Origin of the sequence: Methanobacterium formicicum DSM 3637 (assembly GCF_000302455.1) — an archaeon.
GTDB lineage: Archaea > Methanobacteriota > Methanobacteria > Methanobacteriales > Methanobacteriaceae > Methanobacterium > Methanobacterium formicicum_A.
The window spans coordinates 155,172-207,500 of record NZ_AMPO01000005.1 but is presented as its reverse complement, the minus strand read 5'-3'; the positions used below and the strand labels follow the sequence as shown (position 1 = coordinate 207,500).

General features: G+C 37.3%; 56 protein-coding genes and 1 pseudogene (2 of these 57 running past the window's edge). 21 read left to right on the top strand and 36 right to left on the bottom strand.

Annotation, left to right across the window (positions count from 1 at the left end):
* On the bottom strand, positions 1-190 hold the 5' end (the start) of the coding sequence (locus tag A994_RS07375; RefSeq protein WP_004030773.1) for an SPL family radical SAM protein. Its footprint begins 743 nt before the window's first position; 190 of the gene's 933 nt are visible here — the first part of the coding sequence; its start codon is at positions 188-190; its stop codon lies beyond the left edge, outside the window.
* 11 nt (positions 191-201) lie between these two features.
* Positions 202-498, bottom strand: a complete 297-nt coding sequence (locus A994_RS13280; RefSeq protein WP_157787268.1) for a hypothetical protein — start codon at positions 496-498, stop codon at positions 202-204.
* 47 nt (positions 499-545) lie between these two features.
* Between A994_RS13280 and A994_RS07370 the strand changes: the two genes are divergently transcribed.
* Positions 546-1,637, top strand: coding sequence for an archaeosine biosynthesis radical SAM protein RaSEA (locus tag A994_RS07370; protein WP_004030771.1), 1,092 nt, complete (start codon positions 546-548; stop codon positions 1,635-1,637).
* A 284-nt stretch (positions 1,638-1,921) separates the two neighbouring features.
* Positions 1,922-4,990 carry a PocR ligand-binding domain-containing protein gene (locus A994_RS12915; protein WP_004030770.1) on the top strand — a complete coding sequence of 1,023 codons (3,069 nt, stop codon included), beginning with the start codon at positions 1,922-1,924 and terminating at the stop codon, positions 4,988-4,990.
* 152 nt (positions 4,991-5,142) lie between these two features.
* Here the strand turns inward: A994_RS12915 and A994_RS07360 are convergent, their stop codons facing one another.
* The gene (locus A994_RS07360; RefSeq protein ID WP_004030769.1) at positions 5,143-6,534 is read right to left on the bottom strand and encodes a glutamate decarboxylase; all 1,392 of its coding nucleotides are present in this window, start codon (positions 6,532-6,534) and stop codon (positions 5,143-5,145) included.
* 544 nt (positions 6,535-7,078) lie between these two features.
* On the opposite strand from A994_RS07360, the gene cfbA reads away from it, so the two are divergent.
* Entirely contained in the window at positions 7,079-7,507 is a 429-nt protein-coding gene (gene cfbA / locus A994_RS07355) for a sirohydrochlorin nickelochelatase (protein ID WP_004030768.1), read from the top strand.
* A gap of 80 nt (positions 7,508-7,587) precedes the next feature.
* Here cfbA and A994_RS07350 read toward each other — a convergent pair whose 3' ends face one another.
* Entirely contained in the window at positions 7,588-7,812 is a 225-nt protein-coding gene (locus tag A994_RS07350) for a hypothetical protein (protein ID WP_004030767.1), read from the bottom strand.
* 199 nt (positions 7,813-8,011) lie between these two features.
* Between A994_RS07350 and A994_RS07345 the strand changes: the two genes are divergently transcribed.
* Positions 8,012-8,716, top strand: coding sequence for an anaerobic ribonucleoside-triphosphate reductase activating protein (locus A994_RS07345; RefSeq protein WP_004030765.1), 705 nt, complete (start codon positions 8,012-8,014; stop codon positions 8,714-8,716).
* A 323-nt stretch (positions 8,717-9,039) separates the two neighbouring features.
* Here the strand turns inward: A994_RS07345 and A994_RS07340 are convergent, their stop codons facing one another.
* Entirely contained in the window at positions 9,040-9,708 is a 669-nt protein-coding gene (locus tag A994_RS07340; RefSeq protein ID WP_004030764.1) for a class I SAM-dependent methyltransferase, read from the bottom strand.
* Between the two features lie 86 nt (positions 9,709-9,794).
* The gene (locus tag A994_RS07335) at positions 9,795-10,172 is read right to left on the bottom strand and encodes a hypothetical protein (protein ID WP_004030763.1); all 378 of its coding nucleotides are present in this window, start codon (positions 10,170-10,172) and stop codon (positions 9,795-9,797) included.
* 444 nt (positions 10,173-10,616) lie between these two features.
* Between A994_RS07335 and A994_RS07330 the strand changes: the two genes are divergently transcribed.
* Complete coding sequence (locus A994_RS07330) at positions 10,617-10,925, top strand: hypothetical protein (protein ID WP_004030762.1); 309 nt, start codon at positions 10,617-10,619, stop codon at positions 10,923-10,925.
* A 97-nt stretch (positions 10,926-11,022) separates the two neighbouring features.
* On the opposite strand, the gene A994_RS07325 is transcribed toward A994_RS07330, so the two are convergent.
* Both A994_RS07325 and A994_RS07320 read right to left on the bottom strand, forming a co-directional pair.
* On the bottom strand, positions 11,023-12,183 hold the full coding sequence (locus tag A994_RS07325; protein ID WP_004030761.1) for an aldo/keto reductase: 1,161 nt from the start codon (positions 12,181-12,183) through the stop codon (positions 11,023-11,025).
* Positions 12,184-12,430: 247 nt separating this feature from the next.
* Positions 12,431-12,655 (bottom strand): tautomerase family protein, encoded by a 225-nt coding sequence (locus tag A994_RS07320; RefSeq protein ID WP_004030760.1) that lies wholly within the window; start codon positions 12,653-12,655, stop codon positions 12,431-12,433.
* Positions 12,656-12,843: 188 nt separating this feature from the next.
* On the opposite strand from A994_RS07320, the gene A994_RS07315 reads away from it, so the two are divergent.
* The gene (locus A994_RS07315) at positions 12,844-13,236 is read left to right on the top strand and encodes a winged helix-turn-helix transcriptional regulator (RefSeq protein ID WP_004030759.1); all 393 of its coding nucleotides are present in this window, start codon (positions 12,844-12,846) and stop codon (positions 13,234-13,236) included.
* A 10-nt stretch (positions 13,237-13,246) separates the two neighbouring features.
* Positions 13,247-13,402, top strand: coding sequence for a hypothetical protein (locus A994_RS13395; RefSeq protein ID WP_192812705.1), 156 nt, complete (start codon positions 13,247-13,249; stop codon positions 13,400-13,402).
* A gap of 48 nt (positions 13,403-13,450) precedes the next feature.
* Here A994_RS13395 and A994_RS07310 read toward each other — a convergent pair whose 3' ends face one another.
* Together A994_RS07310 and A994_RS07305 are read right to left on the bottom strand one after the other, a co-directional pair.
* A complete protein-coding gene (locus A994_RS07310; protein WP_004030758.1) occupies positions 13,451-13,981 on the bottom strand; it encodes a hypothetical protein in 531 nt (176 codons plus the stop codon).
* Complete coding sequence (locus tag A994_RS07305) at positions 13,938-14,546, bottom strand: nucleotidyltransferase domain-containing protein (RefSeq protein WP_004030757.1); 609 nt, start codon at positions 14,544-14,546, stop codon at positions 13,938-13,940. The genes A994_RS07310 and A994_RS07305 overlap by 44 nt, the downstream gene beginning before the upstream one ends.
* A 309-nt stretch (positions 14,547-14,855) precedes the next feature.
* On the opposite strand from A994_RS07305, the gene A994_RS07300 reads away from it, so the two are divergent.
* Positions 14,856-16,145, top strand: coding sequence for a tRNA(Met) cytidine acetate ligase (locus tag A994_RS07300; protein WP_004030754.1), 1,290 nt, complete (start codon positions 14,856-14,858; stop codon positions 16,143-16,145).
* A 183-nt stretch (positions 16,146-16,328) separates the two neighbouring features.
* Here A994_RS07300 and A994_RS07295 read toward each other — a convergent pair whose 3' ends face one another.
* A complete protein-coding gene (locus A994_RS07295; protein WP_004030753.1) occupies positions 16,329-16,547 on the bottom strand; it encodes a hypothetical protein in 219 nt (72 codons plus the stop codon).
* Positions 16,548-16,692: 145 nt separating this feature from the next.
* The gene (locus tag A994_RS07290) at positions 16,693-17,559 is read right to left on the bottom strand and encodes a DUF1932 domain-containing protein (protein WP_004030752.1); all 867 of its coding nucleotides are present in this window, start codon (positions 17,557-17,559) and stop codon (positions 16,693-16,695) included.
* A gap of 429 nt (positions 17,560-17,988) precedes the next feature.
* Between A994_RS07290 and A994_RS07285 the strand changes: the two genes are divergently transcribed.
* The 3 genes from A994_RS07285 (at position 17,989) to A994_RS07275 (ending at position 21,085) form a co-directional block, all read left to right on the top strand.
* A complete protein-coding gene (locus tag A994_RS07285) occupies positions 17,989-18,660 on the top strand; it encodes a hypothetical protein (protein ID WP_004030750.1) in 672 nt (223 codons plus the stop codon).
* 180 nt (positions 18,661-18,840) lie between these two features.
* Positions 18,841-19,623, top strand: a complete 783-nt coding sequence (locus A994_RS12910) for a restriction endonuclease (RefSeq protein WP_004030749.1) — start codon at positions 18,841-18,843, stop codon at positions 19,621-19,623.
* A 247-nt stretch (positions 19,624-19,870) separates the two neighbouring features.
* On the top strand, positions 19,871-21,085 hold the full coding sequence (locus A994_RS07275; protein WP_004030747.1) for a hypothetical protein: 1,215 nt from the start codon (positions 19,871-19,873) through the stop codon (positions 21,083-21,085).
* Between the two features lie 19 nt (positions 21,086-21,104).
* On the opposite strand, the gene A994_RS07270 is transcribed toward A994_RS07275, so the two are convergent.
* From A994_RS07270 to A994_RS07215, 12 genes are all read right to left on the bottom strand, one after another.
* A complete protein-coding gene (locus A994_RS07270) occupies positions 21,105-22,328 on the bottom strand; it encodes a hypothetical protein (protein WP_004030746.1) in 1,224 nt (407 codons plus the stop codon).
* Positions 22,329-22,332: 4 nt separating this feature from the next.
* On the bottom strand, positions 22,333-22,995 hold the full coding sequence (locus A994_RS07265) for a hypothetical protein (protein WP_004030745.1): 663 nt from the start codon (positions 22,993-22,995) through the stop codon (positions 22,333-22,335).
* 2 nt (positions 22,996-22,997) lie between these two features.
* Positions 22,998-23,888, bottom strand: coding sequence for a CBASS oligonucleotide cyclase (locus A994_RS07260; RefSeq protein ID WP_004030743.1), 891 nt, complete (start codon positions 23,886-23,888; stop codon positions 22,998-23,000).
* A gap of 49 nt (positions 23,889-23,937) precedes the next feature.
* Positions 23,938-24,906: a hypothetical protein gene (locus tag A994_RS07255; protein ID WP_004030741.1), complete on the bottom strand. Its 969-nt coding sequence runs from the start codon at positions 24,904-24,906 to the stop codon at positions 23,938-23,940.
* A complete protein-coding gene (locus A994_RS07250; protein ID WP_004030740.1) occupies positions 24,896-25,450 on the bottom strand; it encodes a 7-cyano-7-deazaguanine synthase in 555 nt (184 codons plus the stop codon). The genes A994_RS07255 and A994_RS07250 overlap by 11 nt, the downstream gene beginning before the upstream one ends.
* Before the next feature lie 348 nt (positions 25,451-25,798).
* Positions 25,799-26,422, bottom strand: coding sequence for a cytochrome c biogenesis CcdA family protein (locus tag A994_RS07245; RefSeq protein WP_004030739.1), 624 nt, complete (start codon positions 26,420-26,422; stop codon positions 25,799-25,801).
* A gap of 79 nt (positions 26,423-26,501) precedes the next feature.
* Positions 26,502-26,930 (bottom strand): thioredoxin domain-containing protein, encoded by a 429-nt coding sequence (locus tag A994_RS07240; protein ID WP_048204134.1) that lies wholly within the window; start codon positions 26,928-26,930, stop codon positions 26,502-26,504.
* A gap of 149 nt (positions 26,931-27,079) precedes the next feature.
* The gene (locus tag A994_RS07235) at positions 27,080-27,943 is read right to left on the bottom strand and encodes a damage-control phosphatase ARMT1 family protein (RefSeq protein WP_048204147.1); all 864 of its coding nucleotides are present in this window, start codon (positions 27,941-27,943) and stop codon (positions 27,080-27,082) included.
* Between the two features lie 262 nt (positions 27,944-28,205).
* Entirely contained in the window at positions 28,206-29,231 is a 1,026-nt protein-coding gene (locus tag A994_RS07230) for a site-2 protease family protein (RefSeq protein WP_004030736.1), read from the bottom strand.
* 23 nt (positions 29,232-29,254) lie between these two features.
* On the bottom strand, positions 29,255-29,455 hold the full coding sequence (locus A994_RS07225; protein WP_004030735.1) for a MoaD/ThiS family protein: 201 nt from the start codon (positions 29,453-29,455) through the stop codon (positions 29,255-29,257).
* A 232-nt stretch (positions 29,456-29,687) separates the two neighbouring features.
* Positions 29,688-30,611 (bottom strand): TIGR00269 family protein, encoded by a 924-nt coding sequence (locus tag A994_RS07220; RefSeq protein ID WP_004030733.1) that lies wholly within the window; start codon positions 30,609-30,611, stop codon positions 29,688-29,690.
* Positions 30,612-30,776: 165 nt separating this feature from the next.
* Positions 30,777-32,351, bottom strand: a complete 1,575-nt coding sequence (locus A994_RS07215) for a dihydropteroate synthase-like protein (RefSeq protein ID WP_004030732.1) — start codon at positions 32,349-32,351, stop codon at positions 30,777-30,779.
* A gap of 543 nt (positions 32,352-32,894) precedes the next feature.
* On the opposite strand from A994_RS07215, the gene porC reads away from it, so the two are divergent.
* Genes porC through A994_RS07185 form a run of 6 tightly spaced genes read left to right on the top strand, consistent with a single transcriptional unit; the run spans position 32,895 to position 36,638 of the window.
* On the top strand, positions 32,895-33,419 hold the full coding sequence (gene porC, locus A994_RS07210) for a pyruvate synthase subunit PorC (RefSeq protein ID WP_004030731.1): 525 nt from the start codon (positions 32,895-32,897) through the stop codon (positions 33,417-33,419).
* Between the two features lie 10 nt (positions 33,420-33,429).
* Complete coding sequence (gene porD / locus A994_RS07205) at positions 33,430-33,672, top strand: pyruvate synthase subunit PorD (protein ID WP_004030730.1); 243 nt, start codon at positions 33,430-33,432, stop codon at positions 33,670-33,672.
* Between the two features lie 2 nt (positions 33,673-33,674).
* Positions 33,675-34,823: a pyruvate synthase subunit PorA gene (gene porA / locus A994_RS07200; RefSeq protein WP_004030729.1), complete on the top strand. Its 1,149-nt coding sequence runs from the start codon at positions 33,675-33,677 to the stop codon at positions 34,821-34,823.
* Positions 34,824-35,687: a pyruvate synthase subunit PorB gene (porB, locus tag A994_RS07195; protein WP_004030728.1), complete on the top strand. Its 864-nt coding sequence runs from the start codon at positions 34,824-34,826 to the stop codon at positions 35,685-35,687.
* 11 nt (positions 35,688-35,698) lie between these two features.
* On the top strand, positions 35,699-36,202 hold the full coding sequence (locus A994_RS07190) for a 4Fe-4S dicluster domain-containing protein (protein ID WP_004030727.1): 504 nt from the start codon (positions 35,699-35,701) through the stop codon (positions 36,200-36,202).
* Positions 36,203-36,206: 4 nt separating this feature from the next.
* Complete coding sequence (locus A994_RS07185) at positions 36,207-36,638, top strand: 4Fe-4S dicluster domain-containing protein (RefSeq protein ID WP_004030726.1); 432 nt, start codon at positions 36,207-36,209, stop codon at positions 36,636-36,638.
* Positions 36,639-36,782: 144 nt separating this feature from the next.
* Here A994_RS07185 and A994_RS12905 read toward each other — a convergent pair whose 3' ends face one another.
* Entirely contained in the window at positions 36,783-38,921 is a 2,139-nt protein-coding gene (locus tag A994_RS12905) for a histidine kinase dimerization/phosphoacceptor domain -containing protein (protein ID WP_004030725.1), read from the bottom strand.
* 406 nt (positions 38,922-39,327) lie between these two features.
* Between A994_RS12905 and A994_RS07175 the strand changes: the two genes are divergently transcribed.
* The 3 genes from A994_RS07175 (at position 39,328) to A994_RS07165 (ending at position 42,635) form a co-directional block, all read left to right on the top strand.
* Positions 39,328-40,869: an MFS transporter gene (locus A994_RS07175; RefSeq protein WP_048204133.1), complete on the top strand. Its 1,542-nt coding sequence runs from the start codon at positions 39,328-39,330 to the stop codon at positions 40,867-40,869.
* A gap of 12 nt (positions 40,870-40,881) precedes the next feature.
* Positions 40,882-41,727, top strand: coding sequence for a phosphate ABC transporter substrate-binding protein (locus A994_RS07170; protein ID WP_004030723.1), 846 nt, complete (start codon positions 40,882-40,884; stop codon positions 41,725-41,727).
* A gap of 296 nt (positions 41,728-42,023) precedes the next feature.
* Positions 42,024-42,635: a hypothetical protein gene (locus A994_RS07165; protein ID WP_004030722.1), complete on the top strand. Its 612-nt coding sequence runs from the start codon at positions 42,024-42,026 to the stop codon at positions 42,633-42,635.
* Positions 42,636-42,848: 213 nt separating this feature from the next.
* Here A994_RS07165 and A994_RS07160 read toward each other — a convergent pair whose 3' ends face one another.
* Together A994_RS07160 and A994_RS13055 are read right to left on the bottom strand one after the other, a co-directional pair.
* Positions 42,849-43,373 carry a GNAT family N-acetyltransferase gene (locus A994_RS07160; RefSeq protein WP_004030721.1) on the bottom strand — a complete coding sequence of 175 codons (525 nt, stop codon included), beginning with the start codon at positions 43,371-43,373 and terminating at the stop codon, positions 42,849-42,851.
* 27 nt (positions 43,374-43,400) lie between these two features.
* Positions 43,401-43,824, bottom strand: a pseudogene (locus A994_RS13055) (IS1595 family transposase); the annotation flags it as partial.
* A 95-nt stretch (positions 43,825-43,919) separates the two neighbouring features.
* On the opposite strand from A994_RS13055, the gene A994_RS07155 reads away from it, so the two are divergent.
* Positions 43,920-44,762, top strand: a complete 843-nt coding sequence (locus tag A994_RS07155; protein WP_004030720.1) for a fumarate hydratase — start codon at positions 43,920-43,922, stop codon at positions 44,760-44,762.
* Positions 44,763-44,940: 178 nt separating this feature from the next.
* On the opposite strand, the gene A994_RS07150 is transcribed toward A994_RS07155, so the two are convergent.
* The 9 genes from A994_RS07150 to A994_RS07110 form a co-directional block, all read right to left on the bottom strand.
* Positions 44,941-45,120 (bottom strand): hypothetical protein, encoded by a 180-nt coding sequence (locus A994_RS07150; protein WP_100222271.1) that lies wholly within the window; start codon positions 45,118-45,120, stop codon positions 44,941-44,943.
* 580 nt (positions 45,121-45,700) lie between these two features.
* Positions 45,701-46,396 (bottom strand): phosphate signaling complex protein PhoU, encoded by a 696-nt coding sequence (phoU, locus tag A994_RS07145; RefSeq protein ID WP_004030718.1) that lies wholly within the window; start codon positions 46,394-46,396, stop codon positions 45,701-45,703.
* A gap of 1 nt (position 46,397) precedes the next feature.
* The gene (locus A994_RS07140; protein ID WP_004030717.1) at positions 46,398-46,844 is read right to left on the bottom strand and encodes a DUF2226 domain-containing protein; all 447 of its coding nucleotides are present in this window, start codon (positions 46,842-46,844) and stop codon (positions 46,398-46,400) included.
* Between the two features lie 3 nt (positions 46,845-46,847).
* On the bottom strand, positions 46,848-47,516 hold the full coding sequence (locus tag A994_RS07135) for a phosphate signaling complex PhoU family protein (RefSeq protein WP_004030716.1): 669 nt from the start codon (positions 47,514-47,516) through the stop codon (positions 46,848-46,850).
* A gap of 118 nt (positions 47,517-47,634) precedes the next feature.
* Positions 47,635-48,390, bottom strand: coding sequence for a phosphate ABC transporter ATP-binding protein PstB (gene pstB / locus A994_RS07130; RefSeq protein ID WP_004030715.1), 756 nt, complete (start codon positions 48,388-48,390; stop codon positions 47,635-47,637).
* 3 nt (positions 48,391-48,393) lie between these two features.
* A complete protein-coding gene (pstA, locus tag A994_RS07125) occupies positions 48,394-49,242 on the bottom strand; it encodes a phosphate ABC transporter permease PstA (RefSeq protein ID WP_004030714.1) in 849 nt (282 codons plus the stop codon).
* Positions 49,243-49,338: 96 nt separating this feature from the next.
* Positions 49,339-50,214 carry a phosphate ABC transporter permease subunit PstC gene (pstC, locus tag A994_RS07120; RefSeq protein ID WP_004030713.1) on the bottom strand — a complete coding sequence of 292 codons (876 nt, stop codon included), beginning with the start codon at positions 50,212-50,214 and terminating at the stop codon, positions 49,339-49,341.
* A 266-nt stretch (positions 50,215-50,480) separates the two neighbouring features.
* The gene (locus tag A994_RS07115) at positions 50,481-51,287 is read right to left on the bottom strand and encodes a phosphate ABC transporter substrate-binding protein (protein ID WP_004030712.1); all 807 of its coding nucleotides are present in this window, start codon (positions 51,285-51,287) and stop codon (positions 50,481-50,483) included.
* A 201-nt stretch (positions 51,288-51,488) separates the two neighbouring features.
* Positions 51,489-52,329, bottom strand: partial view of a phosphate ABC transporter substrate-binding protein gene (locus A994_RS07110; RefSeq protein ID WP_004030711.1) — the 3' portion only. 5 nt of this gene lie beyond the right edge of the window; only the last 841 of its 846 coding nucleotides appear in the window; its start codon lies off the right edge, out of view; the stop codon is at positions 51,489-51,491.

Below are 52,329 nucleotides of genomic sequence, written 5' to 3'. Positions count from 1 at the left end.
CATTAATCTTAACTGCCAGACCCGGGACCTGGTTCTCACCGTACTTACTACCCCTGGTGTAACAGTAGACACAGTTAAAAGAGCACCCTGAGAATGGGTTTAAGGAATAACCCGACAAGAACCATTCATCAGCATGTTTTTGTTTGTTTAAAACAGATTTGACCTTAATTTTCCGGACCAGTTCAACCACCCCTTAACAAACTATCCCATAGTAATTCCATAGCCACTGTATACATCCTTACGAACCAATAGGACTGGTATAATCTTAAACAATAGCCTTAAACAGCCCATAGCCCTTAAAAGCCCATAGCCTAGACAACCCATAACACCAGATAAAACATTTCCAACATTAAATAACTTTAATTCCATTATACCCTGAAGTTCTCCAGTTAAATATCCGTTATATCCTGAAGTTCTCCAGTTAAATATCATTGAAGTTTGAGCTAAATTGCAAACAATATTACTAAAATTATTAAGAAAATTGAATTTTAAACTCAACCTCTTGCTATAACATATATTAACTTAAATTCTATAACTTTAACCACATGAACAATCAGCAACCCCTAAATAATTTACTTCCTGATATCAGGAAAAAAGCCCTGAAACGGGTTAAAAAAAGACCCCCACAAGAATTAGCTGCCAGCTGGTCCGGAGACGACTTGTTATATTCTGGACCTGGTCGGACCATATTCCTGGTTCTACCCACAGCAGGATGTGCCTGGGCTCTGGCTGGATCAGGAGGGTGTAGTATGTGCAGTTACATTGCGGACTCCCCCCTGGAAGATGTTTCCAGTGATGAACTGGTGGAAATTTTTAAAGAGCAGTTCCAGAGGCAAATCCAAAAACAGGAGATTTCAGGACCAACTGCCATTAAGATCTTTGTCTCCGGTAGTTTCCTCAATGAAGAGGAAATACCAGAAACTGCTCGGCAGGAAATCTTCAAAATCATCAACCAATACGAAGATGTTGAAGAAGTTGTGGTTGAATCCAGGCCAGAGTATGTGAATGAAGAAATATTAAGGGATTGCTGTCAATTGATTCCCGGGAAAATATTTGAAGTGGCCATGGGACTGGAGAGCGCATCAGATGATATTCGCCTGCAGAGAATAAACAAGGGATTTACACGTGAAGATTTTGAAAAGGCCATGACTGTTATTAAAAGTCTCAAATCAGATTTCAAAATGGAAGGTAAGGCTTATTTACTAGTTAAACCTATTTTAACCTCAGAGAGTGAGGCAATTGAAGATGCAGTGAAATCTGCCCAGTACGCAGCTGAAATTGGGGTTGGTCGGGTGTCTTTTTGCCCTTCAACCATTCACAAAGGAACTTTAATGGAAATTTTATGGCGCAGGGGTTCATATCAACCACCGTGGATATGGAGTACTTTGGAAATCATCCGCAGGGTGAGAAGCTCGGTCCAAATCCCTGTAATCATGGATACTGCAGGATTTGGAACTCGCAGAGGACCATACAATTGTAAAAAGTGCAATTCAAAATTAAAAGATGCCATCATACAATCCAACATTAATCAAACCATTCCTGAGGACTTTGAATGCGAATGTAAGGATAAATGGGTGGCTGATGTTAAATATTCCAATGTAAACCGGTCCACCACTAATCTCCTAAAAAACCATTGAATTCATTTAAAATATCTTTTTTTGGAGGGCTTATTATCCTTCTGGGTTTATAAGCCCCACCACTACTTAATTTTTTTTTAAATCAGTAATTTTGTATCCAAAACTGTTTATTCTTTCTGAGGGAGGATGTAAACCTTGACGAATAGTAAATACTAATATTATTCCATTTTTCATCTGTTTTTTTCAATAAACCTCCTATAATCAAAAAAAAATTAGAAAGATATTAATATACATAAATAAAAATAGGTTTTAAAGTAAGATTTTTACTCATGTGAGGGGGAATATTGGCCAGAATCCTAGTAAATGATAACAGTAGTGCAGCGCGGAAACTGAAAGACAACCTCCAAATCATGGGCCACCAAATAATTTACACTGATTTCCACGGTGAAAAAGCAGCCCAGAAAGCTGAAGAATTAAAAGTGGATCTTTTTTTGATGAACATACCATCGGAAAATTTTTTCCAGATGGAAAGTAAAAACAGTATCAATGAAACTATTTTAAACTCAAATACGCCTATTATTCCGGTTATTGATTTAACCAAAATAATGCAATCAGATTATTCCCCTTTAAAACAGGTTTTAGCAAGTTCACATTATGGTTACCTTATAAAAAATGATTCTGAGGATTATAATCTGGACTATTTGAAATTTGCCATTGAACTGGCTATTTACAAGCAAGGGTTAATCACTGAAAATAACACAACAGATAACAGTGTAGAATTAGATTTAAAAGAAGATAATTCCAATTTAAATAAAGATAATCACCTTAATGATAGTTCACTGAATGATGAACTGTTGAAAACTTTTTATGATAAAATTCCACTACCCTATCAATCTCTAAATGAAACAGGGAACTTCATAGAAGTAAACCAGGCATGGTTAGATACCATGGGTTACTCCAGTGAAGAGGTTATAGGAAAATGGTTTGGTGAATTTCTTGCTCCGGATTATGTTGAAATGTTCAAGAAGGAGTTCCCTATCTTTTTATCCACTGGTAAATTTCACAGTATAGAATTGGAAATGGTAAAAAAGGACAACTCAATCATCAATGTATTTTACGAAGGTAAAATCGAATACTATGCTGATGGGAAATTTAAAAAAACCCAGTGTATTTTTAAAGATATTACATTGAGTAAAAAAACTGAAGAAGCATTGAAAGAAAGTGAAGAAAAGTTTCGTACATTTATTCAGCAATCGTTAGATGGTATTGTATTGCTGGATGAAGAGGGACGTGTTATTGAATGGAATAAAGGATATGAACAAATAAGTGGCATTAAAAAGGAGGAAGTCCTTGGTAAATTATTTTGGGAGATAAAATACCAGTTAACACCACCCGGACGACAGACCCTGAATCGACTGCAACACATTATGAAACTCCAGCTAAATGCCTTGAAAACTGGGGAAGCACCATTCCTGAGTAAAATTCATGAAACTGAGATGATACGTCCGGATGGTGAAATTCGTTATGTTGAACAGCTTGCATTTCCCATAAAAACCAGTACAGGATACAGGATTGGTTACGTCACCCGGGACATAACCCAGCGAAAACATATGGAAGAAGCACTGGAGAAAAGGATTGTTGCTCTCAGCAGACCTCTGGATAATGCCAAAGAAATTAAGTTCCAGGACCTTTTTAACCTTAAAGATATTCAGGAGATACAGGATCTTTTTGCAGAAGCCACTGGAGTTGCATCCATTATCACCAAACCAGATGGCACACCCATTACCAGACCAAGTAAATTCTGCCATTTATTTGATATTATGGGAAAATTAGAGGAAGACACCGGAAATCCATTTAAATTTGATTCTTTAATGGGTCAAAATCAGTTAAAAGGTCCAATTATAAAAAAATGTCTCAACGGCAGTCTCTGGGAAGCAGGGGCAAATATCAATGTGGGAGGAAAACACATTGCCAACTGGTTGATTGGTCAGGTTCGAGACGAATCATCAGACCCGGAACAAATTAGGATCTACACCCAGAAGATAGGAGCCGATCCAGCAGAATGCATCAAAGCATTTCTTGAAATTCCAGTAATGTCCAAAAAACAGTTCAGGAAGGTTTCTCAGGTACTTTTTGCCTTTGCAAACCAGTTATCCTCATTAGCATATCAAAATATTCAACAGACCCGTTTTATCAGTGAAAGACAACAGGCGGAAGAAAATCTTCAAAAATCCTTACGCGAAAAGGAGACACTGAACCAGGTGATAACACAGCTGGTTGGCACATCCCAAACCAGTGAAATATACCATATTATGGGTGAAGCAATAAAAGAACTTTTACCCTCTTCTTATGTTATAATAAGCGGAATGACGCATGATGAAAAAAAAATCAACCTAGTGGAAAGCTTTGGTTTTGAAAAATACTTGGATGAAATAAGGAACATTCTGGAAATAGACCTGTTCAAAAACAAATTTCCAGAAAACCTCAATGGAATAAATAATTATTTCAGTGGCCATCTTACTGAATCAACAGAAGAAGTGTATAATTTAGCATTTAGGAAAATGTCTCCCAAAACTTTCAGGATGATTGAAAGGGTTCTTAATATTGGAAAGGTATACAACATGGGATTTTACTGTAACAGCCACCATTACGGTGGTTTGAGTATTGCCCTTCCCAAGAACCAACCCCTGGAACATGAAGAAACCATAGAAACCATTGTTAACCAGGCATCCATGGCCCTTCAACGTTCTTTTGCAGAAAAAGCCATTAAAGAATCTTTAGAAGAGAAGGAAGTTCTTTTAAGGGAAATTCATCACCGTGTTAAAAATAATATGCAGATCATCAACAGCCTCCTGAGCCTGCAAAGTCAACACGTGGAAGGGGAGGAAACAATGGATGTTTTAAAAGAAAGCCAGGGAAGAGTCCGTTCCATGGCCATGATCCATGAAAAACTCTATCAATCACCCAACCTAACCAAGATCGATTTTAAAGATTACATAGAAAAACTTGCCTCCAACCTGATTTACACCTACCAGGTGGAAACCAGGAATATTGAACAGGTCTTCGAGGTTAAAGATGTGGAAATGAATATTGACACTGCCATACCCTGTGGACTTATAATCAATGAACTGGTGACCAACAGCTTAAAATATGCATTCCCCCAATCTGAATCAAATGGTAATGGAATCATTAAAATAGAGCTTAACCAATTAGAAGACCAGTTTAAACTGGTAATCTCTGATAATGGAGTGGGACTACCAGCCCATATCCAACCAGAAAATACCGAGACACTGGGACTGCAACTGGTAAACAGTCTGGTAGATCAGTTGGAAGGAACCCTTGAAATTGATAGAATAAAGGGGACTAAATTCACCATAATATTCAGTGAATTGAATTACAAAGAACGAATTTGACTAAAAAGACTTTTTACAGAACCAGACGCATTGTAACAAAAAAAGGATTTGGTCAATTAAAAGAATAAAAAAATAAATAAATATTTAACTTAGATTCACAGGTTCTTTTGTTTCAAAGACTCTTTTTTAATAGAGTAAGGTTGGATTATTTTTTAATAGAGTAAGGTTGGATTATCCTGTTCTTCTCCTGCTTTAATACCTTTTTTTTCCAGTGCATCGTAAGCATCCATCAGGTCTTCCAGGAGCATTTCAACCATGTCCCGACCGAAATTCTCCTTAACCACTATTCTCAAAACAGCAACATCCTCGGCATCCGCGGGAAGGGTGTAAGCTGGTACAATCCATCCTTTTTCCCGGAGTTTTTCACTTAGCTGGAATACTGAAAAATCAGCCTCCTTTAAGGTTACTGCTACCAATGGTACAATGATGTTTTTATTTATGAGCTCGAATTTACCGGAATTTTGAAGTTCTCCAGCAAGGTACAGGGTGTTATCGAACATGTTGGTCATTATATCTTTATAACCCTTTTTACCGAGTCTTATGAGATTGTAGTACTGGGCAATTATGGTACTGCTTCCCTTGGAGAAATTCAGGGAGTAGTTGGGCATTAATCCTCCCAGGTAGTTGATATCAAATATCAGATCTTCAGGCAGGTCAGATTTGTCCTTGAATATTATCCATCCCACCCCTGGATAGACCAGGCCGTATTTATGTCCAGATACATTGATGGATTTAACCTGTTCCAGTCTGAAATCCCATTCCATATCCGGGAAAATGAAGGGTGCTACAAATCCGCCACTGGCACCATCAACATGTATGGGTATGTCCCATCCTCTGTCTTTTTTAATTTCAACCAGTAAGTCGTTGATTTCTTTAATTGGATCCATCTGTCCGGTGAAAGTGGTTCCAATAACTGCACCCACTGCAATGGTATTTTCATCCACTTCCCGTGCCACATCTTCAGCAGTTATGGTGTAGACATCCCGTTTCAGGGGTATTAACTTTAACTCCACATCGAAATACTTGGCGAACTTCTCCCAGACAGTGTGCACATCGGCACCCATCACGATGTTGGGTTTATCCCAGGACTTACCTTCTGCTTCCCTGCGCTTTCTCCAGGTCCATTTGTGGGCCAGGAGTCCCAGCATAATGGCCTCTGATGATCCTATGGTACCGGTTCCCATGGATTTACAGTCGTGAGGTGCATTAAACAGGCGGGCCAGCATGTTCACTACCCGGTCCTGGATTTTGGAGGTTTGTGGGTATTCATCGTTATCCACATAGTTTTTACCGATACTGTTCATGATGAGCTGGTCAGCTTCTGGTTCCATCCAGGTGGTTACAAAACTGGCCAGGTTCAAAGCTGGATTTCCATCCAGATTCAATTCCTCATCGATGAGTTGATATGCGGCCTTTGCAGGCATTCCATCCTCGGGCATCTCATATTTGGGAATACTCTCACTGAAATATCTGCTTCCGTAAGTGCTGGTATTTTCCCTTTCTGATTTCTTAATCTTTCCCAGATCTAGTTTTTCAGATAACATTCAAAAATACACCCCTATCTTGCGTATAAACATTGATCTTTTATTATGAATTTATAGTCGTTTATATTTACCTTTTTCAACCATATTTTAAGAGTTAAATTAATATTATACCCTGATTTAAGTTTTAAAGTAAACAAATGGGTTAATAGTTTGAAAAAAATCAAATAAAATTGAGTATTACTCAAACAAGATTTATGGTATCTTTAAATAGGATGATACCATAATGATAATAAGAAATATGTATTAAATCAATGGACATTATTATTATAAATGTCCTGTTGGATTAGTATTGTCTGGGTATGTATTGTTGGAGTTATGATTCCCATGAAATTGAAATTCCCATTGGATTGATAATCACCGAAATTAATATTTATTGGATTGGTAATCAAGAGATTAAATCTTCATTGGACTTATAATAACCTAGATCAAATCTTTATTGGATTTATAATCCTCATTGAATTTAATACAACGATTTAAGAGGGATCTGTAGATTTATAATCTATAAAAAAAACTTTAATCTGAGAAAAAACTGGATGATGGAATTATGAATACAGAATCAAACAGCAATGAAAAGATAGGGATCTTACTGATTGGGCATGGGAGTAGCTTATCCCAGAGTAACGATGTGATTTACAAGTTATCTGCAATGTATAAAGAAACATCCCCCTACCCGGTTGAAGTGGGATTTATGAACATTGAAAAACCATCAATACCCACTGCACTCAACACCCTGGCAGGAAAAGGGGTTGACCGGATTATTGCAGCACCGATCTTTCTAGCCCACGGCCTCCATACCAAGGAAGACATCCCATACATGCTTGGTTTAGGTGAAGCACGAAAGGATGCGGGTTATTATAACCAGGAACAGGAACCTATTGAATTTGATGGAGAAATTGTCTACATCGAACCAATGGGAGCAGATCCAAGGATCGTGGATGTGATTAAAAAGAAAGTGGAAGAATCACTTGGATAATACCATTTTAAAACACATTTACTCTTTAAAAGATTTAAACTCTGAAAAATTAACTCTGAAAAACATTTTTCAAAACACATTTACCTTTCGCAATCGTAACATAATTGAGTTTTACGATTTGTTTTGAAAATTCTCCCACATTTTTTACATCTAACTTCTTTTATTGTAGTTTTCTTTTTCAATTTAAACTTGGCTGCTTTGATTGAGCAGTTGTAATTATTGGATTGTATTCTTGATTTAGCATTTCTTTCTAACGCTTCTGCTGCGTATTTCTTTTCCAGATCTTCGCTAAAATCTCTTGCCATAACCCAACCATCATCAACTATTAAATGTTTTATATTATGAACACTAATTATGAATATATATTTATAATCAGTTTACAATCAAGGTTTTTTTTAATCTCATACTCTGCATTGATTTACTTCCCACATTTGATGACAAACCCATAAGTAACAATTAACCCATAAACAAATTAAAATTAAAAAAAGAGGATACTCAGAAAAAATGCGAATTGGAAACCATATTACTTCAACTCTGGAATTTCCAGGAAAAATGTCAGTTGTCTTTTTTACTGCTGGATGTAATTTATTATGCCCCTACTGCCACAATCCAGAAATTATAGACCTGGAAAGTGGAGAAGATACCCCATTAGAAGAGTTATTTACCAAAATTGAAGACTCCCGTGATTTTATTGATGCCGTGGTAATTACCGGTGGTGAACCTCTCCTGCAGAGTGAGGATATAAAGAATATCTTTGAATACTGCCAGGAATACGATTTAAAGACCAAACTGGATACCAATGGATGTTATCCTAAAAAGCTTGAAAATATTATAGGATTAGTAGATTACGTTGCACTGGACGTTAAAGCACCATTTGCTAAATATAAAGAAATCATTGGCGATGATGTGGGCGATCTGGTTAAAAAGAGTATGGAAATTGCATATGATGCCGATTGTTACCTGGAGTGCAGAACCACCTACGTACCATCACTGATGAGTACCGCAGATATGGAAGAAATTGCAAAGGAGATTACCTGCGATCTTTACACCATCCAGCAGTTTAGAAATCGTGTGGTTTTCGATGAAAAACTAAAAGACATCCCCAACACCACTCAAAAAGAGCTTTTAATAATCGCTAATAAGATAAAACCCTTCTTAAATAAAGTTAAAATCAAAACCGGTGAATTCGGAGATGAAATTATAAAATAATCAGTAGATAGATTTGGTTCTTCGTACTACAATGAAAGAACCTACACTACTGTTGGGTTAATATAAATAAAGAAGGAGTCATCAAACTACCTCCAAAAACTGCTAGTTGTTTTAATATCAAGGAAAATGATAAATTACTGTCAATCAGGGGAAGTAATATAGCCTTTGTTCTGGCGGTTAAAGGCCCAATTGTGGAAAAAGCAAATGACTACACCGGAAAAATTGAAGAGTATCTTTGTTAAATAATCTAGTTAATAAATATCTATGTTAATTAATTGATATGGCCATTTTATAAGCCTTATTGAACTTAGAATTTCAAATGTTCACGTCTTTTGAATAATAATTATTAAAGAACTGGCCATCACCGAAGAAAAACTTTGATCAATTTCTATTTGGTCCTTGTTCAGTTCATTTATAAGATTTTGATCATCAGGTTGCTTATCTTTAAAAGTTTTAATCAGCTGTTCTAATGGTTTATAGTATTCATCCGACCACACCTGGTGTGATAATTCAAATTCATCAATGAGCCGGTACCCATGCTTTTTAACCAGTTCAAGCTTTTTATCCTTATCTTTACTATCATCATGAATTACTAAAAATCCATCACTTTTTAGGAAGCGGCGCCAGTTTTTTATACTATTTTCAAAGCCCATTACAAATACTGAACCTTCTGCCCAGATAATATCAAAGCTTTCATCAGGGACATCCATGGTGAAAATTGAATCATTAAGTACTGTCACCTTTTTATCCAATTCCCAGGCTTTTATCTTGGCTTTTAACATATTCAATGAGTTTTCATTATCATCCAGGGCAGTGATATTCCCTCCAGATATTCTGGCCAGTTCTACTGTTGGAACTCCTGTTCCACACCCAACATCTAAAATACGAGGATTTTCAATCTCAGAGAGTGATTTGTATGCTTTTATGGTGTATTTATTGAGATTTTCCCGTATATGGTCCTTTTTAGCCCTATAAGAATCCAGATTTGACATTATAATCATCTATTTTTGATTTTAATTAAATTTCACAATCATATGATTTTTATATTTTATGTAATCCATATGTGAGCAAAAAACAGTTATGTTCTTGTAGCATTAACGACTTTCATTTCCGCATATTCAATGTTAACTTCTTTAGGTATCATAATTGTGAACCCACCTGTACCGCCAGGATTAATATGTTCTATTATTGTTTTTTCCTGATATACTAGGTTCTTGTTTGAATCATAACCTTTTACGAGAATATCAACATTGGTATACGTTGAATTTCCGGAGTTGTCAATATTACCAAATATCCAGACTGAACCATCAGAATGATGTGTGACCGTAGGCGGATTTCCTTGCAAATCATCTGTTTGATTTGTACGATTCCCAGTTTCTATGCTGGTACATCCTGAAATCATTACCACCACAATTAAAACACTTGTAAATCCTAAAATTAACCTTGCTTTTTTCATAATTACCCCGATAACATAATTATTATAGTAATGGTAACACCCCCTATTTAATAAAACTGGAAATTCAATTAGAAAAAATTATGATACTGAAAAAGTTATTAATTTTTACACGTAAAATTGAATATGAACTATAATAAACAAATTAATTGAGCTTTATAATTCAGATAAACGTTTTTGTTAAAGAAGATGTATTTGGTTTTATAACGAGTAAAACGATTACTGTGTGCCTGCTTTTTTTATAATATTAACCTATTGATGTGAATTTTATTTAAACCAGAAAAGTGGTTTTAATTAAGTTTTTATATTACTATCCATCATATTAATGTGAGAATTAGGAAATAAAAAAATGAGGGATTGGTGGCCTTATCGGGTGAGGTTTTCAATTATCTGATGAATTTATTCCATGTCTCATGAATTTATTTATAAATAGATTAAGGAGTTAAAATGAAGAAAATAGTTGCAATAATAACAATTTTCCTGATTTCAGTTGCATTTATTGGATTATGTGATACTGTTTATGCAAAGGGAGGAGGTGGAGGAGGTAAGGGAGGCGGATCATCAGGAAAAAGCTCTTCAACGGAAAGAGTTTACTCACCAACTACAGGAACTGGTGCAACGGGTTCGTCAACCCCCGTTACTAACTCCAATAAAAACTCATACCAGAAGAATTTCTTCAATATCATATTTGTGGGATTGATTTCATTTTTACTGATATTCTTATGGTTTGTTTTGAGGAAACCGAAAAAAAGTTGAACTAACCTTTCAAAATACCCAAAAAACAAATTAAGAATTTTATTAAAAAAGAGGGGATTAGGTTTGAATATACCTAAGGTATAGAAGATATCCCCATTTATTCAAAAAACTCTTTAACCTTCTTCAATTCTTGGGTTATCCTGATGCCCTGGGGACAATGCTCTTCACAGATACCACACTCATTACACACTGCGGCGTGTTCGTGTTCCGGCATGAAAACGTGGTAATTATATTTGTAAAAATCCTTCATTTCAGGATTTCCAAACAGGAAGTAGTCATTGTATTTGGCAAAGTTTTCCGGGATATTTACACCGGAAGGGCATGGTAAACAGTAGCCACAATCAGTACAGCTGATTTTAACCTTATTTTCGAAAATAGACTTGGCTTGCCCGGTAATATCTAATTCCTGGTCACTCAGCATATTAGGATGGGCTTCCTGGGCTATTTTTAAATTCTCTTCAAGCTGTTCCATGGTACTCATACCACTTATGACCACCGACACCTCGGGATGGTTCCATACCCATCTTAAAGCCCACTGGGCTGGGGACCTTTTGGTTTCTGCCTCATCAAATAATTTTTGAACTTCTCTTGGGATATTGTTGGCCAGGTGCCCACCCCTTAAAGGTTCCATTACTATAACACCTAAACCTCGGGCAGATGCATACTCCAGACCTTCTTCTCCAGCCTGATAATCATCATCCAGATAATTTAACTGGATCATGCAGAAAGACCAGTCATAGTGATCCACTACCTCCTTAAAGAGTTCTATTCTGTCGTGGAATGAGAAACCAGCGTGTTTTATTCTCCCATCAGCAATTGCTTGGTCCAGAAACTCTTCAAATCCCAGTGCTTTCAGGTTTTCCCAGTAGCTTTTATTGATACCATGCACCATGTAAAAATCAATGCAATCGGTTTCCAGACGCCTCAGCTGTTCATCTAAGAATCTGTCCATGTCCTCCCTGGTTTCTACTGCCCAGCTGGGGAGTTTGGTGGCTATTTTCACCTTTTCCCTGTAGCCGTCTTGCAGTGCCTTTGCCAGGAATGGCTCACTGGCACCTCCCTGGTTCATGTCAATGCCATGATAAGGGTAGGCAGTGTCAATGAAGTTCACACCCTGATCTATGGCACTGCGCAGCATATTTATGGCTGTTTCCTCGTCAATATCCCTGGGATTATCCCCATTTAAGGGGAGCCGCATGCAGCCAAATCCCAGTACTGAAACTTTTTCTTTGGTATTTCCAAAATCTCGGTATAACATGAAAATTACTCCTTTTTAGTGAAAAACATTTTTTTTAATCTTTAATTACTTGATAAATCTCTAATTAAATTATTAAAACTCATAAACATCAAAAATTAATGTAAACATGATATTTAACTTTGAGAAAGTTTTGAACAATTTTTCCCAATGGGTACTAAACTGTGGTTTTGAAAATTAGGTTTTGGTTATAAGAAAAATAAAGTGAAACTTTTATTGTGTTGAAAGTCTTATTTGGGAATTGAAAGTATTATTTGGGCATTTTCTTCCATGAATCAGGATCCATGTCCTTGAATTTTTCAGTACAGGTTACTCCACCTAATCCCCAGTGGGATTGTGGAATTTCGTGTATTATGACCTCCACCGCTTCGGGTGAAATCCCCACATCCGAGAAGACTTTGGTCAAATTCTCAATTAAATACTCGATTTTTTCCTGTTCAAAACCTTTCCATATGTTCACATGAAGTACTGGCATTTTTACCACCTCTACATTTCTCAGGGCCTCTACATTTCCCAAGGATTTATTTATTGATGAAAATTATTTTATTAATGAAAATAAACAGATCATGAATAAACAAATCACAATGAAGAGTTGTGTTAAACTGACTTAAAGTAGTTTTTCTAACCATTGGGTAATTACCAATAGGTAAGTGGGGAATTAGAATGGGTAACGATTATTTAAAAGAACTTTACCAAACCGTTGATGATACTTTTAGCTACCTCCGGAAGAAATGGACTATCCCGATAATTAAAGGATTATTCTGTGATTGTAAAAATTTTAAGGGTTTCCTGGAACTTAATCCTGGATTAAGCAGTAAGGTCCTGTCGGAAAGGCTTAAAGAATTAGAAGAAAACGGCATAGTTGAAAAAGTAGTGTTAAACTCATCTGCAGGCCATACTGAGTACTATTTAACTGAGAAAGGACGCAGATTAAACAGGATTATCTTTGAAATGTTTAATTTTGCCCTGGATGAAGTTTTAAAAAGTGAAGATAGCATTAAATTAAGAGAAGAATCCAAAGAATCATTGAAAGAAACTTTACAGATGAATTGTTAGTGTGAAGAATATGGCCAGAACAATAGCAGCAACACCTACGTTAACCGGGAAGGATGCAGACCGTTTCGCTGGAAATCTGGACAAACCAGCAACATCCGAAAAGAAGAAATTCTTGAAAGAATCCCTTAAAGTTTACAGGACTATTAAAGCTAATAGCGAAGGTTAGGCAACTAATGTTCTAGATCTTTGTACAGAAATTATAAAACGTGCCCATTTATTCAATAATAAGTTTTTCAAGTTCATAAACAAATTGTTTAGCTCTTTCTAGTGAGGTTCCTGCTTTGGATGCTTTTACATCATACCCTAAAACATATTGGGAATCATTCCTCTTTTTATGTTCTAGATCATAAAGTTCGATTATATCATCAGTTAAATTATCTATTTCATCAAATTCAGTTCTAGCTTCATCAAGATCCTCAAGAAGCTGTTTTTTTAATTTATTTCTCACTAAAACAATTAGCGCATCACCAGTTACGCGATGCGAAACCTCACCACTTACTTTAAAACCAATAGAAATTAAAACAGCTTTTGCCATATAATACATTGAATAGTAAGAAGAAACAATGACCCACAATGGAGAAAAATCTTTTTTATTTAGAAAATCAGCTACACTTAAACTCTCTAAAGCATTATCGTGCAACGCATCCATTAAATCATCATCAGGGACTGCTTTTTTAATTAGTCCTTCATTTAAATCTTTTCTAAAATTCGATTCCGCTATTTTTATTCGTTCTGGGTCTAACATGCTCCAACATCCTATAATAATCTTCTATCCCAACCAATATAATATTCCTATCCAATAATTCCGAAACTACGCTAAACTCATTGGTTTTAGCCATATTCATAAATTGATCGAAAGATAATGTCGTAGGGTGAATATCTAATGGTAACAAATTTATTGTCCTTTCAAATTCCTTCTCACGATTTATTTCAGAGATTATCATCAAGTCGATATCAGAATGTTTAGATGCTGTTCCTTTAGCGTAAGATCCAAAAATTAAAGCAACAAATGGAAAATTTAGGTTATATAATTTGTTATTTAGAATTTTTAGATCAGTATTTTTTTCAAGAAGGTCCCTAGTACGCTCATATTCTGCTTGGAATATAAGTGGGTGGACTTTTTTATTTAGAGAACATCTATAAGAAGAACCAATCTTTTCAAGAGTTACCAGATCATCTAGCTCTAATTTCTTAATAATGTTATAAACATTAGCATAGGGTATTTTTACTCTGTTGGCTATTTGACGAATGCTACTCCCCTGTCCGAATGTTACTAAATCTTTTACTATTTCGATCTTATTGTCTTTCATGAGAAACTCCTGTTATAGTAAATATGATATAATGTTATATCAAAGTTACTATAATGTTATAGTAAATATACTATAATAGTGTAGTAAGAATGCTACGATCTAATACGCCCAACAAAAAAAGAAATTATTATTACATTTTATATCGTCAAATTTTTCGGGATCGTCTTTATAAAGATCTCAACAGATAATTTAATTGGACAAAAACTTTTTGGTAATAACAAAAATAATATAATAAACCATAATGAACAAATTAATTCAATCTTATAAATCCATATACACGTTTTTTATTAAAAAAAGAGGTAATTTTAATTGATAGGAATAAGCGCTGATTTTGATCCAGTTCACAAGGGACATGCTTCCCTTATTGGGAAGGCCAGGGAAATAGCTGATGAAAAAGGTGATGAGGTGGTAATATACCTTAATAAAGGTTACAGTGCCAATCACGCCCCATTCTTTGTCAGTTTCGAGGGAAGGAGTAAGATGGCCTTGGAGGCAGGGGCTGACCGGATAGTGCCCATTGAAGGTTTGCACCACCGGCTGACCATGTCCTACACCGTCCCCATAAGGATAGCCATGATGATCCAGGATGGGGTCACTGACTATGTGGACGCTGCAGAAGTTAACCCAGCCCAGATAAAAAAGTACGCTGCCAGATTCATTAAAAGAGGAATATTCAGCGGTATTCCCCGTAATCTACCTAACCGGAATGTTATCCGGTGGTATGCGGTGAACGAATTTTTGTATCAGCGTTTTAACCGTAAAATGGAGTTTCATTTCATACCGGAAGGTAAGGTAAATGGGGAGAAGATTTCAGGCAGGCAGATACGTAGCGAAATCCTGGAAAACAATCTCCGTATACCGGGAAGTGTGAAAAGACTGCTCCCCAAATCCACGGTACGCATACTGGAGGAGGAAATTGATAAAGGTACTGTTCCTGAAACCAGGAATATGGATATACTCTTAAAACGTTTGAACACCACATCCCGCCATCATCTTCTAAACACCGCCCACTTAAATGCCGAGGCAGTGGAGCATATCATTCAGGGAAGATGGTACCAGGCCGAGAATCAGGTGTGGGCATCTCTGCGCCAGGCAGGTTACGGTCCAGTGTTAAGCAGACTGGCCTTAAGCTGTGTGGAGGAAGATGTGACACGTAGAGAAATCTACGAGCTAATTCAGGATTATGAGAAACAGGGGATCATCCCCCCGGATCAGACTGTGGAACGGGTTATTGAAAGGGATTGGTTTGTATCCAGTATGGTTGAAACAGGTTTAACCAGTTCTGAGGCCCATGAAAAGTTCCTTAACGGTGCCCGGACAAAGGATAAACCATTATACTCATTTGATGCCGGTCTTCACCTGCGGAGTTTTGAACTTCCCAAGCTGGAGGAAGGATTGAAGGCATACCTCTATGTGGATAAAAGGGGTGTTCTAGCCTGTGAGTTGAAAACCAAAGAAGGTAAGGTTAAAAGTCCACTGAAACTACCAGGGAAGATGGCCACTTACCTGCGCCTGCTGGTGGATTCCCAGATTATTCCACTAGAGGGAGAACTGGTTAAGAGGAAAAGAGGCTGGAGAATCAGGTTAATTGTGGGATAAAATGGATTATCAATAATTGTGGATAAAAAAGAGATTCAGGCTAATTGTAGATAAAAAGAAGAGTCAGACTAGCCGTATGATAGAAGAAAGGAAAATCATGCTATTGTAGATAAAAACGATGATCAAGCTAGCTGTAAGATAAAAATAAGTAGAATTTAATTGGTATAATGGGGTGTGGGTTAATCACTCCGGAGTTTCCTCTTCATGGTGGGCCTGGTGGTGCTCTACCACTGGACAGGTCCAGTCTGGACAGAAGGTCATCACCATTTTACCGGTGTCTGTGACTATGTAAAGTCTCCAGCAGTTGTTATCATAAGCACGGAAAGAACAATCCACTACCTTTTTTCCTTTAAGCTTTTTCAACTGTTCCTGGCATTCTTTAGCATGTTCTTCATTAGTCATGAGCATCAAATCCTTTTTTTAAAGATTTTAAGAAGCTATCACTGATGGTGACTGTAAAATTTCACTGAATCCATGCGTTTTCTGTGTGTAATATTATACTCAAAATCCTATTTATTTATTACTGTGAATAGGGGATTACTGCGAATTACTGGGATTTTTCTCCCTTAACCCTTTTTTTATCAACTTTCCGGAACACATCCCGGTAATCTGCAGGTTTTTTTGATATTGTCCCGGTTTTATCAGGAAGCAAGTGGAAAAATTCACATGTTGCACGGGTAATCAGTGGATCCTCGTATTCGGTTAGGAATTTCACCACTTCATCCATTTCCTGGGCACGTCTTTGGGAGTGATAGGCACTGCTGGTGAGTCGTGAGTTTGCAGATGCAGGAAAATGTGATCCTTCACTCAGTGTTAAATAGCGTGATAGGGTTTCATCAACTCCCATCTGGTACGCAGCATAAAATGCCTCAAAAAGAAGTGCGGAAACACCCTTGGTGTAGGCACTGCGCAACATCTTCAACCCCGATGCCTGACCAGGCTCAGGACCAATTACTTCAATATTCATACCGTACTGGTTGAGCTCAGCAAAGTTTTCAGCAAACTCACCCGAGGCAATGATAGGAGTCCCTAAACCATTTTTTATACCACCCATTATAGCCCCATCTACTGTTTTTCCATTAGGGATATGGGTGAAAGCTTCTTTAACTGTACCCGGAGAGACGTTATTCAAATCCACGTATACTCCTTCAAAACCCCTACCTACATTTTTGGCCACACTGACGGATTCTGCAGGAACCACAGCAGACAATAAGATATCAGACGACTCAACAAGCTCACTTAAACTATCAAATAGGTTAACACCAGTTGATTTTGCAAGTTCCACTGATCTCTGGCTTCTTCCTTCAATACAGGTTGAAACTTCCACTCCATGTGCCAGCAGTCCTTCAGATAAGGTTGATGCGACATCTCCGAATCCCAGGAAACCTAGTTTGATTTGATTTTTTCGTAGCATTTTCTCAACTTATTCATTACATCTTTTCATCAATTAGTACGTAACTAAATTAAAAAACGGTTCGTACTATCTTCAATATATTATATCGATTTATTTTTATACATAACCATGTTTACTAAACAATATAATCGATTAATCACTCTATTAAAATTTTTTTAACTTATCCAATTCTAATATTTAATTTCTGCAATAAAAGAACTGTTAATCTATAAAAATTGAGTAATACATAGTTATATATCAGTACATTAATACTCTAAATTGATGTTTAATCCCGATAAAGATATTACTTGTAAAAATCAGGATGAATTAAGGAGCAGTCATTTGCTAATCTTTTAGGGGAAGCAATATTAAATTATAAAGAGAAAGATAGTTTAGTTCTTGGTCTTTTAAGATAAACGGGGTTAACAATGATAAAAATTGGGGGATTTGATGGGTAAAATATTAGTATCAAACTGTACTGAGTGTACAAAATTCCAAGAGATGGGCCATGATTATGATCATTTATTATATAAAATGGCAAAAAAAGGAAAGTGTGACTATTGTGGGGCGATTTTCGGGAATACACACCTAGAAAAGCCATATAATTGGAGTTATAAGTCCATATCAAGCCCTTTTTTAGATAAACACCTTTCTGGAATCGCATCAAGTTTAGAAGAATTCAATCATGACTTCACGAATCCTGAAAAAACAGCTTTTATTATGATGAAACTTCCAGATGATAGTTTCACTCCCCGAGAAAAAGAAGCGAATAAACACATACTGGATGCAATTACATTTACATTAATCAAGAATGGATTTGATGGTGTTAGAGCAGATCATAAACATTATCATAGCGATTTATTGCCTAATGTTATGACCTATATGGAAGGATGTGGATTTGGTATTGCTGTATTTGATGAAAGAGGAAAAAATAATCCAAATGTCTCGTTTGAAGCAGGATATATGCTCTCTTCATCAAAAGAAGTATGTTTTCTCAAAGACATACATTTAGGCGCTTTACATGCAGATGTAATAAGTAAACTTTATGTTGACTTCGATTCTAAAAACCCTCAAGTCTCAATTGAGCAAAATCTTTCAAAATGGTTAAATGATACCTTTTAGATTTAAATGTATTATCCATTGTTCGTAACAATTTGAAATTATTTAAAATGATTAAATTCCTGAATTAAATCTTCAAGATTTCCTTTACACTGGATAGAACTTTGGTATTATTTGTTAGAAATAAAATTGAGCTTAATAAATTAAAATATGTTTTAAAATATTATTAAAAAAGGTGAATTAATGATATATGATTTACCAAAAAATTGGAGAGATTTACAGAATAAAACATGTAAAATGCTTTTAGAATGTGGATTCCTTGCTGAAGTAGAAAAAGAAGTAAAATTAGTTAGAGGTAAAACTAAAATAGATGTTTTTGCCAACGATAAAACTCAAAAACCAGAAATCATATATTTTTGTGAATGTAAATATTGGGATAGTAATATTCCTCAAGATGAAGTTCAATCATTTAAAAGCAAAATCAGCGAATATGGAGCAAATATAGGATTTGTAATATCTAAAGTTGGCTTTCAAAAAGGCGCTTATGAAGTTGCTGATAAAACAAATGTTAATTTAGTTACATGGGATCAATTTCAAAGGATTTTTGAAAAAAAATGGTTTGATAATAGGTTAAAAAATTTGTATAATGACAGTTATCCTCTTCGAGATTATACTAAATGGCTATCTAGAGTCAATGAAATTGCCGATGAACTAGATCCATCTAAACAAAAGCTTTTTCAATCTTTGCAATTAAAATATATTCCATTAGTTTCATCTATATATAGCATTATCTTCCTAAACTCTAATGATTTTTTAAAATCTTCGCCTAAAGAATTTGAGATTGTCAAAGAAGGAGGTAATATAAAAAAAGTGAAAGTATATTATTATTCAGATTTATTTGATACTTTATTCAAGGAATGTTATAATGCAACGAAAATTTTTGATGAGCTATTTGGTGAAAAAATAAGACTTCATACTGAAGGACCAGATAAGGAGTTTTATGATAGGATGACGGGTCAATTTTAATTCTAGTTACTAAATTTAGCGTTTTAATTTTTTAATATTCTATTCATTAATGATATTTTTCCATTGATACTTTTTATTGAGAAAAATCAAAATCTTATCATCAACATTGCCCTCTATTCAATAGCATAATGTACTCCCATATTATTTATCTAATTTGAAGAACTCAAATTTTTTTTTAACAAATAGCCAAAGTTTTTATCAATGAAATATATATGAATATAACTAAATAATGCTTCAAAGGGATAAAATGGGAATAAAAAAGTTCATTAAGAAATTTTTCGACAACTTAGAAATCTACGAAGATCAATACCATGGAACAAAATATAAAAAAGAGATATACATTTCAATAACTCAGTTTTTAGATAATAAGACTGAAATAAACGCTTATAATGTTTATAAAGCTTTTTTTGAAGCATATTGGATAGGGATTCAAGATGAAGTTAATCCTTTTTTAGAATTAACTCAAAGAATGAAAAATTTTGAAGAATTTAATGGGAAATTGCTAGAAAACCATAGAGATCATTATATTCACACAGTTTTTGTTTTTCTTTTAGGATTATCAATATTTGCGGAAAACACTAACTACAGAAAAATTTTCAGTGAATATGCACTAGATAAAAGTAAATATCCTGATTTTTATGATACCCCAAATGAAGAATTCTTTTATCGGTGGGGATTATCAGCTTTATTCCACGATATAGCTTATCCTCTTGAAATAATTATCAAACAAACAAATGAATACATAAAATTTGTTTCTGAATACTCAGATACAATTGGAGAAACCGGGATAAATATAAAATTATCAACTAATAACAGTTTTTTTAATTTACCAATTCTGAAACCAAGATCTGAATCAAAGGACAGATTCAATGCGAAATATAATAAATTTCAGTCGAGATTTTTAGATAATTCTATTTCTTTGTTAGCATATACACTATATGAAAATTTTAATTTGAATTTGCATGAAATAAAGAATAATTTGGACAATTTTGTTGAAAATATGAATGAAAATAATAGAATAGACCATGGCTTTTTCAGTGCCATAATAATGTTAAAATGGTACCATTATTTAATAAAAAGAACAAATTGGAACCCTGCATATTTCTATTTTCCAATACTAGATTCATCTAGCTCTATTTTGTTACATAACTATTATAAACATACTTTAATGGAAGATCCTTTTAATTTAAGCCAAATACGTGCAAGACAACACCCTATTGCATATTTGCTTATATTGTGTGATGAATTACAAGAATGGAACCGAGAGGGCTATGGAAAAATGGATATTAAAGATGATGCACCAACTGATTTTGATCTATTTATAGATGAATTAGAATTAAAAATAAAATACAAATATCTACAAAAAACCAATAATAATGACTTTTTAAAGGAAAAACATGAAAAAATAAGTAGTATAGTTAAAATTAATGATATTTTTAAGAACGGAATAAAAATTGAATGAAAATAAATCATGAATTTTTTTATACTTCAATTTTTGGTACTAATGGGGGTTTATTCATATTGTTATCCCAAAAATTAGCGAATGCCTCTCTTTTTTCAGAAATGGTTAATTTTGAATCTGGATCCCAAAAATGACAATCTATAGCATCCACATCAAAAGGTATAGCAGTACCTCTTTTTGCAGTCAAAATGACTTTTTTTTTAAGCCCGAAAGCAAATCCTGTTTCTATAAAGCAATTTGGTCTTAAACCCGTAGAATCTGCAATAATTATGGCAGAATTACTGATTTCTTTAAATATCTCTAAATTGAGAAATGCTTCTTGACCACCAGATGAGATCATATCTTTAATTTTATATTTCTTTTCTTCCACAACATAATCCACTACCTCACGAAAAAAAGATTCAACAACTGAATAATCTTCATGATTATCGTTCATCAATCTAACATAGAAAACTTGAGGTGTTATGTATTGTTCTAAAAACTTTATAATGCTATTCGCATATCCTTTTGGATCGTTTTGCCAATTTTTATAATTTAAATTAACTAACTTTGTAGTTGTATTCTGATCTGCGGATACAATAAATTTTTTAGGGTTATCAACGGCTTCATTATATAAAACAGCGCCCGCAGATTTTTCATTGGAAATCCCATCACCATAACTTGAACCTAAAGGAATATTTAAGGGAATTACAGGTTTTCCATGTTTCCTATATAACAAGCACAGATGTTCTGCGCCTTCACCACCACCAATAACAATTAAAGCATCTGAAAGCTTTTCTTGTTCTTGACGTTGGTGGGCGCCCGCATTCCAACCTCTACCTGCAGGTATTCGATAAATCGAAATAATTTCATCATGAATTAGTCCATTCCACAATTCTTTCTCTTTTTCAGGTATCTTTGATTCTGATTTTCCAGAAGAAACAATTTTTAATAAATTTCTACATTTAACTGAAAAAGATGATGATTTTACATAGGCATAAGTTGTATTTAGTATATCCCAATCGTAAATTAAAGACAACCCATTTTTTCCTACTGGATCCGATCCAACAGTGCTTAAAATTGTACTTCCATTTTCAAGCAAGCCTTTGGTCAGATGTTGAACAACTTCATGTGCAAATTTGTTAATTTCTGGATTTATATCTTCAGAACAACTTCCCACAATTTGCACTGTTCTTTTAGAATACGGATTCTCCTTTTTAATATTTTTAAACATTGATTGCATATTTTTCATCAAATTTGCCATTTATTCACCCAGATACAAAATTATCGTATTCTTCATCAAAAATCGATAAAACATTTAAATAGTCAGGTGTAATTGTTGCAAATCTCCAAAATACAATATCTACTACAGGCTTACTGTCTCCAGTTAAAATAGAAACATCATTGCAAAATTTTTGTACATCAGAATAGCCTTCTTTTTTTGCTATTCGTTTAAGATGTCTATCTGGCTTTGCATAAGGTAACCCTATATTTTTAACTAAATGATATACCGTTACAGGACCAATATAATAAAATTCTTGAAGTTTATCAATGGGATTTTCACTAATAATCTTTTTAAGTTGATGAAAACCTATTTTATTCACTTTTTCTGCAGCCATAATGATTGCAGAGATTTTATTCTTATTATTGAAGCATTTTATGGCTTTATAAAAACATTTATCTTTATTTTTTATAATTAATTTAGAAGATGTCCAATTAAAAAACGATTCAGAAATTTTATCAAAAATATTGCGAATAATAGTTTCTTTCATCCCCGAAGATAAAATTACCCATGCTATTTCTCTTAAAAATATCCTTTCATCTAATTCATTAAAACATACATTAGCTTGCCAGCTAATTTCTTCTGTAAAACCACGTTTAATCACATAATTTTTAATGAATGAATATTTTGAAGCAAGTTTATTAGACATATTTATCTACCCAATATTTCTGACCATGCTGCCGCTGAACAACTTACATTTGCCCTTTCCATTTTTTCAAAAACTTTATTTAACATATTACTTGCTGCTCTACGTTTTTTCGAATTTTCATTTCCCAAATAACCATCAACATGGAATGATTGATTGCTGCTATCAGTTATTGGTTTTTTCACTATTTCTTTTGCTTTTTCAAAGAAATGAGTAAGCAAAGCTTTTTTAGTTGTTTTTTCCGAATTAGGATACCTTTGAAATGCTTTTATTGCAATAGATTCTATATGATACCCTTTTAATTGCTGATCTTCTGGAAATTGGGAAATTATGCCTTTAGCTAGCTTAATAGCTGGAACAACATTATTATTAATTGATTTATTTACTTCGGTTAATTTACTAGCAAATTTATCTGGTCGTACTACCTTGGACCATTTTGTACCATCAATTGAAGGAATTTTAAATCCTTCCCCCTTTTTCATCGCTGGAAGTATTTGTATTTTATTCCCATCATCAAAATCAATTGTCACTGCTAACTTACCACACTCAATATTAGTATATCCATTTAACGTGCCATTTAATTGTGATGCGATATATTCTAATACATCTTTGGGTGCTGAATCAGTAAGTTCAGTTTTATCAATGAATAATAATGTATCAATATCACTTAAACCATCGACGTATGTATTTTTACTCACAGACCCCCCAAATTTTAGATCAATTGATCCTTCAATTTCTTCTCCAATTATTTTTTTAATTTCATTAAGATGATCTTGTATGGCCTCAATGTCTCTATCATTATAATCTGCCAAAATTTCATTAATTTCAGTTGAAACATCGGTTTCAAATGACCCCCCATCTGTTGTTCTGATAGAATCTCTTACTTCTTCTCGCATATCCCCTGAAAAGGGTATATTTCTTCCACTACCCCCACCACCGATAATATCACTCCCCTAACTCTTTTTGTAACTCATTATATGCATTTTCAAAAAATTCTGAATTGTTTTTGAATATGGCAAAATCTCCAGTATTTTGAAACATTTCTAAGTCTCTTTTAAATTCTATTAAATATTTATAATTTTGAATAATGTTTAAAATGTTGATAATAGATGTATTTTTACGTATACCATGTATTTGAGAGCTAATTCCTTCTGGATAAAATGTTCCCCCCTCATAAAAAGTGAATCTTAACCAACTTAAGCTGTCAAATATATCCGCTCCAGAAAAATAGTATAATGGAGTGGTTATAGTATCTAAACTCCCAAAAATATGTATGGGTATTTCAATACCGTTTTTATCCATTTCTTTTCGAAGTTTAGCTATCGTCACCATTCTTTCAATAATAGAATTACCTAATTCCTTTTCTGTGAATCCTAAAATGTCAAAATAACTTATAGCCTCCATATTTTTGATTATGTTATCTATATCAATTATGGCATTCTTGTCCTCAGCTTTAATTAACAACTCTTTTAATATATCATCTCTGCCATCAAATAGTTTTTTTGCGTTTTCTATCTGTTCTTCAATTTTTTCTCTTTTACTGGGATGATCATAGCTAATCACTGCAGTAGGTACACCATTATCCCATTTATTTAATGAGGTTAAATGAAGATTTTTATTCCAGTCATATGACTCAGGCCTGTAATAACCTATCTCTGAGATAAGATCATCTAACGAACACTCATATCCCCCACTATCAATGAATAATATATCCGCAAACTCAAGGGAAGGAAATTCTTTAGTATAATGAAGATCATATGCGCTTATTAAAATTGGACCACTGATATATTCACCTAAAATCTCTATTATTCCACAAATATCTAAATTTATTCTACTTGAAAACGATTTAATAAGTAGGGGAGTGCTGCAAATTTCATCCCCATTTAACATTAATTTCATTTTTCTAGCTAACATTCAAAGTTCTCCTATCTTTACATGAGTTACATACTCCGCAAGGTTTATTCACTCCATTTTCACAGCTATATGTTAAATGAATTGGAATTTCATTAGCTTTGCAATAATCATATATCATTTGTTTATCCCATTTAAGAAACGGAGCATCTAAAACTATTCTACCATCAGTATATCCATCTAATACTTTTTGAATATCTTTTAAGAATTTTTCAGAACAATCATAATAATAAACACTTGAATGAATACCTAATGATAATATTCCACTAAATTCAGCATGATTAAGAAGTAAAGCAAAAATAAAAAATGCATTTCGCCCTTTTATTTCTCCTTGTGAAAAAATCTTAGAATTTTTAAAAATAAAATTATCTAAACTAATTTTGTAATATTCAGCAATATTTTTAGCGCTTTGAAACTCTTTTTTAGATGTTATTTGACCATAATCTATAAATACAGCTTTAACATCAAAGCCAAGTTTTAGATAATAATTTATACAAGCAGTTGAATCAATTCCCCCACTAAAAAGTACAAGCACATTTTTAGTCATTTGTTCACCAATGAAAAATTATTAACAAAATAGTTGAAACATGTGAATCATTAATCCGCACACGAATAGCTTAAATAAATTTTAAACAACCAAATGAAGATTAAACAGTTCCTCCCCTACATCATTGTTAGCAACAAAAATACAATTCATTATATACACTAATAACATTTAAATACATAACAATATGTTCAATATGATTATACAAATCAAATGAAAATGCACTGAAATTAATTCAAATTTTTATTCAAAAATTCAACGTTTATAAACACATTTTTAATAGAATAGTCTAGAGTAAAAAATCGATTCTAAAGTATCTCAATTAATTGATTTAATAATCTTTTTCTAAAGTCATAAAAAACCAATCAACATATACAAACCCGCAAAAGCAATTATAACCCCTGAAATAATCCTTATCCAATCTGAATATTTTAATATGGCTTTGAAATCTATTTTTGACATTAAAAATGCCATGAGGAGTATGGTTAATGAAAATCCTCCTGCGAAGATGGCCATGTTTATTATACTGTAACCTATGTTTCCGGTTGATGCACTGTAGGTTGCTACTGCAACCACGTAAGGACCGAAACAGGGCGACCATGCCAGGCAGGTTAAAAATCCCATTAGAAAAGATCCAACTATTCCCTTTTCTGAATCAGGAGTATTGGAAATAGAGGGTGCGGAAATATTAAACAGCCTTTTATTGACAATGAACAGGACCCCAATTATAACCAGGATCACTGCAGCGGCTATTCTGAAATATAAAAGATAATAATTTATGGCGGCTGTGAAGATGGCGGTTAGTATGGTTATTAGGGCAAATAGGAGGAAGAATCCCAGACCAAAGGCAACTATCTCTGTATTCTTCCGTTTAAGTAAGGAAAAGCCAACCACGATTGGTATGAGTGGTAGAACGCAGGGTGATACAATTGACGCTACTCCTGCTAAAAAAGATAGTAGAAAACCTGTTTCCATTTTATCCCCTGATAAATACCTCTGAAATTATTTAATCCCACTGGAATTTAACTTAGAATACTAAACCTGAATTAAAATATTAAATCTGACTTAAAAGTTGATCCGGGTTTTGATAGCCAATTATCCTCTTTATCTCATTACCATTGGAGTCCAATATCACCATGGTGGGAAGACTGTAAGCCTGGTACTTAGTACTGAGATCTGGGTTTTCATCCACATCTACCTTTACCAACACGTAACTCTGGTTTAATTTTTCCATAACCTGTGTTGAAGTGTAGGTTCCACTATCCATCTCTTTACAGTAAGAACACCAGTCTGCATAAAAATCCACAAATACAGATTTATTGGTGGCTTTTGCATCGGCTAATGCCTGGTTCAAATCAGTACTCCACTGAAGGGAATTAGAGGAATTTGATTCAGTTTTACTGCCAGTTAAACTTGAAATAGCAACGCCCACTACCAATAACAATATTATAACGACGGATATCAAAATATAATATTTATCCATACCTAAACCTTAGTCTCACTAATTTAATATATTTTTACTAAAATCAAGAATTGTGCTTAGAATTAGAAATAAGTTGATAAATAGAACTGTTTTTAAAATAAAAAATGAGAATTGAAAATTAGAAAAAAAGATTAATTTAATTTAAAGCCTTAATTTAGTTTTAAAACCACATTTCCCCCTAAATCAGCCCCAATATCCTTGGCTACTGGTTGGCATTTTGCATTTAACAGGGAAAAAACAGGTGTATCACCAAGATCCATCTCAGTTAAACCTTCATAATTACCCAATCCCTTGGCTATAACCAGATCAGCATCTTCAAATTCCGCTTTGAAATCATCGGAAAGATCAGGATATACAACTCCTATAGAATCAGTTCCAGTGGTTATTAACCGGGCTACTTCATCCAGACCCACTTCCAGTGCTTCCTTCATGCTGGCATCGTTTAATATTGTACCTTCTTTCAGGGCCACTGTAACTTCAACACCATATTCATGGAGTTTTTTGATGAGTAACTTGTCAAATACTATTTCACCCACGTTATCGGCCAGGTACAGTACGTTTTCTGCCATCTCAAGTTCTGCTTCCAGTTCCTGGGAGTGATCAATGGAGAGATCCTTTTCTACTGTAGACATAACCAGGCCCTCAATGTCCGAATCAAGGCCCAGTGCACCGAAATCAAGTACGTTTCCAGCTATTGCTGCTTTAAGATAAGTTTTAAGTGAATTATCTTTCTCCAGTATCTTCTCCACTTGAGGTAAAAACTGGAGGGCGATCTGGTCTGATTTTTCGCGTAAATCATGGTAGGGATCAGGATTTCCAGTTTCCCTTTTAATGGTGCGGTGTATCCGGGTGCCTAATCGGTTAGCATCGGCTCCTTTTTTATAATCCTGACATAGTATTTTGTTGATCTTCTCTGTTACCTGCATCTTAAGGTCCTCATCATCGGTTGCCAGATCCAGGGCTTCCCTGGTCTGTCTGAGGAAACAGGATGCACATTCATAATGGACTTTCATAGCATCACTTTTTTTACTTACAACTTCATCAGTTTTAATTTCTATGTTTAATGAATAAATTAAGGCTAACAACTACAATTAAGGAATTAAGGCTATTGAAAACTATAGTTAACAGAAGAACTTTAATTATAGGGAATTTGGTTAATAGATGAGTTCTAATGTAGAATAATATTCTAATGTAGAATATCTCCCCTTGATTTGTGATTATCCCGTGTTTATCAACATGAAACTAATGGAAACATCACAGAAATTGCGGGGAGAATCACATGAAATTATTTGGAGCCGGAGATAAGCACAGAACGAAAATGATCAGTATAACCACTGCGATTATCTTTCGTTTACGGTCCATGGGGGCCACGTTATCCAGTGCACCGGGATGACCTTTACCCATCAGGAAAATGAACACCATAAGTGCGGCCATCAGGTACCATCCCAGTATGATGGTGACCATTATTCCCAGGATGGATACGAATTTATGGACACTAACACCGAATAGGGAGCGGGATATGTGTCCTCCATCTAGAAATGCCACTGGCATCAGATTGAGCATGGTAACCAGTATTCCCACCCATCCAGCAAATGCCACCGGGTGCATCATGATCATCTGGCCACTGCTGGCAGCGGGCGCCACCAGGTAGCTGAATAATTGCATGATGAGTGGTGGAGTGAAGGCTATGGCCACATCAGGATTGGTAGCCACTGTGGAATATTTTAACCCAATCAATAGCACCGGAATAGCCACAATAAATCCAGCCAGGGGCCCACTGTATCCCAGATCAAATAAGGCTTTCCGGGTGGGTATAGCAGATTTTATATTGATCAAAGCACCGAAAGTACCGATAATGGTTGGTGCGGGTATGAAGTAGGGTAATGTTGCATCCACACCGTGTTTCCGGGCTGCAAAAAAGTGGGCAAGCTCGTGGGTCCCGATTATGGTCAGAAGGGCTACTGCAAAGGCCACTGCTTTCCACATATCCCCTTGCCCCAGATAGTATCCTGCAAAGAGGGTGGTGCCTATGGTGGCCAGAAGAAGAATTATATTAACATGTATCTTTGATTGACCTTTTTCAGGTTTTCTAGCAACATTTATCCTGTAATGCAAACCATCGGGATTTATGAAAGGAACAAATCCAAATTGATCCAGTTCATTCACTAAGGACTGGAAACTGTGGGGATTGTAATCCCCAACAATGAAGTACGATCCTTCCTTGCTACCTTCACCATTAAAGAATCCTATTATGGGAAAATAATTGGAAATTGATTGTTCAATTAGAGTGAAATCATCCACAGATACACATCCTGGATTAATATTTATCCACCGTAAATTACCTTTATCACTTCAATAATATCTCCATCTTCCACAGATTCCTCTTCAATTATTATAGTCTGGTTTTTCTTGACCACAACGGTTTCTGTGGGTATTTCCAGTATCTGGAGAAGGTCTTTTACTGTTTTACCTTCCTCAATTGTCATATTATTCTCATCTTCTCCAATGATAACCGTTACTTCCATGATTATAAATCTCCAATTAATTAATTATTTTTTTCTATCTAATTTTTATTAATTTCTAAAAAGAATATTTAAGTGATATTCCTATTAATTGTGGTGTACTATTTAAATCAGTTACTTATTAAATCGATTACTACATTTCAGATGATTCACTTCGAGATTTCCTCTCAAATCAGATATTATATAATCGAATAGATACTTTAAATTGAATAGTTTAATTTAAATCTAATTAAACTTATTCCTTTTTCCATTGACTGCGGAAACTGCATGCTTTGCAGAGTTTACCAGCTGCTGGTTCCCCGCATTCTGCACATACTCCTGTAGTGGCTTTTCTGGAAAATTCTTCCTTTAAAACTGGTTTAATCTTGTCAAAACCTCTGAGTGTGGAGTACATTATGGTGGGGTGATCCTGGCTGATGTCTTTAAGGAAGTCCCTAATCTTTGCCCGGAAGGAATCCCCAGCATAGGGGCACCCGGCCAGATGCACTGGTAAATCCCGGGCCACAACATACAAGGCAGTTTCCCTTTCAGGGATCTCCCTGAGGGGTTTGATTTTAACGGTGAATCCTTCATAACTTGATTCTGACTTGACACCGATACGGGTGAGGTTCTGGATGTTCCCCTCCATGTAGTTCATGAGTATGGACTGGGCCTCATCATCCAGGTTGTGTCCTGTGGCTATTTTGGTGGCTCCTTCTTCCCTGGCCACCTGGTTAAAGATCCAGCGCCGGAACACACCACAGTAGGTGCAGGCAATCCTATCACCAGTATCTTCCATTATTTCATCAAGTGTGTGGCCAACGTAATCTTTAAAGGATACAATTCTGTGTTTAACACCGATTAGTTCCGCGTTTTGTGCTGCAATCTCCACTCCATCTTCACGGTAGCCGCAGATACCCTCATCTATGGTTACTGCCACCAGGTCAATGATTTTCCTTTTTCGGAGATTGTTGAGTATGTCCAGGAGCATTACACTGTCCTTACCACCGGATAATGCAACCAGTACTTTGTCCCCTTTTTCTACCAGCTTTTGTTTGCGGATATCTTTCAGGACTTTTTCCTGAACAGTGTTAATGAAACATTCCTGGCAGAGCATCTGTCCCGATTGCTTCCTCTTGATGATGATCTGGGGGTTGCCACATTTATGACATACATCCATTGTTATTTACTCCTGTAATGTGTGAACTTGAAATTTAATTAGTCGTTCTGTTAATTTTATGATAGGTAATTTTGTTTGAATATTTTAGTTCGGATTTGTTTGAATTTAGTTCGGAAAGTTGTAATATTTTAATTCAGAATTTTTTTTAGTTAATTCAGAATTTTTTTAGTACTCCATAAACTCCTCAAAAAGTGGAAAGTCCTGTACATAATTCTTCCCAAGTTTAAGGGCATCTTCTGCCTTTTGGAGTTCCTGTCCAAGATAGGCTGCGTGTTCAATCCTTGAAACCAGTTTCCGGTTTATGATTTCATGGTAGAGTTCCCAGGCAGTCTGCCCGTATATGGCCAGTGTGGGTTGTATCTTCTTATAATGAACCACCCGTATCCTCCCTTCTTCTACGCTGATTTTAAAGCTACCCTTCGGGTCCTGATGGAACTTATACTCAGAACCGGCTTCTATTTCTGGTACATCCACCAGTTCGGGTATTGGTTCTCCTTTGCGTTTGTCCTTGAAGACCAGTAGATTTATACCCAGGTCCTTGGGTATGGATCCCCTCATTTTGGAGAGGAACATCATTTTTGATGAAACTCCCAGTTCCTTCACACTTCCCCTGGTTTTACCACTTTCTTCTGGTGTGAAAAGAATACTGGCCCCCAGTTCCATGGAAATCCCTGCTAAGAGGGCATTTACTCCCACTGAATCAACATCCAGTAGTTCAGTGACATTGCCTATCCCGAAAAATATGGGGCATCCTTCGGTTATGCTTTCCTTGAAATTTCGGCAGGCAATAATGGAATCGACCATGCTTTTACTGTTTACCGGATCCAGTATGGGGTCGGCGATGACATTTATTCCCTTGCATTTTTCCTTTAAATCAATCAATGAGTTTACCCGTTCGTTGGTGGTTTCCGGGACCCATCCCCGCTTGTAATCTGTGGGCAGGATGACTGCGGGGATTTGTTTTTTCTTCAGATCCGGTAAAACTTTCTGGTAATTCCCGTGATCCAGGCTTAAAACCATGTCCACCCCGGAGTCTATTGCCACCAGAAGTTCTTCAGATTGCAGGGTGTCTATGCTCACCGGCACATCCAGGTTCTCCTGTAGAAGATTGACCATGTCAGGTATACGTGATGCCATGTTCTCCCCTGCGACCATTCCAATGTCCACCATGTTTGCCCCTGATTTAACGAAGTACTGGGCACGTTTTAAGAGTTCCTCCTGGCTTAAGATGGGTGCGTTTGCAATTTCAGCCAGCACCCTCATGGGGAAGTCTTCACCCACTGGTAGATCCCCTACCAGTATGTTTTCTGGTTTTTGGAGGAGTTTTTTGGTGTTTTTCTGGTTATTTTCAAAATCCGCAATGTACTTCAGGGCCCTTTTCCTTTGTTCTTCTTCAATGAGTTTATCTGCAGATTTTTTAGTGGATAGATCCAGTTTATCCACCATTTCCAGGACAATATCCAGGTCCGCAGCATCAGTGGATCCTTTGTAGGCCGGTATCCCCGTTTTTTCGGTGATGGGACTTACATCCTTGCGTATGAGTCCAGGAGTGATGATCATATCCAGGGATTTTAATTCACTCTCCGGTAAAGTCCCGAGTTCTGCTATGATCCTTTTTGGGGTTAAAAAGGCAGCTATGGGTGTTTTAACCACGTGCACTTGAACATTGTGATCTGATTTTAAAGATGCGTCTTTTACCAGGTTGCTGGCAAGTTCACCGGTGATTATCAGTATGTTCATTTAATGTACCCACCATTTTTTTAAAAGTAATCCATTTATCCACTAATTTTAGGAGTAATTAACTGTTAGGAGTAATTGATGGAATTTTTGAATTTTAGGAAGTAATCCAATTTAAGGAACTAATCACTTGAGTAATCCATTCAGAGTGATCACCTAAGGAAGTATCCCTTGTGAAATAATCTACTAAATTTTTTAGACTCGGCTAAATTTCAGACATTAATTTACTTCAATGTTACTTTCTATAGTTTCATAGGACTTAAAAATATATAAAGATAAAAAGTTAATTTAACTTAGGTTATCACCAAAAAATCGTGGTGAAAATCTACTGATTTAAGTTCTTTATGGATTGTATTTCTCAAATAAAGAGAGATTATTGGATATGATTAATAAAAACATTATAATTTTAATTATAATCATATTAAACCCCCTTATATCCACTTATGATTTTTGCAAATATGTGCAGCCAACACGTATATATATGAAAATTTATAATGATTATATGTAAATTTATAATGATTAACTATGAGGAATGGAGGTAAATAGATGATCGAAATTCGCTTTCACGGACGCGGTGGTCAAGGCGCAGTTACCGCTGCAGAGATACTAGCAAAAGCAGCATTTGAAGACGGAAAATACTGTCAAGCATTCCCATTTTTCGGTGCTGAGCGAAAAGGCGCACCGGTTATGGCTTTTTCAAGAATAAATGACAAGCCAATTAGAAGAAGATATCAAGTTTATAACCCAGATCATGTACTAGTATTAGACGAAACCCTCATAGAGGCCGTGGATGTATTATCCGGCCTTAAAGATGGAGGCAAAGTCATTGTAAATACTAAGGAAGATTTAAAATTAGGTGATGCAGACGTACACACCATTGATGCTACTGGAATTGCCCTGGACATCCTGGGTGTTCCCATTGTGAACACCGTGATGCTGGGAGCATTTGCCAAAATAATTGGTGGAGTATCACTGGATTCAATTATCAAAATAACCAAAGAAACTTTCCCTGGTAAAATTGGGGAGAAAAACGCTGAAGCAGCGAAAATTGCCTTTGAACAGGCAAAGTAAAGGTGATCTAATGGTATCTATTGGAGCATGTGTTAAAGAACCTGGAAGCACCCGAAACAACAAAACCGGAAGCTGGAGAACCTTCAAGCCCATTCTGGATAAAGAAAAATGTATTGACTGTGGCAACTGTGTTCTTTTCTGTCCGGAAGGATGCATAAACCAGGATTATGATATAGATTATGATTTCTGCAAAGGCTGTGGTATCTGTGCAGAGGAATGCCCAGTTGAAGCAATAAAAATGGAGAGAGGATAAAAATGGTTCAAAAAGTTTTCACATCAAACCGAGCCGTTGCAGAAGCGGTTAAGCTGGCCAAACCAGCAGTAGTTCCTGTTTATCCCATCACTCCCCAAACAACAATTTCAGAATACTTAGCCCAGTTTGTGGCTGATGGGGATTTAAAAGCAGAATACATTAGAGTGGAATCAGAGCACAGTGCAATCAGTGCCGCACTAGGTGCGTCCGGAGCAGGTGTTAGAGTCTTCTCTGCCACATCATCCCAGGGACTGGCCCTGATGCACGAAATACTGTTTGCAGCAGCTGGTATGAGGAGCCCAATAGTATTAGTTGACGCTAACCGGGCATTATCCGCACCACTCAGCATCTGGAATGATCAGCAGGATTCCATATCCGAACGTGACTCAGGATGGCTTCAAATATATGCAGAAGACGCTCAGGAAGCTTTGGACTCTGTTTTAGTAGCTTACAGAGTTGCTGAAGACCGGGATGTTTTACTGCCCTGCATGGTCTGTATTGATGGATACTTCCTAACCCACACTGTGGAACCCTTGGAAGTGCCCAGTCAGGAAGATGTGGACCAGTTCCTACCAGAATACAAACCTTACGCATTCCTGGACCCGGAACACCCCATGTCCATTGGTACTTTCACTGACCCTGAATATTACATGGAAGCCCGTTACGCAATAGAGGCCTCCATGGAAGGATCTAAAAAGGTCCTAGCCAAGGCCTACCATGAATTTGAAGAAGTATTTGGTAGAAAATACGATCTGATTGAGACTTACAAGTGTGATGATGCTGAAATCATCATAGTAGCCATGGGTTCTGTTTGTGGTACTATAAAAGATGTTATCGACGATCTCCGCTCAAAAGGAGAAAAAGTAGGACTCCTGAAAATCAGGGTCTTCCGTCCTTTCCCCAAAGAGGAGATTAAAGAAGTCCTGGAAAAGGCATCTAAAGTAGCAGTCCTGGATAAGAACATTTCATTTGGAATGGGAGGAGTGCTTTACAACAACATTAAAGCCACCACCAACGCAAATGCCTACGGATTCATAGCTGGACTGGGAGGACGGGACATAACCCCCCATTACGTTAAAGAAATCCTTGAAAAAACTAAAAACCCCACCGGTGAGGTGGAGTGGATCGGACTCAAAAAGGAGGAACTCTAAATGGAAATCAGTGAAAAAGAATTCCTGGCCCCAGGACACCGAGGATGTGCAGGCTGTGGAGCCACAGTGGGGGTTAGACTGGCCCTTAAAGCACTGGGCAAAAACACAGTAGCTGTTTCCGCCACCGGTTGTCTGGAGGTTATCACCACCCCCTACCCTGAAACTTCATGGGAAATCCCCTGGATACATGTGGCCTTTGAAAACGCCGCTGCAGTGGCATCCGGAGTTGAAAGGGCACTGAAATCCCAGGGAAAAGATACCCAGGTGGTTGCTTTTGGTGGTGATGGTGGAACTGCAGATATTGGTCTGCAAGCCCTATCTGGAGCCATGGAAAGAGGTCACAACCTAATTTACATCTGTTACGATAACGAAGCATACATGAACACCGGGGTTCAAAGAAGTGGAGCCACACCTTACGGTGCATCCACCACCACCAGCCCCCATGGTAAGGAAAGTTTTGGTGAGGATAAACCCAAAAAGAACATACCAATGATAATGGCGGCCCATGGTGTGCCCTACGTGGCCACTGCCAGTATATCCTACCCCGAGGACTTCATGAAGAAGGTCCAGAAGGCCAGGGAAGTAGATGGACCTGCCTACATTCACCTTCACCAGCCATGTACCACTGGTTGGGGTTTCAACCCATCCAAGACCATTGACCTGGGACGTCTGGCTGTTGAAACCGGTTCATGGATACTTTACGAAATTGAAGATGGAGAATTCCGTGTTACCTACCGTCCTATGCAACGTAAGATGGTGGACGAATACCTAATGGCTCAAAAACGTTTCAAACATCTGACTGAAGTGGAAAGAGAGCATATACAGAAAAACGTGGATGCCATCTGCGCTGAACTCAAAATATAGGAGGCTTAGCCTTGGAAAAGATAATTATCCAGCCGGATCTCTGTGATGGATGTCACGATTGCCAGGAGGCATGTGCACGTCTTCACGGTGCTTCAGGGATACTGGTAAGGGAAGTTGAGGGATCCTTCTATCCCATCATCTGTCAACAGTGCGAGGGTGCACCCTGTCAGTTGATATGCCCTACTGAAGCCATGACTGAAAAGGGAATTGAAGAAGCAAAGTGTATTGGCTGCGGTTTGTGCATGATGGTTTGTCCATTTGGTGCAGTGGAAATACACGAGAGAAAAGCCCATAAATGTGACCAGTGCCCTGATCTTGGTACACCAGCATGTGTGAAAGCCTGTTCCAAACGGGCCATAGCCAAGGTGGACACCCAAAAACTGCAGGAAGAAAAACAGCGCCAGCACATTCAGAAGATCACCGGTGTTGGTAAAGGCAATCGTAAAAGCTCTGATCTTATTAACGTGATGACTGCCCGTACCAGAGCCAGGAAAGCCGCGGAAAAGGAGGCCTAAAAAGATGAAGGAACTTGTTTCCAGGCCAGAACTCTGTGATGAGTGTGGGAAATGTGAACGCATATGTCCTAAAAATGCCATCAGGGTGATAAATGGAGTGCCAGTTTTCTGCCTACACTGTGCTGAAGACCGGGCCCCCTGTATGACAGTTTGCCCGGAAGATGCCATTGAAAAAATCGATGGTGCGGTGATAATCCATGAAGAAGATTGTATAGGCTGTGGACTGTGCAGGGATGCCTGTCCCATAGGGGCCATCAATCTGGATGAATATGGAATAGCCACCAAGTGCAATCTGTGTGCTGGAAGGGATAAACAACTCTGTGTTTCTGTATGTCCTAAAGAAGCTCTTAAAATGAGTTCAGAAGACATGCTCACTGATAAACGGGAACATATTGCCAAAGAATTGGAAAAAGTTAAGATGATCATGAAATACTGATTATACTTTTCCTTTTCAAATCTTTCTTTTTTTTACTACTCTTTTTTAATTGTTCTTCAAATTTTATCAGATTATTAATTACTTATCTCAACTAGATTCTTTCGTTATTTTATTCAATTAAATCCCCTAATTCGTTCTATTAAGTTAAATTCTCTTGGAATAATTAAGCTCTTTAAATTTAATTTTAAAACATGCCCCTGGACTGTTATTGAATTCTATTTTTGCTTCCAGCTGGGTTACCAGGGCATCGATCAGTTTCATACCCATGGTATCAGATTTACTTATATCAAAACCATCTGCTAATCCCTTTCCATTGTCCCAGACTGTGAGGGTTAATTCAGGAGGAGAACGTTCATCAGTGAGTGAAGATGAATCTTTAGAAGAACCTTGAACTTCAGGAGAGGATGAATCTTCGGGAGAATACAAATTCTCAAAGGACAAATCTTCATCAGAAGACAAACAAATCCTTATTTCCCCTTTTTCACTGGGATCAAAGGCGTGTTTAATGGAATTACTTACCAATTCATTTAAAAGAAGACCACAGGGTACTGCAGTGTCAATGGATATGGATACCGCATCCACATTAACTACTAACTTAATCAGGTTACTATCAACACCGTAACTCCTGAAAAGTTCGGTGGTTAATCTCTGGATGTAATTTCCTAGATTTATGTGAATCATATCCGGTGAATGGTACAGGCCATCGTGTACCATGGCCATGGACTTTATTCTATCCTGGCTTTCCATTAAGATACTCTTCACCTCCTCATCACTGGTATGCCTTGCTTTCATATTCAGCAGGCTGATCATTATCTGCATGTTATTTTTAACCCTGTGGTGTACCTCCCGTAGGAGGGCATCCTTCTCTTCCAGGGACTGTTTGAGTGGGGTGATATCCATCAGGGATAACAAAAATTGATCAGTACCGGGTACGGTTGTTACAGTTAAATATACATCCTTTAAACTACCCTCCCTGCCTAAAAACCGGGCCTCATAATTCCGGGGAGCTAGATGTTCATTTAATTTTCGTATTTTACTGTATTTGGTCATTTTCTTAATGTCTTCCGGGAAAAAGTCTTTCCAGCTTTTTATACCTTCCACCTGCACCTTCTTAAACCCGGATAAGTTTTCAAATTCAGAGTTTATTAAGGAGATAACTCCATCTCCCTCTGTGCTTATCATGGCAGTTCCAGTGTTGTAGAAAATATTCCGGTACTTTTTTCTACTCTGCTGAATTTCTTCCCAGGAACTCTGCAACGAAATTAACAAGCTGTTGATACCATGGGAAAGACCGGATATTTCATCATTTGATCCGTTTACTGGTAAACGTCTGGATATATCGTTGGTTTTCGTTATTTCCTGTACTCGATTGTTGAGGTCATTTATTCTGGATAAAACAATCTTATCCAGAAACAGCAGGGTGATGAATCCTAATATTATTCCAGTCACTAAAAATGAGAATATGAAATAAATTAAAGTTTCCTGGCCTTTATCTATAATATAAGGGTTTTCAGATAGTTTCATCTGGAAAACAGCACGACCTTCACCATCTCGCAGTAATGAATATCCACTGATGGTGTTGTTCTCAACCGGTTTGATTATCACTGGCGACCCGTACGAAAAATCACGACTCACATCATGGAAGGTTGGGACCATCTCGCCATTATTAAATGGGGTGATGTTCAGGGATAAACCGGGAATTTTTGATAAATGACCATTTTGGGGGATTTCAAGGTAACGGCCCAGAATCAAATTATTACCCTCAGAACCAGTAATGGGACTTGATGAGATTAAGTAAGTGCCGGAAGGTAATAATAAAATGCCCTGGAAGGGATTGCTTAGATTTTCTGACTTTATAAACGAATTCTGGGATAAGTAACTTTCCAGTTCATCCTGGTGGGATGATGAAGTTTGTGAGTCATTTAAATTTTCAGAATCATTTAAGGATTTAAAATACACAGTTCCATCCATTGATGAGGAAACTATCACCAGATCAATACCGGTGCTGTTGAATATTCTCAGAGCATCTGGATTGAAAGTTTGACTGGTTTTGTCGTAAAATGAATCTTCACCCAGCATGGCCCACTGTTTATCTATTGCTGATAGATCATCTAAGTCTCTGAATAATAAATCATTCACAGTTTCAAGGTCTTTTTGGGTACTGTCCACCTGGACCTCTGTAAGATTCCCCATTAAAAGGTTTTGGGAGATAACATAAAGCACTGCTACCAGCAGCAATAGCGATACTGCCAGAGTAATTAAGGTACGTTTACGGAGGTTCACTTAAATCACCATGATAAACACTATATGATCATATTGGGGATTTTTAGACTTTATTAACTATTTTAAACTTTATCAATAATTTTTAAAGTTCATTCATGCATTTTTAAGTATTTTCCAGTGGATTTAATGACTTTAGAGATTTAATGACTTTAGAGAGTTATAACTTTAGGAATTACTAACAATTTTGATTAATTTTAGCCAAATTGTTTGGAAATTTATGGATTTAGTTATCATCAAATCACCCTATTAATTCTTTGCTATTTGCACTAAATACTTCCCAAATTAGGAACAATATTCCCTATGACACCCAGATATCCAGTATTCAAGCCCCAATTGTACCTAAAAAGTGAATTATAGTTCTAAATTAGCAAATTATTTATATTTAATCCATTCAGAATTATTTTTCATGCTCACCACTATAACCAGACCCCGAATATCACTTGACAATCCCCGGCAGATGTGGTTTGTTTTGCTGGCAATATGTTTGGTGAATTTCATGTTCAACTTCTACATTGGCCTGGTGAATGTTTGCCTACCCACCATTACCGAGTTCTTCGGGGCCAGTGTAATGACTGCCACCTGGATCTCCAACATATACCTGATCTGCCTCACTGTATCGGTGATATTCCTGGGTAGAATAGCAGGAATGTGGAGCAGGAAAAAGTTCTTCATGATAGGGACCATCCTGTGGGTAACTGCCTCCCTGGCCTGTTACTTTGCTCCCAGTGCAGAAATGTTAATAGTTATAAGGGGCATTCAGGGCCTGGCAGCCGGTTTCATGGCAGCAGTGTACTATGCCATTCTGGATAAAACCTTCCCCCCTGAAAAACTGGGACTGGCCATGGGATGTTTGCTGGTGGCATTATCCGGAGGTTACGCCATTGGCCCCCTGGTTGGCGGTTTCATAGCAGCCTACCTTGGCTGGCATACCATATTCCTGGCAGTCATACCATTCGGGATTTTAAGTATCTGCGTATACCTGCTTACTGCTCAAAAACCAGAAGCAGATAAAGATCTGGAGTTAATTGAGAGGAAAAAGAAATATGAAAATAAAGATCCGCCCTTTTCCCGTGGTAAAATTTATTCCATACTCATCGATTATAAGGGAGCAATTTTACAGGCCATATTCCTGTTCACATTGACCTATGCCCTGATCCTTGCCCAGAAGATGGGCTTTGATATATTTGACATGGTGCTGATGGCAGTTGCATTGATATTTGCAGCGCTCTTTGTCTGGGTAGAAGCCAAACACGAAGAGCCCCTTTTTAGAATGGAAGTATTCAGGAGCATCACATTCTCTGCATACATCACCGGACTCCTATTAAACTATATAATACTCTACATGGCATTTTTCACCCTCCCATTCTATTTCCAGAAGGTAATTGGTGTGCCGGTGAATATTTCCGGGATATTAATCAGCATTATAATGTTCACCGCCATGTTCCTCTCCATAATTGCCGGAGGACTGGCTGATAAAATCGGAGTAAAACCTCTGGCCATTGCAGCCAGCATATCCTGCATAGTAGCCACCACCATCATCTACACATTCCATACTGGAACCGGGCTGCCACTCATTATCATTGGATTGATTGCCCTTGGTTTTGGATACGGTCTTTACCAGTCCCCCAACAACAAGATGATCATCTCGGTGGTGCCAGAAATCTTCAAGACCCAGGTGTCAGCCATGATGACCCTGACCAAGAACCTGGGATCAGTTCTGGGGAACTGTTTTGCCGGTTTGATCTTAAGCAGCGCCATTGCCCAGAGTGCCCTGAGCAGTAATTTAACACTGGTGGGAACTCAGGCCACCGAGTTCATGACTGGAATGGAAAGAGTATTCCTCTTCGGAGCCCTGTGTAGTGTGATACTCCTGGTTTCAACCCTGGATCTCCAGAAATACTTTTCACAACCGGATCAAACCTTGATAAAAACAAAAGAGACCAGCTAATCAGGCGATATAATGAAAAATAAGCAAATTTACCTGTTAGGGATTATTATCCTGGCCTGTGCAGGGATTACCGTAGCATATTCTGTGATCGCTCATTCTGAGGACTCAGTAATCAGTATCGTAGGATCAAGTACAGTGCAGCCAGTGGCTCAGGCACTGGCTAAAGAATACATGGTCCAACATCCCAATGTTAAAGTCACAGTTGAAGGAGGAGATTCCAATGTAGGTATACAATCTGTGAAATCGGGTAGTGCCAGTATAGGAACTGTTTCACGGAATTTGACAGAAACAGAAAGTGACGGGTTGAACCAGTACCAGATTGGGGAAGATAGTATAGCTGTTATTGTAAACCCCACCAATCCAGTGAACAGTTTAACCACCGACCAGTTAAGGGATATTTATCAGGGAAAGATCAGCAACTGGAAACAGGTTGGGGGAGAAGATGCTCCAATTAAAGTTATAATTCGAGAAGCAGGATCAGGGACGCGTATTACATTTGAAGATATACTGTTCGGTTCCACAGTACCTCAAGATAATTTCACCATAGGAATATCCACCTATCAGGTTATGCAGGACGTGGCTGTCACTCCCAATGCCATAGGTTATGTGTCCCAGAATGCCCTTAACACTGGAGTTAAGGTGATGGGAATAAATGGAATATCACCCACCGATGCAAACATAGCCAGTGACAGGTACGTGCTAAAACGGCCGTTGATCTTTTTAGTGAAAGGAACAGGTAATTCAGCTATTGATGACTTTATAAATTTTAGTTTAAGCCCAGAAGGGCAGAAAATAGTTAATCAAACAGAGTACAATACAAATTCCACTAAAGAATATTCAGTTACAGGAGCAGGATGAAGTACATAATTTTCATTTAAGTTTGGTTATCACCATAATTTAGTTGAAATTGGTACTTCTCAGGAACAGGTAATAAAAAGCCTGGAACAGGTAATTAACAAAAAGAAGAGATTATAAGAAAATAAGAAAGTGGTTATAATACAATAAGATAACCTAATAGTTCCAAAATAAACTGGGGATCAGACCAAACATTCAAATGTTAATAATACCATAGTAATTAATTCCCCTTATTGGAAGTAATTAACTCCAAAAGGATCAAACTCATGAAATTAAAATAAGATTTAGAGGTGATAATAATGACTAAAAACATGCACAAAAGGATTTACACTGCAACTGTCCGGGAAGAACCTGTTAAAAATAGTAAGCTATTGACGTTGGAGGGGGAGCATGATTTTGGGGAGGATGAAACCGTTATTATCATGGGAGAGAAGGACTTCAACCAGATGCAAAAAATGATGGAACATCAGCGCAGGATGATATCCAGCTTTGAAGTCATGCTGGAAGAGATGAAAAATGCCGAAAATGCCACAATTGGTCATCAGAAGGAGATCATAACTGAGTTAAACAACGAATGTTCCCGTTTCATGAATGAATTATCAGATACCCATAGTAGATTAGAGGAACTGTATGGGTTATACGACAGTTTGAATGGGAAATACGATGAGATTATGACCCGGAACTTCAACTTGGATGAACAGCTTAAAAATAAGGTGGAAGAAGCAAAGCAGATACTGCAAAATGTATACTCCATTAAAAACCGCCACCCATTAACCTACATCAAAGAACGTATACCCCAATCGTACATTCCCCTTAAAAGTTCCAGTGAAAGCAAAAAGTTAAGCCATGGTTACCGGCGGAATAACGATAAGTACAAGCTGAATAATGATAAAAAAATCATTTCCCCCTAATATGGCGTTTAAACAATAAGGTTAATCCATAATTTAAACATTAACCTCTTTTTCAAGTTAAAAAATTATCTACTGTTTTATTCTAACTAATTTTTATAATTTTTAGTTTAGAATGCCATGTCACAACCAAAAGTTGATAATAATTGTTTTTTTTAAAGGAGAGTATTAGCTCTTCTATAATTTCTCTAATTATCTCAACAAGCTGGAATTTGTCTACCTCATAACTTTTTCAAAACGAAAGAAATCTGCAAAGTAATCAATATCTGGTAACTGTTCCATCTCTGTTTCTTCATTGGGATCTTTATGATACTTATTAAAATACTCTACAATATGGAACCCGCATTTGTTTACATAGAAATGTATATTACGTCTTTCAAAGTAAGGGGTACCGGTTTCCCAAACCTTAGTTTCAGGATGTAACTTTTCAATAGCATTCCAAATAGACTGTCCCACACCTTTACTGTGTGTTCCATTTTTTACATACAAAAAATCAAGATGATTATGCTGTGTTTTGCTGTCTATCAAAACAACAGCCCCACCAACAAATTCTCCATCAAGTATGGCTTCGTAGGCAATAGAACCTTTAGCAGAAAGAGAACGATTTATATGACTTTCAGGAAGTATTTCTTCCTCTATTTCACCAAATCCATCAACAGCACCTTGTTGAAATGCTTCCTGTATATCTTTCTTAAACTGTATCAAGTGTTTGGGGTTAAGTGGCCGTAATTCAAAGTTCATTCTATCTCTCCTTCATAAATTCTAATTTTATGTGACCAACGGAATTGACTGGTCTATTGACAAATCTCTACATCTGTCTGTTTTTAATGTTACCAATACATGTTCCCAATACAAAGCTTAAGAAGATATTTCTTTTCTCTGTATCGTTTTTTTGCACAGATGCCTTTTGTTGCCTTGCCAGTTTTCAACTGTACCAATTCACTACCCCCTAACAATTCAATACCCATAGCGTTCGTAAACCGTTACATACGAGTTCATCTTGTCTGTTACGAGAGTTGAATTGCTATCTAGTTCCCCCATCATAAATATGATGCAATTCTTTTGTAGATACTCTACCCTGTATTTGTGATTTTTGAGATTGGCATACCATTCCTATTAATCGCACAGGGAACAAAAACCTTTCGTGAGATAAACCTCTGGTATGGGTGGAATGCCCACACTTTTGTGCTTGTGACAAGCCGTTTAGAAAAAAATCACAAAAACTAAAAATCACGACACGATTAGAAACTGTTTATTACATCATATAACAAATATTTACCAATGCCAATGATATATCAATCCCAGGTTGAAGAGCTTATTTGCCGCTTGTATCAAGAAGCAGCTATTAAACTTCCACTGGATGTTAAAAAAGCTCTTGAAACTGCTCATGATCTTGAGGAAAATGAAACTGCCCTTTTGAACCTGGAAGCCATACTGGAAAATATAAAGATCGCCGAAGAAAAAGATTTACCCCTCTGCCAGGACACTGGTTTGCCCATTATCTTTGTGAAATTGGGAAATGTTCAGGTGGAAAACCTGAAAGAGGGAATCATCAACGGTGTGAAAAAGGCCACCGAGGAGGTTCCTCTTCGTCCCAATGTGGTAGATCCCCTCACTCGAAAGAACAGTGGGAATAATATTGGTCGTTTCATTCCACAGATTGACATAGAACTGGTGGATACTGACCAGCTGGAGATTACTATTTTCCCCAAGGGTTTTGGTTCAGAGAACAACAATGCACTTAAAATGGCCCTTCCTGGTGAAGGTGAAGAAGGTATAAAACAGTTCGTCCTGGAAACAGTACTCGCTGCCGGTGGTAAACCATGCCCCCCTACTGTGGTGGGAGTTGGGATTGGTGGATCATCAGATATGGCCCTGAAACTGGCTAAAAAGGCGCTTCTGCGGAAAGTTGGAGAGCACCACCCTGAAGAGAGAATGGCTAAAATGGAGGGGGAAATGCTGGAAATGGTTAATGCAACTGGTATCGGCCCCATGGGTTTAGGTGGAAGAACCACTGCCCTGGATGTTAAAATAGAATATGCAGATACCCATACTGCAGGCCTCCCCATCGGTGTTTGCATTCAGTGCTGGGCTGCCAGAAGGGCAACTGGAATTTTGAAAGGGGAATAAGGTATTAATAGAAATGAGTCATTTGATTGATATTAGAATCAAATATATTGGAATTAAATTAGATTATTGTGGATTTAAAGTTAAAAAAGGGCTTTTTTGAACTAGGATAACATGACATGGTAAAGAGGGGATTTGAGCGGAAGGATCATTAGCCCCCCTCAACAGATACTATCTGTTTTTACCATGGTAGGTTGTTAACAAAACTTTTAGATGGAATTAATCCTTCATCGATTAATTCATCAACCACTGCCGCTACCAGCAGGTATTCCTGGTTAGTGTAATCTGCTAAATTGGTTATGGAAATGTTTTCATTGGAATTAACATAATCCAATATGTTCATTTTCAATTCAATTCTCAAATTTTCGTTTCTCCACTTAATTTTCAATCTATCAATCCTCACTTTTAATTGATTATTTGATGAAGGGGAGGGGATGAGAAACCCTCCCGGGTTAACTTTTTGGGTTTTATAATGATCACTAATATCACAAATTGTGATATGTTTTACACTTGAAGTGTATGTCTATCTCATGTTATAATCAATCTTATATTTAAACATTTAGGGAAAAATCAACATTTTTTTAGTCAAATTTCAGATAGGGCAACAAATCCTTCAGATATGGTAACTACGCCTCTAGATATAGTAGCTAAGGCCCCACTGAAAAATGTTGTAGACCCGGAAAAGAGAGTACTTCACTTAAAACAGTAAAGTCATTAATTTAAATGCATAACGTTGACCTGAGATTCAATTTATTTAAATGCAATTATAAAATTAGGCATGTGAGAATCAAGTAAATGAAATAAAAATTAAAATGAATGGAAATAAAATAAATGAAATTGAATGAATGAAATTGAATGAAAATAAAATAAAATTAAAAAAGGATCATTTTCTTGAAATGACCCTATTTATTTAATTCAACTATTCTATTAACCCAAATAACCTATTCAGGTTCTTCTGGTTTCTTATCAACGGTGAATTGCTGCTTTTCACAGGTGATCATGAAGATGGTACGGTCTCCAATGTTTTCTGCGCGGTCTGCAATTCTTTCCAGGAAACGGGCCAGGAACAGGAGGTAGATCAGGTAAGATATGGATTCCTTATCCTGGAACATGCTCTTGGTAATGTCTTTAAGGGCGTGGTCAAAAAGATCATCCACCTTATCATCGTCACGGTGAAGTTCCCGGGCAACATTCATGTTTTTGGCTAAAAAGGCTGCCAGACCCTTGCTGACCATTCCATCCACAATATCAGCCATGCGCTGTAAGTCAAACATGGGTTTTTCAGGGATCTCTTCATCCTTTATATGGCGGGCAATATCTGCAATATTGGAAGCCAGCCCTGCAATTCGTTTCAAGTGGCTTGAAACCTTAATACTGGTTTCAATGAATCTTAAATCTCCTGCAACTGGTTGTTCAGCTGCTATGATGCTCATTGCATCGTGTTCTATCTGGTAACCCATGTCATGGACCTTCCTGTTGGTTTCCATTACACTGTTGACCAGTTCTGCATCGTAATCTATAAAGGTACTAAAAGCTTCCCTGTAAGCTTTTAAAGTGGCTTGACCCATTTTATCCACTTCTTCCTTAAGTTCATCCAGTTTTTTCTGGAACCGCATCCTGGGATATCTTCTCTCCATACTATCTTCCACCTATTTTGGATTTATAATCATTTAACAAATTATCAATATCATCTTCAGATGGATCTCTTATCCGGTATTTGGACAAGACATCCCCCCGATCTACCTCTTTAACACTTTTTTCAAGTAAAAAATCTAATTCTATTGGTAATGGCAATCTACATTCCTCATTCAAATCTACAATGGTTGAAAACATGTTATCATCAAGTTGATACACTTCTATCCTTGATTCTGGACTTATATTTATCATGTTCATTGCTTTATTTTCATGGGTTTCATCTAAGGACTCGACGTTTAAATTCCAGGCTGCTATTATCTTTTCATCTTTTATCAGGAGTAATGATTCATTACCCCCATCTAAAATCTTTATATAACCCAATTCAGGTATATGGGACCTTTTCAAATTACCCTGAACAACGTGCTGAGGATCTTCTGAAGGAAGCCACATTTTTTACCTCATCAACATATTATGGAACAGTTTATGGTGCATGACACGCTTACCCACCACAGAATAGGCAATACGATCTGCCATTCCCATTATATGGTGTCCCATGCTCAGTAAGTTCCTCCCAACCAGTATCAGTGAAGTCTGAGATCCTCCATGTGTGATTTCCTCGTATTCTGAAAACATCTGGTTGTAAAAGTCCTGCAGGTTCACGTAACTTCTGGTGGAACGTTTGAGTAACTGTATATCCTCATTTAAGAGTGCACCCACCGCATCTTTCAGCATGTCCTGCACTGTCTGGGACATGAACTCAATGTGTGGGGGTTTGTAACAGGTACGGTCGCTTTCTGCTGCATCTATGGCATAACGGGCTATGTATGCTGAAAGGTTGTTTATACGTTCCAGTTCAATGGAGGTTCGCAGAAGTGCTGCTCCTAAACGTAAATCCCTGGCTAGTGGCTGGTGTAATCCTAAAACCTTGAGACATCCATGCTCTATTTTATAGCTTTCTTTATTGATTTCATCGGTTTTTTCTATTATTTCTCTGGCCAGATAGGTGTCTTCATCCAGAAAACTCCGGACTGAATTATCCACTCTTCCGATGGTCTGCCAACTGAATCCCAGAACATCATCTTCCAGGGATTTTAAACGTTTTTCCAGGACCACTGTAAGCATTTTAAACCACCCACCCCAGTTCTTGGTGTAAGTCACATCTCATCATGTAGGGTAATTTATCAGGCAGGCATACCCAATTAAGGGCAGAATTCTGCCAGTGCATGTCATATTCCACCATTTATCCAAACCGGCCAGTGATGTAATCTTCAGTCCGCTTATCTTCAGGTTCAATGAAGATCTTCTCAGTAAAACCGCTTTCCACAATCTCCCCGTGGAGGAAGAAAGCAGTGTGTTTGGATACACGGGTAGCCTGCTGCATGTTGTGGGTTACAATGATGATGGTGAAGTCGTTCTTGAGTTTGTGTATCAGGTCTTCAATTTTAGTGGTGGATATGGGGTCCAGAGCAGAACATGGCTCATCCATTAATATAACTTCGGGTTCCACTGCCATGGTCCTGGCAATGCAAAGACGCTGCTGTTGACCACCGGAAAGTCCCATTGCGGATTTATCCAGTATATTTTTCACTTCATCCCACAGTGCTGCGGATCTGAGGCTTTCTTCAACTTTCTGTTCCAGGATATCCTTATCATTTATCCCGTGAACTCGCAATCCATATGCTACATTGTCAAATATGGATTTAGGGAATGGGTTGGGCTTTTGAAATACCATGCCCACTTTTTTTCTTAGTTCCACTACATCCACTTTGGGATCGTAGATGTCATTCCCATCCAGTAAGACAGTTCCATCCATCTTGAAGGTACTTATCATGTCGTTCATCCGGTTTAGAGTACGGATGAAAGTTGATTTACCACAACCTGAAGGTCCGATTAGGGAAGTTACTGCGTTTTTGGGAATTTTTAGACTTACGTCTTTAAGTATGTGTAATTCGTCAAAGTAAACGTTTAAATTTTCTACTTCTATTCTGTATTCCATTTTTTATCGCCCCATCATTTTTTTGCGATAACGATCAACTAAGGTGTTGGTAACCACGGTGATTATCAGGATCATAAGCACCAGGACTGCTGCTGTTCCCCAGGCATTATCCATGGATATACCTTCGGTGGCTAGAATGTAAAGGTGAAGAGGTAAAGGTCTTGCTGCATCCATAATGGATGTTGGTATCATTAATGCAGCCCCGACAGTGTATAATACTGCTGCTGCCTCTGCAATTGCTCTTCCCATACCTAAAATTACCCCAGTGGTTATTCCAGGGAGTGCGGCAGGTATAACAACCTTGTATATTGTTTGCCACTTGGTGGCTCCCAGTGCCAGGCTTCCCTCAGCATAGGATTTGTTAATGGATTCTATGGAGACTTCTGAAGCGGCCAATATTGTGGGTAATGCCATTAAAGCCAGAGTCAACCCACCAGAGAGGACGCTCCATCCCAGTCCCAGGTAGATCACAAAGAAAGCCAGTCCAAACAATCCGAATACAATGGAGGGGATTGAGGCTAAGGTTTCTGCTCCAAAACGGATCATCTTTACCAGGCGGTTTTCTCCAGCATATTCTGAGAGGTATACTGCGGCCCCCACTCCCAGTGGAGTGGCAACCAGGATCGCAATCAGGGTTACGTAAATACTGGACATTATGAAGGGAAATATTCCCCCAGATCTACCAGAATCTATGGGATTACCAAATATGAATTCTAGATTTACCGCTGGTAACCCTTTTACTAGCACGTAACCTATTATTACCAGTAAAATTGCTATGGTAAGAAGCCCAGAAGCCCAGAACACTCCACTCATTATTTTTTGGGAGATTTTTGGGGGTATAATTCTATGCAAAAATGATCCCTCCCACTTTTACAATATTCTGTTTATATTCATTTTGGTTGTCTTTTTGGCTGAATTCACGTGAAATGAATTGAATATGCTGTGATTTCATAAATAGCCCCCTCCAATTGTGACTTTTTTCTTGTAGTGGAAGTAGTTGGCTATTATCAGGAGAACTATGATCATGAAGACCAGAACAATTCCAGTTGCAAATAGAGCATTGTAGTGAACTCCAGTGGCATAACCCATTTCTATGGCTATGTTGGAGGTTAATGCACGTACAGGGTCAAATATTGAACCTGGTATCTGTACCACATTACCGGCTACCATGATTATGGCCAGGGTTTCTCCAACTGCTCGGCCCATTCCCAGAATAACCGAAGTTATAATACCAGGGATTGCTGCTGGGAAAATGACATTTTTAATGGTCTGCCAGTGGGTTGCTCCCAGAGCCAGGGATGCCTCTTTGTATTCCACTGGGATGGATCTGAGGGCATCTTCTGACACGCTGACAATTATGGGTAAGATCATTACGGTTAGAATGACTGATGCCGTGAACATACTGAAACCAGTTCCTCCGAAATGTACTCTCATGAATGGCACCAGTAAAACCAGTCCAAAGAACCCGTATACTACAGAGGGAATACCGGCCAGAGTCTGGATAGTGGGGTTTAATATTTTACGCATGGTACTGGGTGCTATTTCAGCCAGGAAGATGGCGCAGAATACTCCCAAGGGCACTGCCATTAAAAGTGAAAGAGCAGTTATTCCAAGGGAACCTATGATCATTGGAAATATACCGTACTGACCATTAGAAGGCGCCCAGTCCATTCCGAATAGAAAGCTGAAGAATCCCACGCTCTGTAATGCTGGGAGTCCTTCCTTGAATACGAATACGATTATGAGGGCTATGATAATAACGGATGATACGGCCGTTAATAAAAGTCCTTTTTCTATGAAAAACTCTTCATTCCATTTAGACATGGTTTTTCTCCTTCTCGTTAAATCCCTAGAATGATTGGATTTTTTAATGATTTTTTTGATTAATGAATTTTTTGAGCTTTAAATTACATTGAGCTTTAATTATTAGATGGGTTATTTTTAATTGACATTTCTTGGTGAATCTGATAATTTTTAACTTTAGTTCCCATTAAACCGATTATTCAGGTATTTACTCAGACTACAAGTCAGTTAATTACCTCAAGTCTCATATCAAGTACTTACTCAGACTACAGGCCAGTTACTTTAACTCAGGCCACAGGAACAATTTTTTCATCAGTTACGATTTCCTGTCCTTCCGGACCTAAACACCAGTCAATGAATTCTTTTAACTGCCCTTCCGGTTGTCCCTTTGTGAGGAAAAGGAATGGGGTTTGTAAATTGTAAGAACCATCTTTAACAGTTTCAACCGACGGAGATACTCCATCGACAGCTACGGCCTTAACATCAGGAGTCATGTGTGCCAGGGATATGTATCCAATGGCATTGGGGTCCTGTTTCACAGCAACTTTTATGGATTCTGTGGAAGTTTGAACAACTGCATCTGATTTTACTTCAGTTTTATTCATCACCAGATTTTCAAATGCACTTCTGGTACCTGAACCTTCTTCACGGATAACCAGATTAATTTTAGCATCGGGTCCTCCAAGTTCCTTCCAGTTGGTGATGTTACCGGAAAAGATATCCTTAAGCTGACTTTTGGTCAGATTACCCACAGGGTTTTCAAGATTAACTGCCACCACAATCCCTTCGTTACCTATTGTATATTCGTTTAAACCCTGTTTTTCAGCGGGTTTCAGATTTTTAGAACTGGTTCCTATGTCAATTATGCCCTGAGAAACGCTTCTTATTCCCAGGCCAGATCCTCCACCCATTACATCAATACGTACATTGGGATGTTCTTCCATGTATTTTGCTGCAAGTTTTTCAGCCACCGGTTGTACCGATGTTGAACCTGCAATTTCTATCTTCTCATAATTGCTTCCAGTGCCGAATGTGTAAACGGCGATGATAATTATTAGTATAACCAGTAAACCTATGCCATATTTCAGGTCCATTAAATCACCCTATGTTCCTTACCATTAGAAGATTAATTCTAACTAACAGTATTTATAATTATAGAGTGATTGGAAGTTTACTTGATTTAAGTCAATTATTGAGGATAATAATGTTTTAACGCACTAATAAACTAATTCTTGTTAAAAAATGGAGGATTTGGAGGTTATAAAACCACCAGAATCTTCCAAATACCATCTTTTTTAAGAGGTGCTGTTCACCTGCTTACCAGTTGGTACTACTTTATCTGATTTTATAATGGCCTGGCCTTCGGGTCCATCTACCCAGTCAATGAATGCTTTAACTGCTCCTTTTGGATCTCCTTTAACCAGGAACAGGAAGGGTCTCTGGATCTTGTAAGTACCATCAAGTATAGTTGCTTCGGAAGGTGCAACATTGTTTATCTGCAGGGCTTTGGTGCTATTTACTGAAGCGAAGGATATGAAACCAACTGCGTTGGGATCCTGAGCCACAGCTTGCTGCACTGCTTCGGTGGAACTCTGCACAATAGCTGATTTTACGAAAGCTACTTTGGTACCGTTGGATAATTTACCCAAGACTATATCCTGAACTGCATCACGAGTACCGGAACCATCTTCACGGACAATGACATTTATCTGAGCATCAGATCCACCGACCTGATTCCAGTTGGTTATGCTTCCATTGAAGATTCCTTTAACCTGATCCACGGTTAATCCATTAATTGCATTGTTGTTATTTACAATGATGGCAATTCCATCTTTACCAATTTCGAACTGAGTTAATCCTGTGGATTCATTACCTTTCAACGATTTAGAACTGGTTCCAATACTAGCTGTACCATCCTGAGCACTCTTAATTCCCACAGCAGAACCTCCGCCCTGAACCGTTATCTTCACGTTGGGATTAGTTTTCATGTATTCTGTGGCTAATTTCTCAGCAACAGGCTGTACAGATGTAGAACCGACGATGGTTATTTTTTCTTCCCCGCTACCTCCAGCAAGGACAAAATAAGCACCGACTATTACAATTATTGCTACTATTATTCCTATTATGTACTTCATG

Excerpts from the sequence above, each read along its gene's own strand:
- A994_RS07250 (WP_004030740.1), bottom strand. The coding sequence starts at position 25,450 with ATGACTAAAAATGTGCTTGTACTTTTTAGTGGGGGAATTGATTCAACT.
- porA (WP_004030729.1), top strand. The coding sequence starts at position 33,675 with ATGGTTCAAAAAGTTTTCACATCAAACCGAGCCGTTGCAGAAGCGGTT.
- A994_RS07335 (WP_004030763.1), bottom strand. The coding sequence starts at position 10,172 with ATGAAAAAAGCAAGGTTAATTTTAGGATTTACAAGTGTTTTAATTGTG.
- A994_RS07340 (WP_004030764.1), bottom strand. The coding sequence starts at position 9,708 with ATGTCAAATCTGGATTCTTATAGGGCTAAAAAGGACCATATACGGGAA.
- A994_RS07310 (WP_004030758.1), bottom strand. The coding sequence starts at position 13,981 with ATGTTAGACCCAGAACGAATAAAAATAGCGGAATCGAATTTTAGAAAA.
- A994_RS07140 (WP_004030717.1), bottom strand. The coding sequence starts at position 46,844 with ATGTGGCTTCCTTCAGAAGATCCTCAGCACGTTGTTCAGGGTAATTTG.
- A994_RS07185 (WP_004030726.1), top strand. The coding sequence starts at position 36,207 with ATGAAGGAACTTGTTTCCAGGCCAGAACTCTGTGATGAGTGTGGGAAA.
- A994_RS07265 (WP_004030745.1), bottom strand. The coding sequence starts at position 22,995 with ATGTCTAATAAACTTGCTTCAAAATATTCATTCATTAAAAATTATGTG.
- A994_RS07235 (WP_048204147.1), bottom strand. The coding sequence starts at position 27,943 with ATGAAAGTCCATTATGAATGTGCATCCTGTTTCCTCAGACAGACCAGG.
- A994_RS12910 (WP_004030749.1), top strand. The coding sequence starts at position 18,841 with ATGATATATGATTTACCAAAAAATTGGAGAGATTTACAGAATAAAACA.
- A994_RS07240 (WP_048204134.1), bottom strand. The coding sequence starts at position 26,930 with ATGGATAAATATTATATTTTGATATCCGTCGTTATAATATTGTTATTG.
- A994_RS07290 (WP_004030752.1), bottom strand. The coding sequence starts at position 17,559 with ATGCTACGAAAAAATCAAATCAAACTAGGTTTCCTGGGATTCGGAGAT.
- A994_RS07135 (WP_004030716.1), bottom strand. The coding sequence starts at position 47,516 with ATGCTTACAGTGGTCCTGGAAAAACGTTTAAAATCCCTGGAAGATGAT.
- porD (WP_004030730.1), top strand. The coding sequence starts at position 33,430 with ATGGTATCTATTGGAGCATGTGTTAAAGAACCTGGAAGCACCCGAAAC.
- A994_RS07160 (WP_004030721.1), bottom strand. The coding sequence starts at position 43,373 with ATGAACTTTGAATTACGGCCACTTAACCCCAAACACTTGATACAGTTT.
- A994_RS07220 (WP_004030733.1), bottom strand. The coding sequence starts at position 30,611 with ATGGATGTATGTCATAAATGTGGCAACCCCCAGATCATCATCAAGAGG.
- A994_RS07360 (WP_004030769.1), bottom strand. The coding sequence starts at position 6,534 with ATGTTATCTGAAAAACTAGATCTGGGAAAGATTAAGAAATCAGAAAGG.
- A994_RS07320 (WP_004030760.1), bottom strand. The coding sequence starts at position 12,655 with ATGCCAGTACTTCATGTGAACATATGGAAAGGTTTTGAACAGGAAAAA.
- A994_RS07370 (WP_004030771.1), top strand. The coding sequence starts at position 546 with ATGAACAATCAGCAACCCCTAAATAATTTACTTCCTGATATCAGGAAA.
- A994_RS07285 (WP_004030750.1), top strand. The coding sequence starts at position 17,989 with ATGGGTAAAATATTAGTATCAAACTGTACTGAGTGTACAAAATTCCAA.
- A994_RS07325 (WP_004030761.1), bottom strand. The coding sequence starts at position 12,183 with ATGTTATACCGAGATTTTGGAAATACCAAAGAAAAAGTTTCAGTACTG.
- A994_RS07255 (WP_004030741.1), bottom strand. The coding sequence starts at position 24,906 with ATGTTAGCTAGAAAAATGAAATTAATGTTAAATGGGGATGAAATTTGC.
- A994_RS07245 (WP_004030739.1), bottom strand. The coding sequence starts at position 26,422 with ATGGAAACAGGTTTTCTACTATCTTTTTTAGCAGGAGTAGCGTCAATT.
- A994_RS07155 (WP_004030720.1), top strand. The coding sequence starts at position 43,920 with ATGATATATCAATCCCAGGTTGAAGAGCTTATTTGCCGCTTGTATCAA.
- A994_RS07165 (WP_004030722.1), top strand. The coding sequence starts at position 42,024 with ATGACTAAAAACATGCACAAAAGGATTTACACTGCAACTGTCCGGGAA.
- A994_RS07315 (WP_004030759.1), top strand. The coding sequence starts at position 12,844 with ATGGGTAACGATTATTTAAAAGAACTTTACCAAACCGTTGATGATACT.
- A994_RS13395 (WP_192812705.1), top strand. The coding sequence starts at position 13,247 with ATGGCCAGAACAATAGCAGCAACACCTACGTTAACCGGGAAGGATGCA.
- A994_RS07305 (WP_004030757.1), bottom strand. The coding sequence starts at position 14,546 with ATGAAAGACAATAAGATCGAAATAGTAAAAGATTTAGTAACATTCGGA.
- A994_RS07295 (WP_004030753.1), bottom strand. The coding sequence starts at position 16,547 with ATGACTAATGAAGAACATGCTAAAGAATGCCAGGAACAGTTGAAAAAG.
- porB (WP_004030728.1), top strand. The coding sequence starts at position 34,824 with ATGGAAATCAGTGAAAAAGAATTCCTGGCCCCAGGACACCGAGGATGT.
- A994_RS07275 (WP_004030747.1), top strand. The coding sequence starts at position 19,871 with ATGGGAATAAAAAAGTTCATTAAGAAATTTTTCGACAACTTAGAAATC.
- A994_RS07115 (WP_004030712.1), bottom strand. The coding sequence starts at position 51,287 with ATGGACCTGAAATATGGCATAGGTTTACTGGTTATACTAATAATTATC.
- pstB (WP_004030715.1), bottom strand. The coding sequence starts at position 48,390 with ATGGAATACAGAATAGAAGTAGAAAATTTAAACGTTTACTTTGACGAA.
- A994_RS07270 (WP_004030746.1), bottom strand. The coding sequence starts at position 22,328 with ATGGCAAATTTGATGAAAAATATGCAATCAATGTTTAAAAATATTAAA.
- A994_RS07175 (WP_048204133.1), top strand. The coding sequence starts at position 39,328 with ATGCTCACCACTATAACCAGACCCCGAATATCACTTGACAATCCCCGG.
- A994_RS07345 (WP_004030765.1), top strand. The coding sequence starts at position 8,012 with ATGCGAATTGGAAACCATATTACTTCAACTCTGGAATTTCCAGGAAAA.
- porC (WP_004030731.1), top strand. The coding sequence starts at position 32,895 with ATGATCGAAATTCGCTTTCACGGACGCGGTGGTCAAGGCGCAGTTACC.
- cfbA (WP_004030768.1), top strand. The coding sequence starts at position 7,079 with ATGAATACAGAATCAAACAGCAATGAAAAGATAGGGATCTTACTGATT.
- A994_RS07350 (WP_004030767.1), bottom strand. The coding sequence starts at position 7,812 with ATGGCAAGAGATTTTAGCGAAGATCTGGAAAAGAAATACGCAGCAGAA.
- A994_RS07170 (WP_004030723.1), top strand. The coding sequence starts at position 40,882 with ATGAAAAATAAGCAAATTTACCTGTTAGGGATTATTATCCTGGCCTGT.
- A994_RS07330 (WP_004030762.1), top strand. The coding sequence starts at position 10,617 with ATGAAGAAAATAGTTGCAATAATAACAATTTTCCTGATTTCAGTTGCA.
- A994_RS07225 (WP_004030735.1), bottom strand. The coding sequence starts at position 29,455 with ATGGAAGTAACGGTTATCATTGGAGAAGATGAGAATAATATGACAATT.
- phoU (WP_004030718.1), bottom strand. The coding sequence starts at position 46,396 with ATGGAGAGAAGATATCCCAGGATGCGGTTCCAGAAAAAACTGGATGAA.
- A994_RS07260 (WP_004030743.1), bottom strand. The coding sequence starts at position 23,888 with ATGCGAGAAGAAGTAAGAGATTCTATCAGAACAACAGATGGGGGGTCA.
- A994_RS07215 (WP_004030732.1), bottom strand. The coding sequence starts at position 32,351 with ATGAACATACTGATAATCACCGGTGAACTTGCCAGCAACCTGGTAAAA.
- pstC (WP_004030713.1), bottom strand. The coding sequence starts at position 50,214 with ATGTCTAAATGGAATGAAGAGTTTTTCATAGAAAAAGGACTTTTATTA.